Genomic DNA, 57,671 nt, shown 5'->3' with positions numbered 1-57,671 from the left:
TGACGCCGTAGCCCTTCTCGAGCGGCTTAAATTCAAACGTCCCGGTGAAGTCGTCGGATTTCTCCATCACCACTTTCTCCGGCATCTGAAAAGCTAAGATTGACATATGTGGGGCGTAAAAAATTTGAAAAAATTGGGTGAAGTATAAGCACAAGTGCGGCCCGGCAGTTTGCCGGGCCGCTACCAGTAGCGCTACTTACTTCGAATACAATTCGACGATGAGCTGCTCCGTGATTTTCTCGGGAATCAGCTCGCGGGCCGGGGCCGTGGTAAACTTGCCTGCCATCTCCTTACCATCCCACTCCAGCCAGGAGAACTGGCGCGAGTTGCGAACCGACAGGCTCGTGGTGATGGCTTCGAGCGACTTCGACTTCTCGCGCACGGCCACGATGTCGCCGGGGCGGAGGTGGTACGACGGAATGTTCACCACTTCACCATTCACCGTGATGTGTTTGTGCCCAACGAGCTGGCGAGCTGCCCGGCGCGTCGAGGCGATGCCCAAACGGTACACGGTGTTGTCCAGACGGGCTTCCAGCAGGGCGAGCAGGTTGTCGCCGGTGATGCCGGGCATGGTGGCAGCTTTGTGGAACAGGTTTTCGAATTGCTTCTCCAACATGCCGTACATGTACTTCACCTTCTGCTTCTCCATGAGCTGCACCGCGTATTCCGACTGCTTCTTGCGGCGGCCACGGCCGTGCTGGCCCGGAGGATAGGCTTTCTTGTTGAGTGCTTTGTCGGGGCCGAAAATCGGCTCGTTGAAGCGACGGGCAATTTTTGAGGTAGGGCCGGTATAACGTGCCATCTTACTATACTATCAGAAGTGAAAAACTAAACGCGACGACGCTTGGGAGGGCGGCAGCCGTTGTGAGGCAGCGGCGTTACGTCGCGGATGGTGGTCACCTCAATACCCACGTTGCCGAGGGCGCGGATGGCCGACTCACGGCCCGAACCCGGACCTTTAACAAATACTTCGGCTTTGCGCATGCCCAGGTCGTGGGCTACTTTGCCGCAGTCGCTCATCGCCATTTGAGCGGCGTAGGGCGTATTTTTCTTGGAACCACGGAAGCCCATTTTGCCGGCCGAAGCCCACGAAATAACTTGACCGTTGTTATTGGTGATGGAGATGATGATGTTGTTGAACGAGGCCCGGATGTGTACCTGGCCCACCTGCTCCACCACGACAACGCGCTTCTTGGCTTTGTCTTTTCTTTTTTGTGCCATTTGGTTATCGCAAAAAATGCGGGAGGTGTTGGCTGATTGAATTAAAAATGAAGAATTAAAAATTAAAAAGTCATAGATTAAGGTGTCTTAGTCCCTCAATTTTTAATTTTTAATTCCTAATTTTTAATTCAAAAAAACCGATTCCCGTGTGAGATTATTTGGTTGCCTTCTTCTTGCCGGCTACCGTCTTCCGCTTGCCCTTGCGGGTACGCGAGTTGTTCTTGGTGCGCTGACCACGAACCGGCAGACCTTTGCGGTGACGCAAGCCGCGGTAGCAACCGATGTCCATCAAACGCTTGATGTTGGTGGTTACTTCCGAGCGCAGCACGCCCTCCGTTTTGTGCTCAGCAGCAATAATGGCCCGGATAGCCCCCGACTCCTCGTCGGTCCACTCCTTCACCTTCTTGTTGATGTCAACCCCGGCTTTCACCAGAATCTTCTGAGAATTGCTCCGGCCAATGCCGAAGATGTAAGTCAGGGCGATTTCGCCGCGCTTGTTGTCCGGGATATCAACCCCTGCGATACGAGCCATTGTGTGTGGTTATGTGTTTGCGGACAGAAGCCCGGCAGCTGCTTGGAAGGCGGTAAGTGACCTTACCAGTACCCAAGGCTCCGGGATTCTAAAATTGGATTAGCCCTGACGCTGCTTGAAGCGGGGGTTTTTCTTGTTGATGACGTAGAGCTTGCCATTACGGCGGACCAGCTTGCAGTCCACGCTACGCTTTTTCACCGAGGTTTTTACTTTCATGACCTGTGAAGGGAAACGGGTTTACTTATAACGATACTTGATGCGCCCCTTCGACAAGTCGTAGGGTGACATTTCCAGCTTAACCTTGTCGCCAGGCAGGATTTTGATGTAGTGCATCCGCATCTTGCCCGAGATGTGGGCAATCAGCTGGTGGCCGTTCTCCAGCTCCACGCGGAACATGGCGTTGGAGAGGGCTTCGAGGATGGTACCGTCCTGCTCAATCGAGGCTTGTTTTGCCATAAAGGGACTTGGGAACTTAGGGACTTGGGGACTTGGAATGCTCGGGATTGGCCAAAAACCAAGTCCCTAAGACCCTTGGAATGCTTTTTCTATGTACTCAAAGGAGGTGAGAACCTCCGCCTTATCTTTTCTAACAACTACGGTATGCTCAAAGTGCGCCGAGGGCTTGCGGTCCTTGGTGCGGATGGTCCAGCCATCGGCTTCCTGCACCACGTCCTTCTTGCCGAGGTTTACCATTGGCTCAATGGCCAACACCAAACCCGTTTGCAAGAGCGGCCCGGAACCCCGCTTGCCGTAATTCGGCACCTCGGGCTTCTCGTGCAGCTTCGCACCAACCCCGTGCCCAACCAGCTCGCGCACCACCCCGTAGCCCAGCGGGGCCACGTGGTTCTGGATGGCGTAGCTGATGTCGCCCACGCGGTTGCCGCTCACGGCTTGCTCTATGCCTTTGTACAGCGCCGCTTTGGTTTCCCGCAGCAGTGTCAGCACTTCCGGCGCCACCTCCCCGATTGGGTAAGTGTAAGCACTGTCTGAATGAAAACCATTCAGAAAGACCCCACAGTCGACCGATAAGATATCGCCACTCTTCAGCGGCTCATCGGTAGCGAACCCGTGCACCACCACCGAATTCGGGGAGAGGCACAGGCTGTAGGGAAACTTATTGTAGCCTTTGAAGGAAGGTACTCCACCATGATCCCGGATGAATTCTTCCGCGCGCTTATCGAGCTGTCGCGTCGTAACTCCTTCCTGTATCATGCCCGCGATTTCGCCGTGGGCCTTGGCCAGTACTAGCGCACTGGCGCGGATGAGGTCAATTTCTTCTTCGGTTTTATATTGAATACTGCCGCTGGCCATCACCATTTACGAAGCTACCGAAATTGGTTGGGCTGTACGACCGCGCAGCTTACCCGATTTCATCATGCCGTCATAGTGCTGCATCAGCAGGTAGCTCTGCACCTGGTTCACCGTGTCGAGAACTACCCCGACCATGATGATAAGCGACGTACCACCATAGAAAGCGGAGAACGGACGAGTTACGCCGAGCAGCAAGGCAATAGCGGGAAAAATGGCAATCAGCGCAAGGGCAATGGCACCGGGTAGGGTTATCCGCGTCAGGATCTCATCAATGAACTCCGACGTGTCGCGGCCCGGCTTTACGCCCGGCACAAAGCCGCCGCTCCGCTTCAGGTCGTCCGCAATCTGATTAGGATTTACGCTGATGGCCGTGTAGAAGTAGGTAAAGATGATGATCAATAAGCAAAAGGTCAGGTTATACTGCCAGGAGGTGTAGTCCGAGAACTTCACGCCGATGTAGCTGGCCAGCTCGCTTTGGTTCTGCCACACCGAAGCCACGATGGCCGGCACGAACATCAACGACTGCGCGAAGATGATGGGCATTACCCCGGCGGCATTCACTTTGAGGGGAATGAACTGGCGCTGCGCATCTAGCTGTGTGGTACCCCCTACTTGCTTGGCGTACTGTACCGCGATGCGGCGCACGGCCTGCGTGAGCACGATAACTGCCATGACAACCAGGAACAGGACCACCATTTCCAGCAGGAAAATGAGGGACTTGTTCACGCCTTTGGCCGCGGCCTCCCCAATGATGGCACCGGGCAGACGCGACACGATGCCGATCATGATGATCATCGAGATGCCGTTGCCAATACCTTTATCGGTGATTTTCTCACCCAGCCACATACAAAACAACGTCCCGGCCGTGATGATAATCATGGTCGAAACGGTGAAGAAGGTGCCCGGGTTGATAATGGCTTCGGCGTTGATCGTGGCGATGAAGCCAACTGACTGCGCCAACACGATCGGGATAGTGAGGATACGCGTGTACTGGTTGATTTTCTTGCGGCCCGACTCGCCCTCCTTCTGGAGCTTCTGGAAGTAGGGAACCGCAATCGTGAGCAGCTGCAACACGATGCTGGCCGAGATGTACGGCATGATGCCCAGCGCGAAAATCGACGCGTGGCTGAACGCGCCCCCGAGGAGGGTGTCCAGAATGCCAAACAAGCCTTGGGCGCCGGTCTTGAGCTGCGTGGGGTCAACGCCCGGCAACACCACGTAAACGCCAAGGCGGTAGATGGCAATGAAGAAAAGCGTATTGAGGATTCGCGTTCGCAAATCCTCAATCGCAAAAATATTTTTTATCGACTCGATAAACTTATTCATTGCCGAAGGTAGCTTTTAGAGCGTTACCGCTTTGCCGCCCGCCTTCTCGATGGCTTCAACAGCCGACTTCGAGAATGCGTGAGCATGAACTTCCAGCGCCGTGGTTACTTCGCCCCGGCCGAGGATTTTGATTTTAGCGTTTTTCGAAACCAAGCCATTCGCCACGAAATAGGCGGCATCCATGGTGGTAGCGTTGTTCTTTTCGAGCAGGCCAGCCAGCACATCGAGGTTGATGGCCTTGTACTCTACCCGGTTGATGTTCGTGAAGCCGAACTTGGGCACCCGGCGCTGAAGAGGCATCTGGCCGCCTTCGAAACCGGACTTGCGCTTGTAGCCGGAACGCGACTTGGCGCCTTTGTGACCACGGGTCGACGTGCCACCGCGCGTGGAGCCTTCGCCCCGACCAATCCGCTTCTCGTTCTTGGTCGAGCCAACGGCGGGCTTTAGATTGCTGAGATTGAGCATGACGAGTGAGTCTTACAGTTCGGTTACTTGCAACAGGTGCTGCACACTTTTAACCATGCCCATGATGGACGGGTTTACTTCGTGCTGCGCGGTGCTATTGAGTTTGTTCAGGCCCAGGGACTGAACCGTGCGCTTCTGACGCTCGGGGCGGTCGATGGCGCTACGCACGAGCTTTACTTGAATTTGTGCCATGGTCAGTTAACCGTTAAAAACGCGGGCAAGAGAAATACCACGGGCCTGGGCGATTTGCAAGGGGTCGCGCATTTTAGCGAGTGCCGCAAACGTAGCCTTTACCACGTTGTGAGGGTTCGACGAGCCTTTCGACTTCGCCAGCACATCCTTGATACCGGCGCTCTCGAACACGGCGCGCATGGCACCGCCGGCGATTACCCCCGTACCGGCCGCGGCCGGCTGGATGAGCACGAAACCACCGCCGTAGCGGCCTTCCATGAGGTGAGGAACGGTGTGCTTGTACATGGGTACCTTCACGATGTTCTTCTTGGCGTCGTCAATGCCCTTGGCAATGGCATCGGTTACTTCGTTGGCTTTGCCGAGCCCGTAGCCCACGTTGCCGTTGCCGTCGCCCACTACCACGATGGCAGAGAAGCTGAAGCGGCGACCACCTTTCACCACCTTCGCTACGCGGTTGATGGCTACTACTTTTTCTTTGAAGTCGGAGTCAGCGCCCATGCGGGAGTTGTCCTTGTTCCGGTCGCGGTCGTTGCTGCGCTGACGGTCTCCGCCAGCCCGATTGTTGTCGCGTTCTTGCGCCATGATAGTTTAAAAATTGAGGCCGCCTTCGCGGGCTCCTTCAGCCAATGATTTTACGCGACCGTGGTAGAGATAGCCGGAGCGGTCGAACACCACTTTGGTGATGCCTTTCTCCTGGGCGACGGCGGCAATCTGCCGACCGACGGCCGCGGCCAGGGCCACGCCGTTGCCACCTTCGGCCGTTACTTTCTTCGAGGAAGCGGCCGCCAGCGTGCGGCCCGCGGTGTCGTCGATAATCTGAGCGTAGATGCCCGTATTGCTACGGAACACCGACAGCCGGGGCCGCTCGGAGGTGCCAGCTACCTTGGTACGGATGATGCGCTGAATCCGCTTGCGGCGAGTTGCTTTATCAAAAGCCATGATGCGAATTTATTTAGAGGCCGTTTTACCAGCTTTGCGACGGATGATTTCGCCCACGAAGCGTACACCTTTGCCTTTGTAGGGCTCGACTTTACGCAGGGAACGAATTTTAGCGGCTACCTGACCCAGGAGCTGATTGTCGATGCTGCTGAGCGTAACAATCGGGTTCTTGCCTTTTTCGGTAACGGCCGTAGCGGTTACTTCTTTCGGCAGGGCGATGTAGATGTTGTGCGAGTAGCCGAGCGCCAGCTCCAGCGTGGTGCCGGCCAAGGAGGCCTTGTAGCCTACCCCTACCAGCTCGAGCTGCTTAGTGAAACCGTTGCTCACGCCTTCGACCATGTTGTTGATGAGCGAGCGGTACAGGCCGTGCATGGCCTTGTGGCGCTTCTGCTCGGTAGGGCGAGTTACGGTGAGGGTACCGTCCTCGATGGCAACGGCGATGTCGCGGTCCACCTTGGTGGTTAGCGAGCCCTTGGGGCCTTTCACCGTCACCGCGTTGTCGTTGTCGACCGATATAGCAACCCCGGTGGGGACGGTAATCGGCAGTTTACCAATACGTGACATAATTGAGTTAGCTAAAGCGGTTCCGGATTAGTACACGTAGCACAGCACCTCGCCGCCTACGTTCTCGGTTTTGCACTCTTTCTCCGTCATCACGCCTTTCGAGGTCGAGATGATGGCGACCCCCAAACCGCTGAGTACCCGGGGCAGGTTATCGGCCCCCACGTACTGACGCAAGCCGGGCGTCGAAACGCGCTGCAGCTTGGTGATGGCGGGTGCCTTGGTGGTCGGGTTGTACTTCAGGGCAATTTTGATGGTGCCCTGAACCGACGAATCATCAAAGCGGTACGATTGAATGTAGCCCTTGTGGTAGAGCACCTTCGTGATTTCCTTTTTGATGTTGCTGGCCGGGATTTCTACCACCCGGTGGTTCGCCTTGATGGCGTTGCGCACCCGGGTCAGGTAGTCGGCAATGGGGTCAGTATTCATTGATTATTAAATGCGTCCGCTTTTTTCGGAGCGCAAAGATAAGAAAATTTCGCCGGGCTCCCAACGGGACCAACGAAATTTCGGTTAAGACTACTTGGCTTGCCCGGCGACGGTGCAGCCAATGGTTTCTCTTGGCAACCTGCCAAATATAGTTAGGGGCCTTCCCCCGGATTTGGGAGGGCAAAGGTAACAGGCCCACAAGGCTTTTGCAAGCGTATAGTTTAAATTCTCCCGAAAACAGCAGCTATTTCATTGGCTCCCGGTACTCGGCTGTGCCAATGGGTACGCGAGCCGGAAGGTTGGCCCTGCAAATTCACATAGCTTAATCCAAGTTGCTGACTAGCCGCGTCGCGGCGGTAGGTTGGTAGAAAATGGAACACCTGCCCGGATAAAGCCGCGTAGCGGTGACAGGGTGGCCAGACGAGCCTGTCACCGCTACGCGGCTCTCACCTCCTCCTTACTTTAGGCTACCAACCTGCCGCCGCTACGCGGCTCTCAACTACATGGCCTCGTTGACTTACTACCAACCTCCCGCCACTATGAGGCTAGTTCGCAACTTGGGTTAGCTTATGGAGTAGTGCAACCACCGGCTCGTGTGCAGGGTAATTGTAGCTGCCGAAGATGAATACCGGATTAGGGGGTAGGGGCATATCTAGCTCAGACGGCTTATCACGGCTATTCCGTCGGCCCTTGGCAGCGCAGTGTTGGCGGCTCTACGCCGTAAATGGGATGGCAGTGATGCGGTTCAGCCACCCCGGCAGGTAGCGCCGCATGGCCGCGTCAGGCCTGAGATTCACGCTTTTCAGGAAGCTGATGCACTCGGAAGTCAGCCCGTCGGTGTGCCCGGCCCGGTACTGGTAAAACGAGCGACGAACCGCCACCAAGGCATTGTAGTACGCCTGGGGAGGAGCGGCATTGATGGCCGCCAGGGTTAGAGGGCCCAGCTTCCCATCTATTTTTCCGGGCCACTTAAACGAGGAGGCCAATACGTACTGCGCCAAGCGCCCCACACGCCCCGTGCCGCTGTTTACCCCGATGTCGCAGAGCTGGCTGGCGATGCTCTGATTAGCGATTTCCCCCAACCGCAGGCAGTCCCAGTACTGAGTTTGGTAAAAAGACTGCACCAGGGCTGCCAGGGCCTTGTCTTTTTGCAATACTGCCGTAGCGAGCTTGTTCCGCGGATACACCCCGCAGTTAGCCGGCCAGCTGGCCTTGGCCTTGTAAGCATCTATTCGCTTCCAGCCGACCCAATCGGGGTTGAAAACCCGAGCAATGCCGCGCCAGGTTTCCCCGCCGGGGTCGTGGGGGTCGAACACGTAGCCCCCTTCGTTGGCCAGCAAGTGGGGGAAGTACTCAGCGAAGTCAGCCATATAAACAACGATTTAGCAGGTGCGACACTTTTCAAAAAACGGGTCGGAAAACCGCCCTAAAGCTAGGTGGTGGCAATGGCCTGCAGCAAGGCGTAAGCTACTTCAGGATGGCTGATGTCGGAGTGCCCTTGAATGATGGCGTCGGCGTTCAGATTGAAAATACTGCCGCCCCGGAAGGCATAGCTGGCCCCGACGGGCAACAAGGCGCCACTAATACTTTCGGGCGTTTTCTGGGCGCCGTTGCGGCCCAGCCCCCCATATTTACTGTGGGCGTCGCCCAGGCTCTGGCCTACTTGCCGGGCCAGCATGGAAGCGAGCGGGTACATGGTGCCCACGGCGGTATCCCGGACGGAATGGCTAACCAGGATGGGGCCCTTTACCACGTGGCGGGTCAGCACCCGGCGAAAGAAGCCGGCTTGGGTGCCGTCGTAATTATCGGAGAAGCCGTAGTGCGAAAAGGCCGCTTGCAGCAGCGTCAGCGTGTGGACGATTAGGGGTGGTTGCCCTTCCTTATCAGCCGCTGCCGTCACTAGGCGGGCGCCGAAGCTGTGGCCGGCCAGGTGCAGCTTCAGCGGGCACTGCTGTTGTACGCGCTGGAGCACCGCGTACAGGCCGTCGCGGCCCACGCGGCCGGCCCGTTCTTTCATTTGGTAATAGGTAGTGTAGTTCAACAGATTCAGGGCCCCAGCCTTGATGCCGCCGAAAAACTGCGCCAGCCCCGCCCCCTGCCCCACGAAACCGGGGCCCAGTCCGGCCGCGGGGCCGTGAGTCTGGGCTTGGGGCAGCAGCGTCGCGGGGAAAGGCTTGGCCAGCCGCGTCATCAATTCCTGGCCCGGCAGCGTGCGGAAGGCCGCGCTTGCGTCCACGTCCGGCGAGGCTTCGGTAGCCGGCAGGACTGACCGCAGCAGCTCCGCGAATTTCTCCTGAGCCTTGGGGCTATCTTCCAGGCTGGGCACTAGCGCCCGGGCCTGCTCCAGGGCCTGGTCGGCGCCGGGAGCATCGAAGGTGCCGCGCAGGTGGTCGAGGGCGGCAGTGAGCAGGGCGTTTGAAATGGGGGCGCTGGCCGACGCCGCACCGCTGGGAATGAGTTGGGAATCCGCAAACTTTTTGGAGGGCCACAATACCCCGAGCACGGCGAATTTGCGCTGGGTAAAAGCCTGCCTGACCGGGCCATCGAGGACTTGCCGGAAGGCGCCGAGAAAGGCCTCGTACAAGGATTGGGCATCCTGCATGTCGTTGTTCCACCCATGCGAAAGCACGAGCAAGTCCGTCGCAGCCGTCGGTTTAAGACCCGTCACGAGGGCCTCGACCTGAGCGGGATTGAACACCTGACCTTCTTTAGTGAACTCGATGGGGAAGTAAGGAAAGTTTTGCAGAGCACTCATGAGGTTATCAGTTGCTGCTGATTGGCTGAACGTCAGAAACACGAAGCGTCAAGATACATGCATATTTCGATTTCAAACTGTGCATTGGTCATTCAGCTTTTCTTGGCAGGCTTCCAGCGACCGCGGGCTCGGACTACGGGGCTCAGGAAGCTGCCCGGCCAGGCCCGGCGCACGAGCCGGAAAACTGCTCTAACAACGCGCAGCCGCCGAATTACCGACCGGATAAACCTACACCGACTGAATAGCCCGCATCAGGTCTACCAAGCCAGCCCCTTGGAAGTAGCGCTCCCGTTTGAGGTCGGTAGCGGTGCTCATGAAAACTTCTTTCACCTTTTCGGGCTCCCCGATGTACTCCTGGCGGATGGAGAGAAAGGCCGCAATGGCGCCCGACACGTGCGGGGCGGCCATGCTCGTGCCACTGTCTTCCACGTAGTTGCTGCTCTGCTCCTTCAGAGGCATGTTTTTTAGCAGAGCGCCCGTCGCGCACGACAGGATTTTTTCGCCCGGCGCGACCAGGTCGGGTTTAGCACGGCCGTCGCCGGTGGGGCCCTTCGAGGAAAAATAGGACACGCCGTACACGTGGGGCTTGTCGCGGTGGGTAGATCCTACCGTGATCGCTAAATCGGCATTGCCGGGGTCGTTGATGGTCAGGCCCATGCCCGCCGATACGATGCCATTGAAGCGGCTTTGGCTGGCGCCGTAGCCCGTATTGCCGGCCGCCACCACCACGACCACCCCGGACCGGACCAGCCGGTTGATTTCCACGCACAGCGGGCTTTGGCCGCAGGCAAACCACTCCGGGTCGAACTCGTAGCCCACGCTCATGTTTACCCCGTGCACAATCAGCTTGCGGCCATAGCCGTTGAGCTCCTGAATCATGGCAATGGCGGCGATGAGGTTACTGGCCTCCCCCTGGCTGCCTCCTTCCCCATCGTCGTCCATTACCTTTATGCTGAGCAGCTTGCACCGTGGGGCAATGCCGCTGATGGCCTTCACTTCTACTTGGGCGTAGGTTACCTCGCCGCTCTCGTCGCGCTGCCGGTTGTAGGCTTTCGGAGGTGGGCCCTCCTTGGGCCACATGCCCGCGATGATGCCCGCCACGTGGGTGCCGTGCCCCACCTTATCCTCCAGGGCAGCCTCCGGGCCAGCCGCGCCGGTAAAGTCAGCGTGCTTCAGGGGCAAGGGGAGATCGAGGTTGCCGTAGGTGGCAAAGTGCTGGTGGCGGCGGTCAATGCCCGAATCCATTACGGCCCACACGATGCCCTCGCCGAACGCGGCATACGAGGCCTGGGCGGCGTCGCCTTTCACCGTAGAGATGGATTTGTTGAGGAGGCCCTTGATGGCAAAGTCGGGCCAGATGTGATAGATGGCTTTAGGGCTGACGAGGGGGCCATCGGCTTTGGGCGGGTCGTCATAATGATACCGGTCCTCTTCAACCAGGGCCTCAATAACCGCGGCTTCCAGGCGGACGAACAAGTACTGCTGGCTGTACTGATTCTTGACCTGCTTGTCGGCCTTTATGCCCGCCGTAAGGTGTTTCTGGTTGGTGGTATGTTGGGGCACCAGGCGGTTCAGGGTCTTCACAATCCATTGCTTGGCGCCCTCCCGCCCGCCGGGATACTCCAGGTTCAAGTCGATGATGATACTAAACAGCCTAGGGGAGGCGGGCTCACTGACCAGGCGGGCGCGCTCAGCGGCCAGCAAGCGGAGCAAGGGAATGGAAATTACCGTTTGGTTGAGGATGGAAGGCTCAAACGGTTTGTCTGAGAGGTCTTCGGGTTCGGGATCCATTGCTGGGTTAGACAGGGAAAAAAGAGATAAGTCTGGCTGAATTGCTGGTGTTACCCTTTCAGGACTTGCTCAGGTGAGCGGCCAGCGCTGCTTCCTGCTGGTGGTCCCGGACCACCAACGTCAGGTCGGTGCGGACAAACGGGGTTTCCTGCGTGTGAACGGTTTTGCCCAAGGCATCGAAGTCACCATTGATGGCCGTAAAGCTTACCACCTGCGTGAACAGGGGCCGGTCTTCGACGTGCGTTAAAAAGCCGCCGATGATGCCCCCCAACGTCAAGGCCAAGCCCGCAACCTGACTTGGGGCCGTGGCGACGGCTTTCAGCAGCTGCGTCAGCCCGGACTGGTAGGCTGCGCTAGCCTGGGCCGCGGTCAGCATCTCTCCGGCATCGCGCAGCTTCTTTTTGCTCTTGATGACCGACAGTAGTACGTGAATCTGGGTGGGAGCCGTTGGCTGGCCCGCGGTAGGCGTCCAGTAGTACGCGGCTTTGTCCACGGGCAAATCTTCGTTGTCGTCGATGCTGGCAAAGCCGCTGAGGGTTAGCGCCGAGGGTCCCTGGCCCAGGTTATCTACCACGAGCAGCAGAACGTACAAATCGGCCCGGCCGGGCAGGAACAGTACCTTAGGCGTACGGTTGTCCTTGATAAGTACCCGGGAAAGGCGCACTTCCAGGCCCGTAATTTCCTTGGAGGTGGGAATGCCGCCCATCCCCAACTCCTTGAGGCGCTCGCTGCTGGCGGGCAGCACAACGGTTTCCACCAGCGCGTCGGTTTGCAAGTCCATCATCGGAGAAAAAAGTAGATTTTTTAAGACCCGTCAAAACAGCCGGCACTCGCCTGCCAGCCCCTTTCCGGCAAGATGGCCCTGCCAGACCGCCGGGAAATTAGCAGGCCGGCTACCACTTCACGCGTATTGGGGGTTAACTCATTATATATCAAACACCTGGAGTTGTCGTGCCAATTGCTTCCGGGCGACTGGCCCAATATAGCGAACTTCCACCTAAGCGACCGTAATGGCTGGCGTGCGCTGCGACGATTGCCGAACTTTTACGGCGGCGTTCAGTACCAGGTGGCGGTGCTCCCGGGGCTGGTCGTCGCGCAGCTGTTGGATTTCGCGTAACAACAGCTCGCTGGCCCGGCAGCCAATGTCGTAGCCGGATTGCACAACGGAACTGACCGTGGGCTCCAGCAGCTCGCACACCGTCCAGTTGCTGAAGCCAATTACGGCCATGTCCTCGGGTACCCGCTGGCCAGCTTCCTTCAGGGCCCCGATGGCCCCAATGGCGACCGCGTCGGTAACGGCAAAAATGGCTTCGGGCGGCTCCGGCAGGGCCAGGAACTGCTGGGCGAACGCGTAGCCCTCGGCGTGGGTCACGGCCTGGCACTCGGCTACGTACTCCGGCCGAAATGGCACCCCGTAGTCCGCCAGCGCGGCCCGGTAGCCCGCAAAGCGTTGGCGGCTGTTTTCGGGGTGCACCGGCCCCTTGATGTGGGCCACGCGCGTGTAGCCCTGCTGGAGCAAGTGCGTTACGGCATCGTAGGCCCCCTGAAAGTCATTGGTGACGACGGTGCTGACGTCCAGGCCAAGGCTGATTTTATCGAAGAGCACGATGGGCAGGTCGTATTCCCGCAGGGTGCGCAGGTGGTCCACCGTCACGGTTTCGTTGGAGAGGCACATCAGAAGCCCATCAATGCCGGTGGCTTGCAGCATCTGCGTCACGCGGACTTCTTTTTCGTAGCTCTCGTTGCTCTGGCTCAGCATTACGTGGTAGCCCAGCTGCTCCACTACGTCGACAATGCCGCTGACGATGTCGGAGAAGAAGGGGTGCATAATGTCGGGCACCACCACCCCGATAACTTTATACTCCTGCTGGCGCAGCTTTACGGCCAGTGGGTGCGGAGCATAATTCAGTTGGTCGGCGACGGCCAGCACTGCCTGCTTGGTGCGGCTGCTGATGTCGGGGTAGCCCTTCAGGGCGCGCGACACCGTGGCGGCGGTTATACCAAGGGCTTCCGCGATGTCGCGTAGGGTAGCTCGTTTCATGGGTAGAACAGGAAAGGGAGGGAATGAGGGGTAGGCATAACACGGCATTTCTGCCCGGGCTAAATACCTAACCTTCTACTGCAATTTGGCGAGTGGCCAGCAAACCTGCTTCGCAAGACCAAAAAAGATTAGTCTCCGAAATCGATAACGTTATCGATTTCGGCCCAAATACCGGTCTGGGCGGTCCCCCGATGCCTGGCTTTTTACTAAATATTATCTAATCTTTACCCGCTCAGATTCCTTTCCACCTCTGATCCTTCCCCACTACCATGTCTGATTTTCTACCTATCTCCTTGGATTTTCGGCCGCCCTGCTGAAGCCAACCAGAAGCCTACCCTGGTAGCCCCCGCTCAGGCCCACTTCCAATGCCTTGGAGTGCCTCTGCGGAGGAAACCACCGAGCTGATATTGGTGCTGAACCCACCTCCCAGCGTTGAGTCGGGCTCCTCGTGCTACTAAGTGGTAGCGGCGCAGCTTGGGGCTTTTTGCCTCTCCCCCTCCATTTTCAGCTGATTTGTGCAATGCCTTTGGCAGCACAGACATTCCCTGCTCTTCCTGTAAAACATAGTAAAAATTTGTTATTCACCTACAACGCAGTTAATGGTCAAGATCAACGCGGGTCTTCCACTATTAGGATGCAAAGCTGCTTTAAAATTTCCCCTTGCCTTAGGGACTATTTGGTTGCCGTTTCTCATTGAATAGTACAAAGTACTTTCTTTTGATTATTCCCGAAAACGTTTGCGGCTAGTCTCCTTCAAACACCGTTTTCCACAATTTCTACCACCTAATTTTTTCCTCATGAGTACTAACTGGTACCAACGATGCAAATCGTATCAGCCGACGGCCGCAGTTGGGGCCGGCCCTATCCGGCGGCAGCTACTAATAGCGCTGGCGATGACCATGCTGTTCGCTTTCTTTTTTCCCTCGTTAAGCTGGGCCCAGGATACCCGGTCTATCTCCGGCAGGGTAGTCGATGCCAAGGCGGTCGGCTTGCCGGGGGTGACGGTGCTCGTAGCCGGCACCTCCATTGGGAACAGCACCAATGCCGAGGGGGCCTTCGAGCTGCAAGTGCCCAACTCGGCCACCACGTTAGTCTTCTCGTTCGTGGGCTACGCCCCGCAGCAAGTCGCCATCACGGGTAAGTCTACGCTGGAGGTAGTTCTGCAGGAAGATGTCCAGGGCTTGAGCGAAGTAGTGGTTGTCGGCTATGGCACGGCCCGGAAGAGCGACCTGACCGGGGCCGTGGCGGTTATCGGCGAGAAGGATTTTAACAAGGGCACTTATTCCTCGCCCGACCAGCTCATCCAGGGCCGCGTATCGGGCGTGCAGATCACGAACAGCAGCGGGCAACCGGGCGGCGCGGCGACGGTAAAGATTCGCGGCAGCTCGGCCGTGACTGGTACCGGCCAACCGCTCTACGTCGTGGATGGCGTGCCCCTCGACGGCCGCTCGGCCCGACCGGGCCTGACGACGGACGCGCTGGGCGGCACTCCCGACAGCAACCCTCTTAACTTCCTCAATCCGAATGACATCGAGTCGATAAACGTCCTGAAAGACGCTTCGGCAACGGCCATATACGGCTCGCGGGCAGCCTACGGAGTAGTCATCATCAACACGAAGCGGGGTAAGACGGGCGCTCCTCGGATTGATGTCGGCTTGTCTACCGGGGTGTCGTCCATCATGCGAAAGATGAAATTCCTCGATGCTGGCCAGTACCGGCAGGCCCTGGCCTACTATGGCTTGCCCACAACCAGCGACCAGGGCGCCAGCACCGACGCGCTGGACGCCATTCTGCGGACCGGGGTGCTGCAAAACTATAACGTAGCCATGAGCGGCGGGGGCGAGACGGGCCGCTACCGGCTCTCGCTCGGCTACCTGAACCAGGACGGCATTGTGCGCAAGACGGGGTTTAAAAAGTACAGCGCTAACTTCTCCACCAACCTGGAGTTTCTGGAAAGCAAAAAGCTGGGCGTCGACGTTAACATCGTAGCCAGCCAGTCGCGAGAGGAGCTGGCCGCCATTTCCAACAATGCTGGCTTTCGGGGCAGCCTCATCACCCAGGCCCTGCAGTGGAATCCCACGGCACCGCTGCGTAATCCGGATGGGAGCCTCAATATTACTCGCGGCGGCAACGTCATCAACCCCCTGGCCGCGTCGGAGCTGTACGACGACAACTCCCGGGTAACCACTGCGCTGGCCAGCGTGTCGCCCCATTATAAATTTACCGACTGGCTGGAGCTGCGGGCCCTCTACAGCGTCAACTACAGCACGGGTATTCGCCGCACGGCCATCGGGCAGCAGCTCAACTACTCCGAATACCAGGACCTGGGGTATGCTGCTATCGGCAACAACGAGCTGCTCACTCAGCAAATCACGCCTACCCTAAGCTTTAATAAGCAGATTGCCAGCGACATGAACTTGAATGCCCTGCTGGGCTACGAATACACAATGTTCGAGAACTCGGGCTCAAACGTAAACGCGAAGGGGCCGGCGGGAGGCTTCGGAGCATACGGGCTGAACTACACCAACTACATCCAGTTCTCGAATGTGGCGGGTCGCAATATTTTCTCTTTTATCGATCCTTCTTACCGGCTGCAATCTTTCTTTGGCCGCGCGATTTTCAACTACAAGGAGCGCTACCTGCTGACCGGGACCTTGCGGGCTGATGGCAGCAGCAAGTTTGGCGGCAACAACAAGTACGGTTATTTCCCCTCCATTGCCGCGGCCTGGGATGCTAGCCAGGAAGAGTTCCTGAAGGATAATAAGGCGCTAAACCAACTCAAGTTCCGGGTGGGCTACGGCCGCACCGGCAACCAGGAGTTTCCGGCGGGCTCGGCCCAGGCCCGTTATGCCCTGAACGACAACGGGGCCCTGGTGCAGCTCAACAGCCCCAATCCGAACCTGAAGTGGCAGTCGGACCGCCAGTACAACGCCGGGGTAGACCTGGGCTTTTTCGACAACCGGTTGACGGCTACGGTTGATTACTTCTACAAGACCACAACCGGGCTGCTGTTCCCCAGCACCCCTATTCTGCCGTCGCCGCCGCCCACCAACGGCATTAATGCGGTGGTATGGAGAAACCTGCCCGGTGAGATTGTGAATAAAGGGGTTGAGGTAGCCATTGGCACGACCATCCTGAGCAATGAGCGCGTGACGGTGGGCTTCAACGCCAATGCCACCTTCATCCGTAATAAAGTCTCGGGCCTCCCCTACTCGATTTCCACCGGCGAAATCAATGGCCCGGGCTTGACGGGAGTGCAGGCCGAGGTGATTCAGAATGGCTTACCTCTCAATGCCTTTTTCGTGCAACAGTACCAGGGGCTCAACGAACAGGGGCTCAACATCTTTGCCAATAACGGTGCCTTAGCCTACGCCGGCGACCCGAACCCCAAAACCCTGCTCGGCCTGAGCGCCAACGCCCGCTACGGCAAACTGGCGCTCGTAGCCAACATGACGGGGGTATTCGGCCAGTTAATTTATAACAACACGCTCAACGCAGTAGGTAATATAGGACAGATTGGAGCCGGCCGCAACATTGCGCTGTCGACATTCGAAAACCCGATCAAAGAAGCGACCGGCAACCCGGCCGCCCCATCGACCCGCTGGCTCGAAAAAGGCAATTACCTGAAAATGTCGAACGTGACGCTCTCGTACGCGATTGGCGATTTGGGCACCTTCCTTAAGGGCGCTAACATCTACGCCACGGGGCAGAACTTGTTCGTCATCACCAACTACACGGGCTTCGACCCGGAAGTCAACACCAACAAGACGGTTAACAACGTGCCCTCGGCGGGAATAGACTACGCGGGCTATCCCACGGCGCGCACCTTCACCCTCGGCGTCAATTTTTCTCTGTAAGCTACCTTACTATTTCAACGATGACGAAGAAAAAACGCGTCGGCACGGCGGCCATTCTAGCCCTGTTGCCGCTACTGAACAGCTGCTCTCTCAACGAGGAGTTTAAGGGGAATTTAACCTCCGACCAAGTTGTCGCCGGTAGCCCGGATGCCCTTTTGGTTGGAGTCTACAATACGCTGCGCGACCCCATTCAGGGCTGCCAAAGTGTGTATGCGCTGGAGGAGGTGTCTACCGACGAGGTTATTATGCCTACCCGGGGGCCCGACTGGGACGATAACGGCAAATGGCGGGCGCTGCACCTGCACACCTGGGATGCCAACAACGACCGCGTCCGCGATACGTTCAGTCAATTGAACTACGTGGTGTTTGCGGCCACCGACATCCTGCGGTATAACCCCAGCATTCAGCAGCAGGCCGAAGCGCGCTTCCTGCGGGCCTGGGCCATGTTCTGGGAGCTGGACCTTTACGACCAAGTGCCGTACCGCGACCCCGGCGAAAGCGTGGCCGATCCGTCCCGGGTTCGGAGAGGTACCGAAGCGCTGGCCTACATCATTAGCGAAATCCAGGCGGTGCAGCCAGACTTGCCCGCTGGGCCGGCCGGCAAAGCCAACAAAGACGCGGCCCGTGCCCTGCTGATGAAATGCTACCTCAACAAAGGGGCTTATGCCAACCGTAAAGCGCCAACCTTCGACGCGGCCGACATGAATCAGGTTATCAGGCTAGCCGATGAGTTGATTAATAGCGGCCGGTACACGTTCACCGACAACTACTTCGATAACTTCGCCCCTAACAATACGGCCATCGGCAAGGAGAATATCTTCACCCAGGAGAATAGCTACGGCAATGCCGGGGCCGTTCGGGATTACTGGAAGTTTGTCTTGCATTACAACCTGGTTCCCGTCAACGGCTACAATGGCCCAGCCACCACCCCCGTAACGTACGATAGGTATGAGGCAACCGATAAGCGGCGGGGCAGCGCTTACCGGGCTAACTCGCCCAACGCCACTAACCCGGGCAACCGCACCAACGTGGGCTACTTCGCGGGCCAGCAGTACAGCTTCAAAGACGACGCGCCGCTCCAGGACCGCTCGGGCGCGCCGCTTATTTTTACCAAGGACATCAACATTATCGAAACGGGCCGCGACCTCGAAGTGAAGGGCATCCGTCCGCTGAAATATCCAGTGGACTACGCCAGCGAAGAAAGGGGCGGCAACGGCGGAGCCGATAATGACCACGTGAGCTTCCGCCTGGCCGATGTGTTGCTGATGAAGGCTGAGGCCATTCTACGCGGCGGCACCGCGACTAGCGCCGGTTCTTACGGCAGTACTCCCCTGGATCTGGTCAATGCCATTCGCACCCACCCTTCCCGCGGAGCCAGCGCGCTGACTTCCCTCTCCCTGGATGAGCTGCTCGATGAGCGCGGCCGGGAACTCTACAACGAGGAATGGCGCCGGCAAGACCTGATTCGCTTCGGTAAGTTCCTGCTGCCCCGCGCCAGTAAGCCCCAGAGCGCCGACAAGTACCTGCTCTTCCCCATCCCCCAAACGCAGGTGGACGTTAATCCGAACCTGGCGCAGAACCCGGGGTACTAGCTTAGCTACCAGCCCGATCACCTAAACAGGCCGTTGATTACTGCTAAGTGGCGGTAATCAACGGCCTGTTTATGTATGGCTTACTAGCGTGTGGACTGCTAGGGCGGACAATGAGGGCTGGTAGGGCACCTTAGCCCCGTAAGAGGTTCTTAATAGGTCTCCGGAAAGTAGCCCAGCCCAAAGCCGCGCCCCAAGCTATTCCTTCACGAACCGGGCCAAGCTGGTTTCCCCGGTCAAGTAGGTGAGGCGCAGGTGATACAGGCCCGCTGGAAGAGAACCGGTGGTAAGACGGGGTTGCCCGGTCTCGAGGGATTGGCGACGCACGACCCGGCCCGTGGCGTCGGTGATCTCGGCCAGGGCCCGGGCCCGCAGGTCCGTCACGATCAACCCCTCGTGGCACGGATTCGGATACACGGCCACGCGCGTCGCCCGGGTGGCGGCCGTACTCAGCACCAAGCTGTTGTCGCGCACGACGGTGCCCTCCGCATTCAGCACCCATTGGTCGGGGTCGACGCTGATGCTGGCCACCGTTTTGCCGGCCGGCACGGGCACCGTGTACCCCGACACGGCCTGGGCCTGGCGCAAGCGCACGAGCTGGGTGCTGTTGTCGGTAAAGGTGAGCCGGTAGTCCAGCTCCGTGTCGAAGAAGGGCGTGATGGCCGGCGCGCTGGCCACCTCGGTGGTGCTCAGGTACAGAGCAGGGCCCACTTGGTTCCAGCGCACGTTGAACGTCGGCACGCCTTCGCCGGCATACCACTGGTCGAAGAAGTACTGCAGCGGCCGGCCGGCTTCGGCCTCGAAAATGCGCTGCAAGTCGCGGGTGCGGGCTGTGCGGCCGCTGAACGTGGCCTGGTACGTGCGCAGGGCCCGGAAAAACTTAGCGTCATCGTTGACCAAGTAGCGCAGCATGTGGACTAACGCGGCGCCTTTCTTGTAAGAGAGCCGGGAATCGAATATGCGCCGGGCATCGGTGGTGTCGGCCACCCGCACACTGCCGCCCAGGATAGGGCCGCCGGGCTCACTGGCGCCGTAAATTACGTTGGCGTGGACAAAGTCCATGTACTGCCGCCCCTCAGTCGGGGAGAGCTTGGACACTGCCGACAAGTATTCACCGTAGGTGGCGAAGCCTTCGTTCAACCAGATATCTTCCCAGGACGCGCAGGTGACGTTGTCGCCGAACCACTGGTGCATCAGCTCGTGCGCCGTCAGGGTGAAGGAGAACACCGAGATCGTCGTCATGGTCTGGTGCTCTAGTCCTCCGCCGATGGGCGCCGTGCTGTGGCCGTACTTCTCGCCGGCAAACGGGTAAGGGCCCACCAGGGTGGAGTAGTTTTCCAGAAAGCCGGCCGTGCGGTCAATTTCATCCTTGAAAAAAGCTAGGAAATCGGGGTTGTAGACGTAGTTGACAATCGGAACCTGAGGCCCCCCCGCGGGGTTGGCGTACTGCACGTATTCGGTGTAGGGGGCCACGGCTACCGACACGAGGTAGTAGGCAATGGGCTTGACGCGGTGCTTCCACTCGTAACGACTTTTGCCGCCCGGCAGCGGCGTCACGCGTTGCAGCACTCCGTTCGAGCCCACCTTGTTTACGCTGCTCGTCGTCACCCACACGTCCAGCGAATCGGCCTTGTCGGTCAGCACCTGCTTACAGGGCCACCACTCGTGCGATATAAACGGCTGCGACGCGCTGAAGGTCACGTTATAGGGGAAGCTCGTGCCGCCTATGCTCACCTCGCTGGCCGTTCTGAGCCCATTGCCAATGGTGTTGGAGGTGCCCGTCGGGTCGTAGGGGGAGGTACCATGATAGTAGATAAAGGCATCGAACACGGTGTTGGCCGGCACCGGCTGCGGCAACCGGGCCGTCACGTCGTTGCCGCTCCGGTGCCAGCCCGACGAGCGGCGGCCGTTCAGCACCACCGAGTCGATGGTGATGGTGCTGTACAGCTCGAAGGCCAGCGAGTCGAGCGGTTCGGCCAGGTTCCGCGCGCTCATACGCACGTTGCCCCTCACGTCGCGCGAGTTGTTTTCCAGGGCAATGTCGAGCTTGTAGTATTTTACGTCATAGCGGTCCATTTTCTGGCGGTGGCTCCGGGTGGTGGTAGGGCCGCGCCGGGCCGCCTTTTGGTGGGCTTGGGAGCAGGCGTGGACGCCCTGCGAAAAATCACGGGGCGGTTGCGCGGCCGGGGATTGGGCCTGGGCGCCGACAGCGGTCAGCAGTCCGACCATCGTTACATACAGTTTTTTCATGAAAGGAGCAAAAAAGTTGATAAAACAGTGGTAGACGACAAAAAGGAAGTACTTACTTGAGCACCAGCACCGGGTTGCTGCCCGCACGGCGGCGTCGGGCACAGGCAGCCCACGGGTTTAGTGCGTTAGGACAGGGAGCAGTAGGCTGAGCAGGCTCCGCTGCCTAGTGGTTTAATTAGGCACTTGGAGGCGTGCTTTTGCTTGTTCAGAAAATCAGAAAAGTCGTTTTCAAGCATCAGAGCGTGGACATTGATGACACTTGGTTGTCAGCTTAAGGGCTCGCAGCCGGGTAGCGCCCGGGCGGTCAACCTGCGAAGACTTCACAGAGCCAAGACGACAGACAGCAAAATACCCGCATATTTCTTGCGCATTTCCAGGAAAGCATCCGCAGCCAGAAACCACTGGCTCCCTTATTTCGCCCCGTTGTACGATGGATTTGTAGCGGCCTCTGGATTTGAACTAAGAAGAATGACGAGTGCGGCAAATCCGGGGGTAAGTCAGGCAATAACAGGCATGAAATCGCCAGATGCATCTGGGTTTAGTCCAGTAATGACTTAGCCTTAGTGCTTTGGCAGGTGAACCACTGAGTAATCCTGCCTACTTTGCCGCCATGAAGGCCCCCTCCCTTTCCCCGCTCGCACGCCGCGTCCTGCTGCACCTCGGTTTCTGGCTGGTTCTGTTGGGTTTGGGGGTCTTCAATTCATTGGTGCCTGGCTCTGGCCAGAGCAGGCCGATCAACATTGCGGCTTCTCTCTGGGTGTTGTTCGCCTTTGCCGGCAGCACCTACCTGCATAATTACTTCCTGCTGCCGCGCCTGCTGCGCCGCCGCCGCTACGTGGCCTACTTCGCGGCCGTGGTCGGGCTGATACTGGGCGTGGCGTGGCTCAACGCCACCTTGTTGGTCTGGTGGATCGGCGCTAAGTACATGCTGGCCGCGCGCGCGATCACACTGCTGCTGTTTATGGTCCTCACACTGGGCATCAAGCTCCTGCGCGACGACTCTCAGGTGCGACTCAGAGTCGAGGTTCTCGAACGCACGCAGGCCGAGCAGGAGCTGCAACTGCTCAAGGCGCAGGTCAATCCGCACTTTCTATTCAATACTCTGAACAGCATCTATGCCCTGACCCTGCGCGACACGGGTCGCGCCCCCGACACTATACTCCGGCTAGCCGACCTGATGCGCTACATGGTGGCCACCGCGGCGCAACCCGAGGTGGGGCTGGCCGAGGAATTGACTTACCTCGACAATTACCTGACCCTGGAGCGCATCCGGCTCAACCCCAGCGCCGAGGTCGTGTTTCGGCAGCAGGGCGACGTGACCGACGTGTTTCTGGCACCGATGCTGCTGCTGCCCTTCGTAGAAAACGCTTTCAAACACGGCGTCGAAACCCAGGTGCAAAATATTCGTGTCGAGATTGACGCTTCCTGGCAAGGCAACGAGCTGTTCTTCCAGGTCGTCAACTCCAAGCCCGCTACGCCGCCACCGACCAAGAGCACGCGTACCGGGCTCGCCAACGTGCGTAAGCGCCTGCAGCTGCTCTACCCCGACCGCCATGAACTAACCCTGACGGAAACCGAACACGAATACCGCGTACACCTGTGGCTGAAACTCTGACCCAAATCCTGCTCGTCGACGACGAGCCCCTGGCCCGCGAAGTGCTGGAGCGCTACGTGGGAACACGTCCCGACCTGCGCCTGGCCGGCAGCTGCGCCAACGCCTACGAGGCCCTGGCCGTACTGCGTCAAACGCCGGTGGATATTATGTGCTGCGACATCAAAATGCCCGAAGTGGACGGCTTCGCGCTCATCCGCTCGCTGCCGCAGCCGCCCCGCATCATCCTCACCACGGCCTACGCCGAATACGCCCTGCCCAGCTATGACCTGGGTGTGGTCGACTACCTGCTCAAGCCCATTGCCCTCAACCGGTTCCTTAAAGCCCTGGACCGCGCCCTGCTCGTGCCCCCCGCCGCGCCCATTGCGCCCCCGCCCCGCAGGCCCCTCGACTACCTGTTTTTCAAGGTGGACAAGGCATTTCGCAAGGTGTTCGTACAAGACATCGCGTTCATCGAGGCTTGCGGCAACTACGTGAAAGTGCACATGACCGGTGGCGAAGCCCTGCTCGTACCGGGCAAAATCTCAGCCCTGGCCGCCACGCTCGACGACGCGGGCTTCGTGCGGGTGCACAAGTCGTACCTGGTTGCGCTGGCCAACATCCGGCAGGTGGAGGGCAGCCTGATTCAACTGGGCCGGGCCACCGTTCCGCTGAGCGAATCCTACCGCGCGGCTTTCCTGGCCCGGTTGTAAAGAGCTAAAAATGGACCCCGCCAGGCACCCGCTGACGGCGTAGCGCAAGCGCTTCGCCACCATTGGATGGCAGCCAGAGCCAAGCCGACTCATACTGGTTTTACACCATGTTGTCATGCCATTAGGGGAGGTTGTCATTCCGGTTCAACCTTGGTAATGGGCCGGCAGTATTCAGGCCAACCATCTGAACTGCCATCAGCTCTTCGCTAAACCCTAAACTTTTTATGAAAACTTCAACTATTTTCCGGCTGCTGCTCGCCCCGCTGCTGCTGCTCACCGCTTGCAAAAAAGACGCGGACGTAACCCCTTCCAGCCCCTCCGGCCCCGACCTCCGCGTCGACACCAAGCCGCTCGATTATTACATCAAGATTGCCGAAACCCTTTCGGCGAAGCAGGAACCCTCGCAAGCCGATTGGGACGCCCTTTTGGGAACGTTCATTTACGATTTGGTCATCAAAAGAGGAATCTCGACGCGCGAGGAGCAGCAAGACTATCTGCGGGGGGTTTATAAGGTGCCGGAGACCCTTACGCCGGAGCAGCGGACCTTTCTGGCGTATGGTTTTGAGTACAAAAGCTATCTGCCGGAACTCAAAGCGTATTCGGCGAGCCTGAACGATGGCAGCCTCCGCATCGGCCAGGCGGTCAAGCAGCATCTCTACCCCATGCTCCCCCTCCGGCTGCAGCAGGAGAGCCTGATTCCACCCGTCATGTACACGTACTTCGGGCCAGGGCAAGCCAACGGGTTCGCGGAAGCAGTTATACAGGATGCTTTGCTGGCGTATAAAGTCGACAGCTATGCCCGGACCAGAGGCACCCTGACGGCGCACGAAGCCTTCCACTCGGTGACCGGGGTGGCGCAGAAGAGGCGCTTCAAGCAACTGCCCGATACTGATGCCCGGGTCATTCTGAGAGAGGCGCTTACGAGCATCGGCCAGGAAGGCATGGCAGACCAGATTGACAAAGAAATTCTCACCAGCCCCGATTCACGGGTTGCCGGCTTGGTTCCGCGCTACGATGATAACTTGTCTAAAGCCAATATCAGGGCCCTCAATGCGGAGCTGGAGCGGTTGAGCACCGACGAGACTATCAGCGACCCGAACCAATTCAAAAGAGCCGTGCTAGACGCCGCGGGACATCAGCCGGGGCAGTACATGGGCAAAGCCATCAAACAGGCTAACCTGCTGGGTGAGGTTGTGGCCGACGTGGATAATCCATTCCAGTTTTTCTACAGCTACAATAAGGCGGCGACTCAGTTGTCGGGAGATTACCCGGTGTTCTCAACCACGGCCATCAACTACCTAAAGCAGGTGGAGGGTCAGGTGATCAACCCGCGGCCCTAACCCTAACCCTAACCCTAAACCGAGGGGCTCCGGCTGGGAGCTCTGCGACGAGGAGTTACAGCAAGACCCGATTCGGGTCGATAAGTTTCCGCTACCCTACGTCGGTACGCCCCGGAGCGACGACAGGTCCCAGCCTTTCCGCGAATACAAGAGGATGTTACCCCGAACGCGCGGAACCTAGGGTAGTCGTTCCACCACCAGCCCAAAGCGCATAAGCAGGCCGTTGACTACAATAATCAACGGCCTGCTTATGTGCTTTGGGCTATCTTTTACTAGCCTGTGGACCGGCTAGGGCAGCTGGCGAAACGCTGCTCGTGCCGGGCAAAATCTCAGCCCTGGCCGCCACGCTCGACGACGCGGGCTTCGTGCGGGTGCACAAGTCGTACCTGGTTGCGCTGGCCAACATCCGGTAAGTGGAGGGCAGCCTGATTCAACTGGGCCGGACCACCGTTCCGCTGAGCGAATCCTACCGCGCGGCTTTCCTAGCCCGCTTATGGGGGGCTAAAAATGGACCCAGGCCGACTCATACTGGTTTTGCACCAGGTTGTCATGCGATTGGGGAAGGTTGTCATTCTGATTCAACTCTTGCGGCGGGCCGGCAGTATTCAAGCCAACCATCTGAGCTGCCAGCAGCTCCTCGCTAAACCCTAAACTTTTTATGAAAACTTCAACTATTTTCCGGCTGCTGCTCGCCCCGCTGCTGCTGCTCACCGCTTGCAAAAAAGACGCGGACGTAACCCCTTCCGGCCCCTCCGGCCCCGACCTCCGCGTCGACACCAAGCCGCTCGATTATTACATCAAGATTGCCGAAACCCTTTCGGCCAAGCAGGAGCCCCCGCAAGCCGATTGGGATGCCTTGTTGGGTACGTATATTTACGATTTGCTCATCAAAAGGGGAATCTCGACGGCTCAGGAGCAGCAAGACTACATGCGGGGGACTTACAAGGTGCCGGAGATCCTTACGCCGGAGCAACGGGCATTTCTCGCCTACCAGTTTGAGTATAAAAGCAATCTGCCGCAGCTCAAAGCATATTCAGCGAGCCTGAACGATGGCAGCCTCCGCATCGGCCAGGCGGTGAAGCAGCATCTCTACCCCATGCTCCCCCCCCGGCTGCAGCAGGAGAGCCTGATTCCACCTATCACGTACTCGTATTTTGGGCAGGGGCAAGCCAACGGGTTCGCAGACATAGTTATACAGGATGCCTTGCTGGCGTATAAAATCGACAGCTACGCCCGAGGCAAGGGCACCCTGACGGCACACGAAGCCTTTCACTCGGTGACCGGGGTGGCGCTGCAAAAGCGCCTCAAGCTGCAACTACCCGATACCGATGCCCGGGTCATTCTGAAAGACGCGCTTAGAGGCATCTCTGGTGAAGGCCTTGCGGACCTGATTGACAAAGAAATTCTCGGCAGCCCGGATTCACCGGTTGCCAGCTTGGTTCCCCGCTACGACGACGAGAACTTGTCCAAAAACTATATTAGGGCCCTGAACGCGGAGCTGGAGCGGTTAAGTACTCAAGAAGTTATCAGCAACGCGACCCAGTTCCGGGAAACCGTGCTAACCGATGCGGGGCATCAGCCGGGCAAATACATGGGCAAAGCCATCAAGCAGGCCAACCTGCTGGGGGAGATCGTGCCCGACGTGGAGAATCCATTCCAGTTTTTCTACAGCTACAATAAGGCGGCGACTCAGTTGTCGGGAGATTACCCGGTGTTTTCAACCACGGCTATCAACTACTTGAAGCGGGTGGAGAGTCAGCTGATCAACCCGCGGCCCTAAACCGAAGGCTCCGAATAGCCGGGGCTACCGGATGAAAGTTGAGGTTCTTCTACGCGGCGGCAACGCGACCACACCGGCCCTTACTGCCGCCTCACGCAACGAGTCATAGCGGCAAGACCGGATTCAATTTGTAGTTTCCGCTGCCCTGCGGAAATAGACCCCAGACGGCCGGAACCATCTATCTTCTAGCCCCCGTCGGTGGAGATTACTCCGCACCTTTCGCGGAATCCAAGGTACTAGGTCCGAACCCACCAGAAGCAGGCCGTTGATTATTGCCAGTTGGCAGTAATCAACGGCCTGTTGGCATATCCGGGTCTGGGCCCGCTTTGCCGTGCCAGTGGGGGCGCCGCTGGGGCCGTAGTCGGCGAACAAGGTCACGGCCACAAGTAGCGCGTGCAGAACGAATTTACTAAGCCTGGGGCGTACGTATCCGGGGCTGCCTCCCACCTTTTTATCGGCATTCCTTCGGGTTAACCGAAACAAAATGAGCCTGTACTTTTCGCCCGTTCTTACGGCCAAAGACGTGCGTTTTGGGGAAGAATACCTTTAATCCGGGCCTGCGGGACGGATTTCATTCCATCTGCCACGAGCGGGGCACCGGGTACTCCGCCGCTGATAGCAACAAAATTCGGAGATTGAATTAGGTTTTTTTAAAAATGCCGCTTTACATTTGCGGCATCAATTCCTTCTGACCAAAGGATTGTTTTTATACAGAGGCGTGGAGAGACAGGCTCGACGAAACGCCGGCAACCACCCAGCCCCGGCTGGCACGGTGCCAAGTCCTGACCATATAAAAACAAACGCTATGGACTTTTCGCGTCCTCTCTCCGTTTTCTCGCCCGCCCCGTTTGCCATTAGCCACGGGGGTTGTTGTACGCCGCGTGCTGCCGTCTGTATGCGGCGGGCCGGTCGGGGTTGTTAAGCTAGGTCAGCTTATCCTTTCCTTACCGGCCTATTGGCAACCGGGGCTGAGTAACTCTTAACCCAGCCTTGCCGGGCGGACTTACCCAGTTCGGGCAGTGGCCTCCCGGCAGCCAGCTCGTATCCGCCTCTGGCGGCGAACGCGGGCCTTGCTTCACATTTCGGGCAATTCCGGGGCTTCGGGCCGGGCGTCGTGGTGCACCAACGGCGGCCCGACCGGGCGGCGGAACACTGCGAGCGGCTGCCCCTTCCTTCTGCGCACGAGGTACGAGGTGGGTGGCGATAAAGCGCCCTTTTCCCTTCTGGGTCTTCGCCAATAGCTGCCCGGCCGCTCCGCGCCGGGGGCGCACGGGCCCTTCATTTCCAATTGTTTATTCTGATGAAAACAAGTACGCTTCGGCGCGCCCTCTTGTTCCTGCTTTGGGGCGGCGCCATCACGGCCAGTCCGGCCCAGTCGAATACCGGGCCGCTGGTCAGCGGCACCGTGACGGACGCGGCCAGCCACACGCCTTTGCCCGGCGTGACGGTAATCGTCAAGGGCAGCAGTGCCGGCACGACCACCGATGCCAACGGTCATTTCTCGCTTGCGGCCCCCACTGAGGGAGCCCTGGAGTTCAGCTACGTGGGTTACGCGAAGCAGGAAGTGCTGGCGGCCGGCAGCCCGCTGGCCGTCGCCCTCCGGCCCGATTTGCAGCAGCTCTCCGAAGTAGTGGTGACGGGCTACAGTGAGCAAAACCGCAAAACGCTGACCAGCGCCATTAGCTCGGTGCGGGGCGAGACCTTGCAAAACATTCCGGCCGCCAGCCCCGACCAACTGTTGCAGGGCCACGCGCCCGGCGTGCAGGTATCGGCCAATTCGGGCGTGCCGGGCGGTGGCATCTTCATTCGCATTCGGGGCAGCAATTCGGTAAATGCCAGCAACGACCCGCTCTACGTGGTCGATGGCGTGTTCATTAACAACACCAACTTGATTGCCACTGGCTTAGGCAACCAGGTTTCGGCTAACCCCCTCGCCGACTTGAACCCGCAGGATATCGAAAGCCTCGAGATCCTGAAAGATGCCAATGCCACGGCCATTTACGGCTCGCGCGGGGCCAATGGAGTGGTGCTCATCACGACCAAACGAGGCAAGGCGGGCGATAAAACCCGCCTCACCTTCAACACCTACCACGCGTGGTCGAAGGCGCCTAAGCAATACCAGCTGGCGAGCGGGCCCGAACTGGCCACCCTGGAAAATGAGCGGTTTATTAATGATGGGGGCGATCCCACGCTGCGGCCCTACCGTCCGGTGGCAGCGGGCGGGCGGGGCCGGCCCGAAGAGCAACCGACCTACGACCGCCTACAGGACGTGTTTCGCACGGCCGCAACTCAGAGCTACGAGTTGTCGGCCGCCGGGGGCTCGGCCAAAACCCAGTTTTACATCGGGGCCGGCTACTTCAGGCAGGAATCCATCGCCCGGCCCAGCGCCTTCGACCGGTTCAGCCTACGGGTGAACCTGGACAATTCCGTGACCGAGCAGTTGCGCATCGGCACGAGCACCGCGCTGGCCCGCACCCGCCGCAACGTGAGCAGCAACGACAATAACCCGGTGGGCGTCATCAACTCGGCTCTGTTTCCGCGCACCAACCTGCCGGTGTTTAACCCCGATGGTACCTACGCCAAGTACGGTTCCTTCGACAACCACCTGGCACTCATCAATAACCTAAACAATGATGCGGTGGGGACACGCGTCATCTCGAACGTGTACGTCGACTATAAGCTCCTTAAGGGGCTAACCCTGCGCAGCAGCTGGAGCATCGACTTCAACGACATGTACGAGAACAACTTCAATAACACGCTGATTCTGGCCGGGCAGCCGCGCGGCACCGCTAATTCGTTTCTGGCGCGCGACATCACCCTGCTGAATGAGCAGACGCTCAATTACAGCATCGATTTCGATGAAAACCACTCCCTCCAGGCCCTTATCGGCAATACCCTGCAGCGCAACACCCTCCAGCGCACCAGCCTGGCGGGGCAGCAATTCCCCGGTAACGACCTAACGACCATTGCCTCGGCGGCGACGCAGACGGGCTCGTCGTCGCGCTCCGAGGCCGGGCTGGTGTCGTTCTTCGGCAAGGCAACGTACTCGTTCCGGCAGCGCTACACGGCCGACGTGAGCGTGCGGGCCGATGCCTCTTCGCGTTTTGGGCGCGCGAACCGCTGGGGCTACTTCCCGGCCGTGGGCCTGGGCTGGCGGCTGGGCGAGGAGAACTTCGTGAAAGACCTCAACATCTTTCAAGAGTTGAAGCTGCGGGGCAGCCTTGGTAAAACCGGCAACCAAGCCGGCATCAGCGACTTCGCGGCGCTGGGCCTGGTGCAGGGCGGCGCCAACTACCTCGACCTGCCCGGCACCGCCCCACTGCAACTGGCCAATCCTAACCTGAGTTGGGAATCGACGCGCCAGTGGAACGTGGGCCTGGATGCCGCCGTGCTGCATAGCCGCCTGCTACTAGAGCTCAACTACTACGACAAGTACACCTCGGGCCTGCTGCTGAACGTGCCCGTACCGCGCAAAACGGGCTTCGCCTCAGTAGTAGAAAACTACGGCGCGGTAAGCAACCGAGGCGTGGAAGTGCAACTCACGGCTACCTGGCTGAAATCAGCCGCCGTGCAGTGGAGTACTACCTTCAACGTGGCCCGCAACGTGAACCGAATTGAGAAGCTGGCCGCGCCCATCACGACCGGCTCGCGCGACATTTTCCGGCTGCAGGAAGGGGCCCCACTCTACTCGTTCTGGCTGTACCACCAAACGGGCGTGAACCCCGAAACCGGCGACGCCCAGTACCAGGACGTGAACGGCGACGGGCAGCTGACGGTGGCCGACCGCCAGTTGGTGGGCAACGCCTGGCCCAACTACTTCGGCGGTGTCAGCAACTCGTTCGCCTACAAAGGCTTCGACCTCGGCTTCACGCTCAACTTCGAACAGGGCGCGAAAATCATGAACATGAATCGCTTCTTCCTGGTGCATGGCGGTACGCAGAGCAATATCGGCTACCTGGCCGAGCAACTGAACCGCTGGCAGCGCCCCGGCGACGTAACCGACATTCCCCGCCTAACCACCAACCCAGCCAGCAACAACTACGGCGGCGTGGTGCAGAACCTGAGCGACCGCTACCTGGAAGATGGCTCCTTCCTGCGGGTGCGCACGCTGTCGCTGGGCTACACCGTGCCCACCGCGGTCGCGGCCCAGGCCCACCTCAGCTCCCTGCGCGTGTATGTGCAAGCGGCTAATCTTTTCACCATCACGCCCTACTCCGGCCTCGACCCGGAAGTAAACTCCCAGAGCGGCGTGGCCAACACCAAAAACTTCGACTGGGCCACGGTGCCCCAGCCCCGCACTTTCCAGGTGGGGGCCACGGTCGGATTCTAATTTTTACTGACATGAAACAGATCTTATTCCGCCTCTTTTTTGCCGGCCAAGCGGCCGCCGTAGTCCTGGGTTCTTCGGCGTGCAATAAGCTACTGGACCCCACCCCCGTGCAACAGCTGCCCGCCGACGAGGCCATTACGGACGCCGGCAGTGCCCGTTCCGCTACCATTGGCGTGTACGACCGGGTGCAGGCCTACTACCAGCTCAACTGGCCGGTACTAGGCTTCTTGCCGGGCGAGAACGTGCGCTTTAACGGCACGCTAAACCAATTCCTGCAAATCGACCAGAACCAGCTCAGTGCCGACAACGTGCTGATTACCGAAGCCTGGACCCAGCTGTACCAGGCCGTGAACGGGGCCAACAACGTCGTTGCCGCCCTGCCGGGCCTTAGTGACCCCCTGCTGCCGGCCGCGGAGAAAAACCAGCTGCTCGGTGAGGCATACTTTCTGCGGGCCCTGGCCTACTTCGACCTAGGCCGCGGCTGGGGTGGCGTGCCGCTGGTGCTCACGCCCACCCGCACCAAGGAAAATGGCCAGGGCCTGCGCCGCAGCACCCTCGCCAAAACCTACGACCAGGTGCTGGCCGATCTGACCCAAGCGGAGAGCCTGTTGCCCGACATCGCCACCCGCAACCGCGCCGTGAAAGCCTCGGCCCGGGCCCTGCGCGCCCGCCTGCACCTCTACCGCCAGCAGTGGGCCGACGCCGAAACCTACGCTAGCCAGCTCATCAGCAGCCCGAATTACAGCTTGGTGAGCCCCTACCGCGCTTTTTCCACGGCGCCCTTTCTCAGTCGGGAGTCCATTTTCGAGCTGACCTTCAGCAACGCCGACGCCAACCTAATGTGGAACAACTGGTTTCCCAGCGCCCTGGGGGGCCAGTTTAACTTCCAGCCGGTGCCCGCGGCCATTGCCCTGCTGAACGACCCAGCCGTGGGCGGCAACCGCGCCGCCCTGCTGGCCAGCACCGTCATTGGCGGCGCTAATGTCACCTATGGCAACCTCTACAGCCGCTCGGCGCAGCGCGACGACCCCAGCTACGTGCTGCGTCTCGCTGAGCAGTACCTCATCCGCGCCGAGGCCCGCGCCCGCCTCGGCAACCTCACGGGCGCCCTGGCCGACCTGAACGTCGTGCGGGGCCGCGCCGGGGTCCCGGCCAGCACCGCGGCCACGGCAGCCGACCTGCTGCTGGCCATCGAGAACGAGCGGCGGGTAGAATTCGCCTTCGAAGCCGACCGCTGGTTCGACCTCGTGCGCACGGGCCGCGCCGGTACAGTACTAGGTGTTACGGACCAGCGCCGCTGGGTCTTTCCCATTCCCTTCAACGACTTAGTAGCCGACCCCGGCCTAGAGCAGAACCCCGGATATTAGGTGGTTTCGGGACCGCACCGCTGGCAGGCACCTCCTCCCGGCTGGTCCTCACACATTCTTTTTGATTTCAGACCTCCATGTTGAAAACGTCTATTTCCGCCGCCCTGCTCACGCTAGCCCTTGCTCTAGCCACCCCGGTTGGCGCGCAAAACCGCTATTTCTTCCCCGCCGCCCCGGCTGGCAGCTTCGACCCGGCCGTGCCCACGCCGGAGCAATTTCTGGGCTATCCTATCGGCTCGCACTACACCCGCTCCGACCAGATCGTGGCTTATCTGCGCGAGCTGGATCGCGTGTCGGACAAGGTAAGCCTGCGGGTGCTGGGCACTACGTTCGAGGAACGGCCCCAGGTGGTAGCCACCATCACGGCGGCCTCGAACCAGCAAAAGCTGGCGACGCTGCAACAGGAACGCCGGGCGCTGGTCGACCCCAAGCGGCCCGCGCCCGACTACCGCCAACTGCCCGTGGTGGTGAGCCTCAACTTCGGGGTACACGGCAACGAAAGCTCGTCGTCGGAAGCGGCCCTGCTGCTGGCCTACTACCTCACGGCCTCGACTAGCCCCGAAACGACGCAGTGGCTGGAACAAGCCGTGGTGACCATCGACCCCCTGGAAAACCCCGATGGCCGCGACCGGGCCTCGCACTGGTTCGACCAGAACAAGTCGTGGCCCAACGTAACCGACCCGCTCGACCGGGAGCACACCGAAGCCTGGCCCGGGGGCCGCACCAACCACTTCTACACCGACCTCAACCGCGACTGGCTGGCCCTAACCCAGCCCGAAAGCCGGGCCCGCATGGCCTTCTTCCACGAGTGGTACCCTAACGTGATGATAGACTTCCACGAGATGGGGACCAACGGCACGTACTACTTTGAGCCTTCCAAGCCCCACAGCACCGAGAACGACCTTATTCCCCGTGCCACCTACGAGGTATTGAACGTACACTTAGCCAAGTACTTTGCCAAGTCGCTTGACCACCTCGGTACGCTGTACTGGACCAAGGAACAGTTCGACAACCTCTCGCCCATCTACGGCTCCACTTACCCTGATTTCCAGGGGGGCGTGGGCGTTACATTTGAAGTGGGCAGCTCGCGCGGGTTGGCCCAGGAGAGCAGCAACGGCGTGGTCACTTTCCCCTTCACCATCCGTAACCACGTGGCCACGGGCCTGGCTACCGTCCGCGGCGCGGTTGAGGAAAAAGAGCTGTACCTACGCCACCAGCGCGAGTTCTTCACTTCAGCACTCACCGCCGCCCAGAAGTTTCCGACCAAGGCCTACGTCTTCGGCAACGCCCAGGACCCGACCTTGACCAACAAGTTTCTTGCCCTGCTGCTCCAACACCAGATTGAGGTGCACGAGCTGGCCCAAACGGTGACCCTCGATAAGCAAACCTTTGTGCGAGGCCAAGCTTACGTGGTGCCCACGGCTCAGCCGCAGTATCGCATCATCAACTCCCTGTTTGAAGAGCTGACCACTTTCCACGACAGCGTATTTTACGACGTCACGGGATGGAGCCAGGCCCACGCCTACGGCTTGCCAGTGAGCAAGCAAAAGGGCACCCAGCTAGTGCAAGGTCCCGCTGTGCGGACGCCAAAACTTCTGGATGGCACTGTGCGCGGCGGGTCGAGCAGCTACGCCTACCTCCTGCCCTGGTCCGACTACAACGCTGCCAAAGCCTTGGTGGCCTTGCAGCGGGCCGGCGTGGTAGCGAAGGTTAGCTTCAAACCGTTCAGCGCCGGCTCGCCCACCCAGCCCACCGATTTTGACTACGGCACGCTGGTTATTCCCGTGGCGGCCCAGAAGCTCCCACCCGATTCGGTATTTCAAGTGGTGAGCCGGGTGAGCCGCCAAGCGCAGGTGGCGTTTACGAGCGTGACGACCGGCTTCAGCGTGGGCGGCATCGACTTGGGCTCGAACAACGTACGCACGGTGCCGGAAGCCAAAGCAGCTATTCTGGTGGGCACCGGCACGAACTCTTCGGAGGTGGGCGAAGCCTGGTTCCTGGCCAGCCAGCAACTGGGCTTGCCCCTAAGTAAGATTGAAGTGAGTAATTTCGGACGGGCCCCGCTGGACCGCTACACCAGCCTCGTGCTGGTGGGCGGCACCTACGCCGCCCTGGACCGAACTGCCGTGGACCGGCTACGCCGCTGGGTGCAGGAGGGCGGCACGCTCATCACCCTCAAAAGTGCGTCGGAGTGGGCCATCCGGCAGGGCATCGTGAAGGAGAAGCTGCTGGTGCCCGCCAACGGCGGCTGGGCCGATACTACAACAGTCAAAGGCAAGCCCGCCCGCCGCAGCGACTTCGTGACTCAGGAACAGGAAGGCAGCCGCGCTATTGCCGGCTCCATCTATTCGGCGGATGTTGACATCACTAACCCCATTGCTTTTGGGCTCACCAACCGACGGCTCTACGTGTTTCGCAACGGCACCACGTTTCTGCGGCCCAGCCGCAACCCCTACGCTACCGTGGCCCAGTACACCGCTAAACCACTGGTGAGCGGTTACGTATCGACGGCCAATCTGCACCAAATCGGCAATTCCGCGGCCGTAGTCGTCAGCAAGGTTGGAGCGGGGCGCGTGGTCCTGTTCGCTGACGACCCCAATTTCCGCCACTACTGGCACGGCACTTCGCGCCTGTTCACTAACGCTCTGTTGCTGGGCCCGCTACTGAACTTGCCCGAAGGCCCCGCCGCTATTTCGTCCGAGGAATAATAACCGCTTCCGCATTAGGCCGCGACTCCTACATCTTCTGCGTAACCCTTTCCCTTAGCTAAACGCCATGAATAAGAGCTTCGACAAAGTTCTTGCCGCACACGAGCCGGATTAGTCCGATTACGAGGGCAAATACAACCTGATATTGCCACCCGCTACTTCGCCATGTTACCTTACATGAACCCCCATTTGCAACGCGGGCAGCCGGGCTAGGGCTAAGTTCTTGGTGACAGATTATCCACCACTGCCAATCTGCTTACCCACCGGATAGCGTACTTAACAAAATACGCCATGTCAACCGGCCGGGATAATGCGTTGTCAAATGGTCACCGATGAGCCGCAGCCTTTAGGCTTCCAACAGTAAAAGCCTTGCCCGCTGTGAGGCTAGGCAGTGTTCATCCCATCCTGAAAGTTATGATGTTTGCTATATTATTCCTGCTGCTGGCCCTGTTCCTGGCTGGTTATCGAGATGGGGTTTGGACCAAGTATACTCCCCAAGACGTAGCCCGCTGGCAGGTGGAAGCTGCCGCACAGTCCCCTAATATCCACCAGTCCCCGACGGCTAACCACGCGGCCCAGTTGCCATCAAACCCAGTCGCTCCCCCAGTTGGCGTAGCTCTGGAAACGGAGGGGAAGCCGCTAACAAGAGTAGAGCTGGAAGCTGCTTAGCACGTCAATAGGCTATCAACAACTGCTTCTGGGAAGCCCTTGAAAAGCACTATGAGTTATGCCAGTATGATATCAGCTTTAAAAAGCAAAATGGCCAAAGATTCGGTGAAGGCGGCTCTGCCCAAACAGTAGAGTACTGCTTTCGGCAGTACTCTAATGCTTGAAAGGTCTTGCCCCGTATAACGCAGCCGCGGGTGTGCTGACGTCGGCCAACAACCGTATGCCAGCGGCGGCGCTATACTGGGCAGCCCGACCTTTTACTCAATCCCCACACACTAGCGCTGTTTCTAGAACTTACACCCTACGCTACTCCTTAGCTAATTGGGCGGAACACGCGGCTCCAACGAATTTTGTGGAAGAAATCTGCGTAAGGATCAATGGAGAGCCAGATGAATACGGCCTTGCCCACGAGGTGGTCTTCCGGTACGAAGCCCCAGAAGCGCGAGTCCTCCGAATTGTGGCGGTTGTCGCCCATCATAAAATAGTAATTCTGCTTGATGGTATAGTGGGTCAACGGCCGGCCATTCTGCTGGATCATGCCATCCTGCCAGCTGATGCCCTGATTGTGCTCGTACTGCGATATGATTTTGTAGTAAATCGCGGCATTGGCGGGGGTTAGCGCGATGGTCTGTCCCTTCCGGGGTACCGGCAGGGGGCCGTAGCTGTCGAGCTGCCAATGGTTGCGCACTGCACTCATTGCGGCACTGCCATGAAAGTCGGCCACGTCGGGGAAGAGTGCCACCTCAGGCGTCAACACGGTCAGTGCTTTTACGTAAGGCTGCTGGCGGAAGTAGTCGGCCACCTTGGCCGGGCAGCTGATAACGAAGCCCGCTTGCCCGGTTTCCGGGTTAGTCACTACCTGCGGAATGCCCTCGGGTACCTGGTAGTCTACCACTCCCTGCGCACGCAGGGCTTGGCGGATTTCGTCGTTGGGGGCGTCAACGGCCATGAAGTAGGTGGTCTGGGGCTGCTCCGCTACCGGCCCGGCTTGGCCATTGAGAAACACCTGGCCGTTGCGAAGCTGCAGAGTATCTCCCGCCACCGCAATGCACCGCTTGATAAGGTTAGTCCGCATATCAGCCGGTAGCTGCTGCTCGTGGGGCACGTGAAAAACAACCACGTCGTTGCGCTTCACCGAGCTAAACCCCGGAAAACGATAAGCCGGCAACTGAATCAGATCGGAGTAGCTTTTCAGCTTCGTGCCCCAAATAGTCTGGTGCGTAAGCGGCAGCTGTAACGGCGTTTGGGGAGTGATGGGTCCATAGTGCAGCTTGCTCACGAACAAACAATCGCCAACTAACAGCGACCGCTCCATGCTCTCCGAGGGGATGGTGTAGGCCTCTACGGTGGACCAGCGCAGCAGCGTGGCGGCCACAATGGCAAAAATCAGCGAGTTGGTCCATTCCCGAACCTGGCTTTTCAGTTTTGGGAGCGGGGTGTTGCTATTGGAGCGTTTACTGCGCAGAAAAGCCATGAGTCAGTAGGTGAGAGGATGGAAAATAGGATTTACACAACTCCTTTGCAGGAGTTACACCACTGCCCTAAACGTTCCGCTGTCACCTGGTAGTATGCTGGCCAGACTTTGCGGTCATTGCCTGGCTTTTCGTGCTACTTCGCCTGGGCCCACACGTAACCGCAGTAGTGAAATCTATCAGAGCTAGCTCATCTTTCTTCCATCGTTGCCAAACGTGCTAAAAGCAAGATTCCCGAGCTGAAGCCATAAAGGGGCCTCAACTCGGGAATCAAACTTTATTGCGAAAAGCCTTACTGAATACTACCAGCTCGACTTGGTCACGCCAGGAATTTTCCCGGCCAGCGCCATTTCGCGGAAACGCACGCGGCTGATGCCGAACTTGCGCATGTAGCCGCGGGGGCGGCCGTCAATCATGTCGCGGTTGTGCAGGCGCACGGGCGAAGCGTTTTTGGGCAGCTTGTCGAGACCTTCGTAGTCGCCGGCAGCTTTCAGAGCCTTGCGCTTTTCAGCGTAGCGGGCCACGGTGGCAATGCGCTTGCGCTCCCGTGCTTTGATGGATTCTTTAGCCATGAGTCAGGGAGATTATTTTTTAGCGTTTGCGAAGGGCATGCCGAACGCCTTGAGCAGCTCGTAGCTCTGCTCGTCGTTCTCGGCGGTGGTCACGAAGGTGATGTCCATGCCCGAAATGCTTTTGATTTTATCAATCGAGATTTCGGGGAAGATGATTTGCTCCTTCACGCCGAGCGTGTAGTTGCCACGACCATCGAAACCTTTGTCGTTGATGCCTTTGAAGTCCCGCACGCGGGGCAGGGCCACCGTCAGCAGGCGATCCATGAACTCGTACATGCGCTCGCCGCGCAGGGTCACTTTCGCGCCGATGGGCATGCCTTCCCGGAGCTTAAAGTTCGACACCGAGCGCCGGGCAAGGGTCGGGACGGCTTTCTGACCCGTGATCTGGGTCAGCTCTTCCACGCCGTTGTCCACCAGCTTCTTGTCGGCAACGGCCGCGCCAATGCCGCGGTTGATGCAGATTTTGGTGATGCGCGGTACCTGCATGATGCTCTTGAACTGGAATTTCTCCTGGAGCGCGGGTACGACGTCTTTTTTATAAATGTCTTTCAGACGGGCCATGATGCAGGGGGCTGGTTAAGCCGTTTTGGCAGTGGCACGCTTGGCTTTGGCAGGAGCAGCAGCCGGAGCTGCGGCGGCTGCGGCGCCTTTGCGCACACGCTCACCGGTGGTAGGGTTGATAGCCTGCACGTTGCTCACGTGCATGGGCGCCTCGATCTTGGTGATGCCACCCTGGGGCGATTTGGCGCTCGGCTTGTTGTGTTTCGTCACCAGGTTCAGACCCTCCACGATTACGCGCTGGGTCACCCGGTTTACCGACTTGATAACGCCGGTCTTGCCACGCTCATCGCCGGCAATCACCTTTACGGTGTCGCCCGATTTCACGTGCAGCTGGACGGGCTTTGCTTTCTTAATAGCCATAGCTTACAGTACTTCGGGGGCCAGCGAAACGATTTTCATGAATTGACGCTCGCGCAGCTCGCGGGCCACGGGGCCGAAGATGCGCGTGCCGCGGGGCTCGTCGTTGTTGTTGAGCAACACGGCGGCGTTGTCGTCGAAGCGGATGTACGAGCCGTCTTTGCGGCGTACTTCCTTCTTCGTGCGCACCACGACGGCCTTGCTCACGGTGCCCTTCTTGGCGTTGCCGGAAGGAATAGCCGACTTGATGGCCACCACGATCTTGTCGCCAACGCTGGCGTATTTCTTGCCTGTGCCACCCAGAACGCGGATGCAGAGGACTTCCTTGGCGCCGCTGTTGTCGGCTACCGTCAGGCGGGATTCTTGCTGTATCATTGGTCTGGATTACTTAGCGCGTTCAATAATTTCAACCAGGCGCCACCGCTTGGTTTTGCTTAGCGGGCGGGTGCTCATGATGCGCACGGTATCGCCTTCGCCGCACTCGTTTTTCTCGTCGTGGGCGTGGAATTTCGTGGTTTTGGTCACGAACTTACCGTACATCGGGTGCTTTTGCTTCTGCACCACGGCCACGGTGATGGACTTGTCCATCTTGTTACTCGTTACCGTGCCGGTGATTTCTTTGCGCAGGTTGCGCGAAGCTTCGGCAGCGGCTTGGTCTTGGGTTGTTACGTCGGTTGCCATCGGTTATTGAGCGGGGTTAGTGGCCTGCTCGTTTTTCCGACGAGTCTGCTCGGTGAGCAAGCGGGCGACGTTTTTACGGTTAGCCTTGAGCCGGGCGGGGTTCTCGAGGGGCGAAATCGCGTGGGCGAAACGCAGCTGCTGGCCCTGGCCCTTTTCGGCGGTGAGTTGCTCTTTCAGCTGATCCGCGGAAAGGCTTTTGAGGTCGGTCTTGTTTTTCATCTTAGGCAGCGTCCGTATAGTCGCGGCGAACCACGAATGAAGTTTTTACGGGCAGCTTCTGAGCCGCCAGACGCAACGATTCCTTAGCTACTTCCAGCGAAACGCCGTCCGACTCGAACATGATTTGACCGGGCTTCACGCAGGCCACCCAGTATTCGGGCGAGCCCTTGCCCTTACCCATCCGCACTTCAGCAGGCTTCTTGGTAATGGGTTTGTCGGGAAAAATGCGGATCCATACTTGCCCTTCGCGTTTCATGGCGCGGGTCATGGCAATACGGGCTGCCTCGATCTGGCGAGCCGTAATCCAAGACACTTCCAGCGACTTGATAGCGAACGAACCGAAGTCTATGGAGCTGCCGCGGTAGGCAAGGCCTGTTACGCGACCCTTTTGCATCTTGCGATACTTGGTCCTTTTCGGTTGTAACATTTGATTTTTATAAAAGAGAGGATTCTGTAAGAAAGGGGCGAACAGTCGAACATTTCACTTCGTTCACCAAGCGGCAAACGAAGTGAAATGCGCTTGATCTGTTCTAGCGACGCGGGCCGCGGCCACCACCGGCTCCACCACCTTGGGCGGGGCCATTGCGGCGGGGGCCGGCGTTGTCGCCGCGGGGAGCACCGCCGCCGGCATTGCCGCCCCGGTCCCCACCACGACCACCACGGTCGCCGTCCCGACGCTCGCCACGGGGGCCGCGGTCGTCACGACGGCCACCGCCTTCGCCACCACCGGGGTTGGTGAGCTGCTGGTTCGGCGAGAGGTCGGGCTTGCCGAACACCTCACCGCGCATCACCCACACCTTGATGCCAATTTTACCGTACACGGTCTGTGCTTCCGACAAAGCGTAGTCGATGTCGGCACGCAGCGTGTGCAGCGGCGTCCGGCCTTCCTTATACTGCTCCGAGCGGGCAATTTCCGCGCCGCCGAGGCGGCCACCACACTGAATCTTGATGCCTTCGGCCCCAACCCGCATGGCGGCCTGGATCGACATTTTCATGGCGCGGCGGAAGGAGATCCGAGCGGCCAGCTGCTGGGCGATGCTCTCCCCCACCAGCTTGGCATCCAGCTCCGGACGCTTGATTTCGAAGATGTTGATCTGAACGTCTTTGCTGGTGATCTGCTTCAGCTCGTCCTTGATCTTATCCACTTCCTGGCCGCCTTTACCGATCACCACCCCGGGCCGCGCCGTGTTGATGGTGATGGTGATGCGCTTCAGGGTGCGCTCAATCACAATGCGGCTGATGCCGCCCTTCTGAATGCGCGCGTTGATGTACTTGCGGATTTTCTCGTCCTCCACCAGTTTCTCGGCGAAGTCCTTGCCGCCGTACCAGTTGGAGTCCCAGCCTTTGATTACTCCCAAGCGGAAGCCAACCGGATTTACTTTCTGTCCCATACTTAAATTAGGATTTGGCGTCGGCCTTAGGGTTTTCGGTAGTGGCGACCTGCTTGGCGCCTTTGCTGCCGATTTTCTCCACTTTCGTGTCGATTTTCAGCGTCACGTGGTTGCTGCGCTTGCGGATGCGGTGGCCCCGGCCCTGGGGGGCGGGGCGCAGGCGCTTCAGCTGCCGGCCTTCGTCAACGAAGATCTCGCTGATGTAGAGGTTGGCGTCCTCAATCCGCTCTTCTTCGTTGTGCTGCTGCCAGTTGGCCAAGGCCGAGAGGAGCAGTTTCTCAATCTTCTCGGCGCCGATGTTGGCTTCGAAGCGCAGCAGGCCCAGAGCCTGCGTTACTTTCTTGCCGCGCACGAGGTCGGCCACCAAACGCATCTTGCGAGGCGAGGTCGGCACATTGCGGAGTTTTGCTACTGCTTCCATCTTAGCGCTTGCCTTTATCTTTTTTGGCGACGTGACCACGGAAGTTGCGCGTCGGGGCGAATTCGCCCAGCTTGTGCCCCACCATGTTCTCGGTCACGTACACCGGGATGAACTTATTGCCGTTGTGAACAGCGAACGTGTGGCCAACGAAATCCGGGGAAATCATCGAGCGGCGCGACCAAGTCTTCACCACCGATTTCTTACCGGCCGTTTCGAGGGCGGTGACTTTCTTTTCCAGCCGGAAGTCAATGTACGGCCCTTTTTTGAGTGAACGTGCCATATGTTACTTCTTGCCTTTGCGGCTCACAATCAGGTTCTCCGAATACTTATTTTTATCCCGGGTCTTGAAGCCTTTCGACAGCAGACCTTTGCGGCTCCGCGGGTGACCACCCGACGACTTGCCTTCGCCACCACCCATGGGGTGATCGACGGGGTTCATGGCCACGCCACGAACGCGCGGACGACGACCCGCCCAGCGGTTGCGGCCGGCTTTGCCCATGCGGGTGTTCATGTGGTCGCCGTTCGAAACGGTGCCCACGGTGGCCATGCAGGTCACCAGGACCATGCGCATTTCCCCGGAAGGTAGCTTGAGCGTCGCGTATTTCTCTTCGCGGGCCACCAGCTGGGCGTACGTGCCAGCCGAGCGGGCCATAGCCGCCCCCTGGCCGGGGTGCAGCTCGATGTTGTGCAGGATGGTACCGAGTGGAATCTCGCGCAGCGGCAAAGTATTGCCGACCTCGGGAGCGACGCCCGTGCCCGAAACAACGGTCGTGCCGACCGTCATGCCGGCGGGCGCGATGATGTAGCGCTTCTCGCCGTCGGCGTAGTTGAGCAGGGCGATGCGGGCGGTCCGGTTGGGGTCGTACTCGATGGTCTTCACGGTAGCCGGAACCCCGGCTTTGTCGCGCTTGAAGTCCACGATCCGGTACTGGGTTTTATGACCACCGCCGATGTAGCGGTTAGACATTTTACCGGAAGAGTTCCGGCCACCCGTCTTGGGAAGGGAAGTCATCAGCGACTTCTCCGGGGTCGACGTGGTAATCTCGTCGAACGCCGGCGCAACGCGGAAACGCTGCCCTGGGCTGGTTGGTCTGAGTTTTTTAAGTGCCATTACTAGCTAGTTGTGCTTTTGCGGCGGAAAATGTTGAGGCGAAGCGGGTGGCCTAGAGGTTGCCGTAGAAGTCGATTACATCGCCTTCCTTCACGGTTACAATGGCTTTCTTGCCGTGGGCCCGCCGGCCGGTCACCTGACCACCCTTGGTGCCCTTGGTTTTCATTTTGCCAATGGTGCGCATCGTGTTGATGTCGGTCACCGTCACGCCGTACAGCGCTTCGATGTCCTTCTTGATTTGCACTTTATTGGCCGTGCGCTCCACTTCGAAAGTGTAGCGACCTTTTTCGTTGAGGCCGGTGGCCTTTTCGGTCACGATAGGACGTTTCAGCGTGCTCATTATTCGGCGGTGCTATAGAGTTGAACCAATGAGGCCATGCCGTCTTCCGAAATCAGCAGCGTATCCGTGTTCAGCAGGTCGTGGGTGTTGAGGCCGATGGGCGTCGACACTTTCACTTTTTGCAGATTGCGGGCGCTGAGGACCACGTTCTTGTTTACCGCGCCGGTAACGAGCATGGTCTTTTTGCCATTGTTCAGCTTGAGGCCGTCCAGGATGGCGACGAAGTCCTTGGTGCGGGGAGCGTCGAAGGCAATGTTTTCCACGAGGGAGATTTTGCCGTCCTTGGCCAGGCTCGACAGGGCCGAGAGGCGGGCTACGCGCTTGGTCTTCTTGTTGAGCTTGAAGCTGTAGTCGCGGGGCTGCGGGCCGAACATGCGGCCGCCGCCTACGAATACGCCCGACTTCATGCTGCCGGCACGGGCACCGCCCGTACCTTTTTGTTTCTTGAGCTTCTTCGTGGTGCCGTGCACCTCGTTGCGCTGCTTGGACTTGTGCGTGCCCTGGCGCTGGTTGGCCAGGTACTGCTTCACGTCCAGGTACATCACGTGCTCGTTCGGCTCGAGGCCGAAGATGGCGTCAGACAGGGTTACCTTGCGGCCGGTGTCTTCGCCTTTGAGGCTATAAACTGAGAGTTCCATCGTATCGTCTATTTCTCGATTACCACGTAAGAGTTCTTAGCGCCGGGAATCGAGCCACTCACCAGAATCAGGTTTTTGTCGCCCACTACGCGCAGCACCTTCAGGTTTTGTACTTTTACCCGGTCGTTGCCCATGCGGCCACCCATGCGCATTCCTTTGAATACGCGCGAAGGCCAGGAGCAAGCACCGATCGAACCCGGGTGCCGCAGGCGGTTGTGCTGGCCGTGCGTCTGGCCGCCAACGCCCTGGAAGTTGTAGCGCTTTACTACGCCCTGGAAGCCCTTACCCTTAGAAGTACCCACCACGTCAACGAACTCGCCTTCCTCGAAGAGCGTAGCATCGATGGTGGCGCCTGCTACATAGGTAGACTCGGCGTCGAGGCGGAATTCAACCAGCTTTTTCTTGGGGGTGGTGCCGGCTTTCGCGAAGTGACCTACCAAGGCTTTGGTGGTGTTCTTGGCTTTTTTCTCGCCGTAGCCGATTTGAATGGCGGTGTAGCCATCGTTAGCGACCGTTTTAACCTGCGTCACTACGCACGGACCCGCCTCAATGAGCGTGCAGGGAATGTTTTTCCCGTCCGGAGTGAAGAGGCTTGTCATACCGATTTTTTTACCGATGATGCCAGGCATTCTATTTATGAATTAATGAACACAAAAAGAAAACGGCCGAGTGCCGTTTTCGCTAAGGGAGTGCAAAGCTAGGGAAATTGTGGGGAAATTCCCAACAAGGACCAGAAATATTTTCTAGGTGAGGCGGTTAGCTATGCCAAGGGGAGCTCTCCCCAGCCTACCTCCCCTACTGCGCGGAAGCCAAGGGGCTTCAGGCGGGGCGCCAGTTCGCGTCGTCCTCGGCCACGGGCAGCGAGCCTTGCAAGGCCAGCAGCAGAAAAAACAACACGAAGGCCAAGCCAATCTGCGTCTCCAGCGTGTACTCTACCAGGAAGGAGAGCGCAACGCTGACGTACTGGGCCAGGAGCAGCGGCGCCGGCTTCCGCCGGGCCCACCACGCGGGGTAGAATAAGCCGACCAGAAAGACCAGCAAGCCGAGGACGCCGTAAGCCGCCAGATTGTAGAGGTACTGGTTGTGGGGCATAATGTAGAATTCGGCCGTCATCTCGGGGTAGAGCCTGGCGTAGCGCTTAGCCATTTCGTTTTCCAGGTCGGGCTTCGCCACTCCAATCAGCCGGTTGTCTTCCCAAACGGCCAGCGCGGCTTTGTAGGAGTACACCCGCGCCGCAATGGAATAATTCTTGCCCTCCGAGCTCGTACGTTGCTTTACCTTGCCCACATCCTCCTGGGTATTATAAACCTTGTTGCGGAAGGTAGGAAAGGCCAGAAAGCTGAACATCGGCAGCAGCACCAGCACCAGGGCCACCACCCCGGCTTGCTTCCACTGCTTTTTGCGGAACCCCAGCCACAGGATGGTCAGCCCACCCAGCGCGTAGAAGGTCATCTCCCCGCTGCGCACCGCCAACAGGTGCAGGAACAGCGCCAGGCTTACGAGCACGGCCACCAGCCCGGAGCGCCACCCCGCGGGCACGGCCCGGTGGACCAGCAGCAACGTACCGGCCGCGATGGCCAGGGTGATCAGCAGACTAAAGCGAATGTGATCCGGCTCGGTGGGCATCACCTTGGAGCGGAAGTACATTTCGTTGATTTCGCGGGCGTGCAGCAGGTAATTGATCGTGGCACCCAGGGCAGCCAGCAGGGTCATCCCAATCAGCAGCAGCCACAGCCCGCGCAGGTAACGGCCGGGCAAAGGCGGCAACAGCCAAAAACCCAGTACGAGCACCAGAAACGGTAATTCTAGTACCAGGTCGCGGCCATACTCGCCCAGGTTAGCCGGCTCGGTGTTGAAGCCCTGGAACAGGTGCAGCAGAAATACCAGCAACAGGCTGCCGAGCACCGGCCACAACTGCCAGTTGGCGACGCGGCGGTACACGACCGCGTAGGTTATTCCCGTCAGGGCGATGCCGGCCATGCCGATACTGGGCAGAATCCGAAACCAGTTGGCCACAAAAATGCCCACGATGACGCAGCCGCAAAAGAAAAAAGCGGCCCGGTGCAGGCGGTCCAGGGTCAGGAAGGACATCATAGCAAGGGGCCGTAACGAGGGCCGGCAGGACGAGGTAAATAAACAAAGCCGCCAAGCACCGCGAAAAAGCGGGCTCGACGGCTTGAGAAAGCAGACTGGTTACAAGGAGGCAGGGTCGCCCCGGAATGGTTACCACCAACCGGTTTCGGCACTACGGTCGGGCGGCGGGAGCTCGGTAATTTTATCGAGGACAATGGTGGCGGGGGATGATGCCTTTACGCGCAGGTGCTGCACGACGTCGCGAAAGCCCGCAAAGCTACACGTAACTTCAATGTTGGTAGTCGAGTCCGGGATGGTTAACTCAAAATCGCCGGTGGCATTGCTGACCACATAGGTGCGCGTGCCGTTGACGTGGATTACGGCGCCGGGCAACAGTCCCTCGGGGCACTTTACCGTGCCCCGGAGTACGGTCGCCGATCCGGGCGTTCTCGTTTCCGCACTGGTAGTGGTAGGCCGGGGTATTTCGGTGGTGCTAGCGATGGCAGTGCTTTGGTCGAAGCTGGTTCTGGCTTGGCCGTACGCAGTGCTGGATAAAGTCAACAGGGCATAAAGGGAGAGGGGGGCGAATATAAACCTCATAGCGTATAATATATTTAGCAGGATAATTAATAAACAAAGCTACGACTATTATCAGAACTATCACCTATAAAACAGGAAGAACAGTCTTTGATTCGCAGAGTTTTACCCTACGTTCACCGAAAACTTACTGCTCTGCTTACTAATTGAGCTACCTACGGAAAATAAATCGGTTTGGATGAGCGGCATTTTCTGCCGGCCCCGGCTACCAGAAACGATTATCCCGCACCCGGATTTTGCGCTTGATGCGGAACCCCAATAGTACTTCGTGGCTGCCCGAGTGGTAAGGGTTGAGGCTGGAGATGCCCATGTCGTAAGAATACGTCAGACTGGTGGTCGGGCTAACATTGACTCCAACCATGCCGGCGACGGCATCGCCCAAGCGCAGGGAGGCCCCGGCCCAAATAACTTTGAGGTAGCGCACCCGCAAGGTAAGGTCGACGGCAGCGGGAGCGGTAGAGGTAACCTTGACTAGGGCTGAAGGCACCACCACCCAGTTGGGCGTAAGTGGAATACGCAGGCCGCCGGTAAGAAAGTAATGCGGCTGTAAGCCGTTGGCCTGCGAGGCGGCCCCGGCTTGCTGAAAAGAGGCATTGAGCGAAGAATTCAGAAGCTGGGCGGCCGAGACGCCCACGTAAAAACTCGGCCCGTACAGCCAGACCCCCACTGTGGCGTCAGGTACAAATTCGGCCACCGAACCCGAACTGGGATTCGGTTCGTGAAAGTGCAGTTGCTGGCCGTCGATGGCAAACTGCTGCACCCCGGCCGACATCCCCAACCCAACGCGCAGCCGGGGCGTGAGCGCCACGTTGTGCGCATACGAGAAATACGCCCCGGTGCGGCTGGTAGCGCCCGTAACGTCGGCGTACAACAGCCCCCCCACAGCATTGAAGATGCGGCGCCGCTGACGCAGCGAACGGCGGCGACGCTTCTCTGCCAGCGCTGTGTGGATGGAAGCGTAGTAGGTGCGCGGAGCTCCTTCGAGACCTACCCACTGGGTACGGTTGCTGACTTTGATATCAACAAAGTCTTCTGTGCCGGCTACCGCTGGGTTGATCAGGAAGTTATTATTCATGTATTGACTAAGCTGAGCCAGTTGCTGGGCCGACGCCGAGTGCCCAGCTCCCCAAGCCAGCAAGACGAGCGCAAGGCATAGAAAATGTTTCATATTTTGCATAACACAAGGAGGACGTATAGCATATAACTAATTAATAAACAATGGTTAATGAACCGCTGTACGTTTTACCATTGCCCAGTGTAATCACGTAGTAGTAAGTGCCCACGGGCATAGCCTGGCCCTGGCTGGTGCCGTTCCACTCATTGGTGCGGCCGTAGTTGGTGGTGGAGAAAATCTGGCTGCCCCAGCGGTTGTACACCTGCACGGTATTGCCGGGGAAGTTGCCGATGCGGTCGATTTCCCAAGTGTCGTTAATGCCGTCGCCATTGGGGCTGAAGGCATCCGGGATTCCGATGATTGGCAGCACTTTCACCGTGACGCGGCTTTCATCCTGGCAGCCATTGATATTGGCCCGGAGCGTGTACACAGTCGTTTTCTTGGGTGCGACTACCGGCCGGAGCAGATTCCCACCCACGAAGCTAAGGTCTCGGTCGGGCGACCACTCGACGGGGTAAGCACCGTTGGCCGTACCCTCAAGTACCACTGACTCGCCTTCGACAATTTCCTTATCCGGCCCCGCCTCTACGTCCACCATCGCAATAAAAGTGGCCGGCACCGCATTCGAAACCACAGAAACCGGTTGGCTACAAGTGGCCGTGAGAGTACGCACCGCCAATGTTACCAATTGCCCGTCGCGCAGCGTGGCACTGCTAAAAGTAACGCCTTGCGCACCCGGCACATCAACGCCGTCCACGCGCCATTGGTAGGCTGGGGCGGTGCCTAAGTTGCTGCTGCCCGCAATGCTGAAGCTGGCCGCGGAACCTTTGCAGGCCGGCCCGCTGCTTACGATGCTAAGGGTAGGCAGAACGTCGGGGCGCAGGCTAATGACCAACTCATTGGAAGTTACCACGGCGGGGCGGGCACAGCTGGCGCTGGCCGTCATTTGCAAGCGGATCCGGTCGTTGTCGCGTAGCGTGGCCGATGAGAAAGTTGGTCCCGTACTACCCGGCACCGCCGTGCCATTGAGTAGCCACTGGTACTGAGGAGTTGGGCCGGCGCCGGTCGCCCGGTCGATATCGAAGCTGAGCACGGTACCGGCACAGGCCGGCCCCCCGGCCCCGAGAGCGCGGATGGCTACGCTCGCCTCCACGGCTGGCGTAATCGTGACGGTGACCACCGCCGTGGGAACCCCAGAGATGCAGGCGTTCGGTGTAGGTGTCATTTCCACCCGCACCTGGTCGTTATTAGCTAGTGTAGCGCTAGTGAAAGTTGGGGTGGTAGCCGCCAGCACGTTGTTGACGAACCAGCGGAAGGTGGGCGCAGGGCCGGCATTGGTGAGTACCGGCGTCAACGTCAGGGCCGAGCCGGCGCACTGGGGCGCCGGGGTAGCCAGAGCAATGCTGGCCGTCTGGGCCGGAGCAACCGTTAGAATGGCTACGTTAGAAACGGCCGTTGCGCAAGCGCCCGTACCCGACGTAACCCGGCGCCGGAAATACGTAGTCTGGGTTAGAGGGCCCGGAGCATACGTGGCTGCGCTAGCACCACTGACAGCCATCCAGGTAGTATTGTCCGACGACGATTCCCACTGATAAGAGTACGTACCCCCTCCCCCACTAGCCCCGCTCATGTTGGTTAAGGGGGCCGGAGTGGTGTTGGAGCATAAAGTCTGGTCAGCGCCAATGGTGCCAGCCGCCACGGCCGGCAGCACACTGATGGTTACCACCTGGGAGGCGGCAGTAGCGCAGGGGCCGGTGCCGGACGTTACCAATCGACGGAAGTAGGTAGTCACCGCCAGCGAGCCCGGCGCGTAGCCGGGGCTAGTAGCCCCACTAATAGCCGTCCAGGTAGCATTATCTGCCGACGACTCCCACTGGTAGGTGTAAGTGCCCGTGCCCCCGGCAGCCGGGGCTTGGCTGGTGAAGGGGGCGGGTATAGCTCCCGCGCACAGCGTTTGGTCAGCAGCAATGCGGCCAGCCACCAGAACCGGGCTAACGGTAATGGTCACCGCGGCCGTATAAGCGGTGCTGCCCGTGCCGGTACCAGAGGTTACTTGCCGACGGAAATACGTGGTCTGGCTTACTGGGCCGGGGGCATAGTCCAGGTTCGTGGCGCCGGCAATGGCGGTAAACGTCACGTTGTCCAGCGAGGATTCCCACTGATACGTGTAGGTACCCGTCCCTCCGGCCGCGGGGGCCGTGCTGGTGAGTGGGGCCGGCGTGGCCCCAATGCACAGCGTTTGGTCGGCGCCGATGCTGCCCGCCGTCAGCACGCCGGGAGCGACCACCGTAACAGTGACCACGTTAGAAACCGCCGTCGAGCAGATACCCGTGCCAGAGACCGCCTGCCGCCGGAAGTACGTGGTCTGAGTCAGCGCCCCCGGCGCGTAGCCTGGGCTGGTGGCGCCCACCACAGCTGTAAAATTCGTGTTGTCTGCGGACGATTCCCACTGGTAGGTGTAGGAACCCGTGCCCCCCGTAGCCGGGGCCGTACTGGTGAGCGGTACGGGCGTAGTCCCGCTATTAATCTGCTGGTCGGCCGCAATGCGGCCCGCTATCAGCGCCGGCGTAATGGTAATGGTAACCGTATTGGAGGTAGCCGTCGTGCAACTGCCCGTGCCAGAGCTCACTTTCCGCCGGAAATACGTCGTGCTCGTCATTGCCGCGGGTGTGTAGTCTGCTGCCACTGCCCCGTTGATCGCCGTCCAGGTGCTGTTATCGGTCGATGATTCCCACTGATAAGCATACGTCCCCGTGCCGCCCGTGGCCGCCGTGCCGGTGAGCCGGGCCGGCGAGGCCCCGGTGCACAGCGTTTGATCACTGCCCACGGTGCCAGCGCTCAAGCCTGGGCTAACCGTCAGAACGACCGTGTTGGAAACGGCTGGTGCACAAGTACCCGACGATACCTGGCGACGGAAGTAGGTGGTGGATGCCACTGCGCCGGGAGCGAAATCGACGCCGGTGGCCCCACTAATGGCCGTCCAGGTAGCATTATCTGCCGACGACTCCCACTGGTAGGTGTAAGTGCCCGTGCCTCCAGCAGCCGGGGCTTGACTGGTGAGCGGGGCAGGTGTAGCTCCTGCGCATAAGGTCTGGTCGGCGGCAATGCGGCCAGCCACCAGCGCCGGGCTAATGGTAACGGTCACTGCCGCGGTGTAGGCGGTGCTGCCTGCCCCCGTACCGGAGGTTACTTGCCGGCGGAAATACGTGGTCTGCGTTAGAAGGCCCGGAGCATAGTCCAGGTTCGTGGCGCCGGCAATGGCGGTAAACGTCACGTTGTCCAGCGATGACTCCCACTGATACGTGTAAGTACCCGTGCCCCCGGCGGCGGGGGCCGTGCTGGTGAGTGGGGCCGGCGTGGCCCCACTGCAGATGGTTTGGTCAGCGGCGATGCTGCCCGCCGTCAGCACCCCTGGCGCAACCACCGTGATGGTAACTGCGTTTGAAACCGCCCTCGCGCAGGTGCCCGTGCCGGAGGTCACCTGCCGACGATAATAGGTGGTCTGGGTTAGTGTACCGGGAGCGTACATGGCTGCCGTCGCGCCGGTAATAGCCGTAAACGTCACATTATCCAGTGACGATTCCCACTGATAGGCATAAGTACCCGTGCCGCCCGTGGCGGGGGCTGTGCTGGTGAGCGGCACGGGCGCAGTCCCGCTGTTAATCTGCTGATCGGCCGCAATGCGGCCCGCTATCAGCGCCGGCGTAATGGTGATGGTAACCGTGTTGGAGGTGGCCGTCGCGCAATTGCCCGTGCCAGAGCTCACCTGCCGACGGAAATACGTCGTGCTCGTCATTGCCGCGGGCGCGTAATCCGCCGCCACTGCCCCGTTGATCGCCGTCCAGGTGCTGTTATCCGTCGATGATTCCCACTGGTAAGCATACGTCCCCGTGCCCCCACTTGGCGCGGTCGTACCGGTCAGCGGAGCGGGCGAGGCCCCCGCGCACAGGCTTTGGTCACGACCCACAGTACCGGCGCTCAAGCCTGGGCTGACTGTTAGAACGACCGTATTGGAAACGGCTGGTGCACAGGTGCCCGACGATACCTGGCGGCGGAAGTAGGTGGTAGCTACTACCGAGCCAGAAGCGAAGTCCGCCGCTGTGGCCCCACTAATGGCCGTCCAACTTGTATTATCTACCGACGACTCCCACTGGTACGTGTAGGTACCGGTGCCCCCAGTGGCCGGTGCCTGACTGGTGAAGGGGGCTGGCGTGGCTCCTGCGCATAAGGCCTGGTCGGCGGCAATGCGGCCAGCCACCAGCGCCGGGCTAATGTTGATGGTCACTGCCGCGGTGTAGGCCGTGCTGCCTGCCCCCGTACCAGAGGTTACTTGCCGGCGGAAATACGTGGTCTGCGTTAAGGGGCCGGGGGCATAGTCTGGGTTCGTGGCGCCGGCAATGGCGGTAAACGTCACGTTATCAAGCGACGACTCCCACTGATAAGCGTAAGTGCCCGTGCCCCCCGTGGCGGGGGCGGTGCTGGTGAGCGGGGCCGGCGCAGCCCCCGCACACAGCGTTTGGTCCCCCGCGATGCTGCCCGCTGTCAGCACGCCAGGAGCAACCACCGTAATGGTCACTACATTGGAAACCGCCGCCAGGCATGTGCCAGAAGCTACCTGCCGACGATAGTACGTGGTCTGGGTTAGTGGTCCGGGGGCGTATGTGGCCACCGTCGCGCCAGCAATGGCGGTAAACGTCACGTTATCCAGCGACGATTCCCACTGGTAGGCGTAAGTGCCCGTACCACCCGTGGCGGCAGTTGTGCTGGTGAATGGAGCGGGCGTGGAGCCGCTGTTGATTTGTTGGTTGGCGGCAATACCGCCCGCTACCAGCGCCGGGGTAATGCTGATGGTTACGGTATTGGACGTGGCCGAACAGCTCGCTCCCGACGAGACTTGACGGCGGAAGTAGGTGGTAGTAGCAAGCAAACCGGGTGAGTAGCCAGAGCTGGTTGCTCCCGCAATAAGTGTCCAAGTGGCGTTGTCCAGTGATGATTCCCACTGATAGGCATAGGTCCCCGTACCCCCAGTCGGCGCCGTCGTGCTCGTGAGCGGTGCCGGCGACGTCCCCGCGCACAGCGTTTGGTCACTGCCGATGGCGCCCGCAGTCAAGTCTGGGCTGACCGTCAGAACGACCGTATTGGAAACAGCTGGTGCGCAGGTGCCCGACAATACCTGACGGCGGAAGTAGGTGGTGGATGCCACTGCGCCGGGAGCGAAATCAGCCGCTGTGGCCCCACCAATGGCCGTCCAGGTAGCATTATCTGCCGACGACTCCCACTGGTAGGTGTAAGTGCCCGTGCCTCCGGCAGCCGGGGCTTGACTGGTGAGCGGGGCAGGTGTAGCTCCTGCGCACAAGGTCTGGTCGGCGGCAATGCGGCCAGCCACCAGAGCCGGGCTAATGGTAATGGTCACCGCGGCCGTATAAGCGGTGCTGCCCGTGCCGGTACCAGAGATTACTTGCCGACGGAAATACGTAGTCTGGCTTACTGGGCCGGGGGCATAGTCCGGGTTCGTAGCACCGGCAATAGCGGTAAACGTCACGTTGTCCAGCGACGACTCCCACTGATACGTGTAAGTACCCGTGCCCCCGGCCGCGGGGGCCGTGCTGGTGAGTGGGGCCGGCGTGGCCCCAATGCACAATGTCTGGTCAGCGGCGATGCTGCCCGCCGTCAGCACGCCGGGAGCGACCACCGTAATCGTGACCACGTTGGAAACCGCTGTTGCGCAGGCGCCCGTGCCAGAGACTGCCTGACGCCGGAAATACGTGGTCTGAGTCAACGCTCCCGGCGCATAGTCCGGGCTGATTGCGCCAGCTAGGGTGCTAAAAGTCGCGTTGTCCACCGACGATTCCCACTGGTAGGCGTAGGAGCCTGTGCCGCCCGTGGCGGGGGTCGTGCTGGTGAGTGGCACGGGCGCAGTCCCGCTGTTAATCTGCTGGTCGGCGGCAATGCGGCCGGCCACCAGCGCGGGCGTAATGGTGATGGTAACTGTGTTGGAGGTGGCCGTCGCGCAGGCACCTGTTCCAGAGCTCACCTGGCGCCGGAAATACGTGGTGCTCGTCATTGCCGCAGGCGTGTAATCTGCCGCTACTGCCCCGTTGATCGCCGTCCAGGTGCTGTTATCGGTCGATAATTCCCACTGGTAAGCATACGTCCCCGTGCCCCCACTTGGCGCGGTCGTGCTAGTGAGGGGAGCCGGTAACGTCCCCGCGCAGAGTGTTTGGTCACTGCCCACGGTGCCCGCTGTCAAGCCTGGGCTGACCGTTAGAACGACTGTATTGGAAACGGCTGCCCCACAGGTGCCCGACGATACTTGGTAGCGGAAATAGGTAGTGGCCACTACCGGGCCAGGAGCGAAATCGGCCGCCGTAGCACCACTAATGGCCGTCCAACTTGTGTTGTCCAATGATGACTCCCACTGGTAGGTGTAGGTGCCCGTGCCTCCGGTGGCCGCTGTGCTCGTGAGTGGAGCCGGGGTAGCTCCCGCGCACAGCGTTTGGTCAGCGGCAATGCGGCCAGCCACCAGAGCCGGGCTAACGGTAATGGTCACCGCGGCCGTGTAAGTGGTGCTGCCTGCCCCGGCCCCGGAAGTCACTTGCCGACGGAAATACGTGGTCTGGCTTACTGGGCCGGGGGCATAGTCCGGGTTCGTAGCACCGGCAATGGCCGTAAACGTCACGTTATCCAGCGAGGATTCCCACTGATAAGCGTAGGTACCCGTCCCTCCGGCCGCGGGGGCCGTGCTGGTGAGTGGGGCCGGCGTGGCCCCAATGCACAGCGTTTGGTCAGCGGCGATGCTGCCCGCCGTCAGCACACCGGGAGCGACCACGGTGATGGTGACCACGTTAGAAACCGCCGTCGCGCAGGTGCCCGTACCGGAACTCACCTGCCGACGATAGTACGTGGTCTGAGTCAGCGCCCCCGGCGCGTAGCCTGGGCTGGTGGCGCCCACCACAGCTGTAAAATTCGTGTTGTCTGCGGACGACTCCCACTGGTAGGTGTAGGAACCCGTGCCCCCCGTAGCCGGGGCCGTGCTGGTGAGCGGCACGGGCGTAGTCCCGCTATTAATCTGCTGGTCGGCCGCAATGCGGCCCGCTGCCAGCGCGGGGCTAATGGTGATGGTTATAATGTTGCTGAGAACAGGCGCACAGGAACCACTGCCGGAGCTTACTTGCCGCCGGAAGTAGGTAGTGGCCGACACGGGTCCAGCCGAATAATCAGCGGCCGTGGCACCGGAAATTGCCGTCCAGGTAGCGTTATCCGCTGATGACTCCCATTGATAAGCGTAGGTGCCCGTGCCCCCACTTGGCGACGTGCCAGTAAACGGAGCGGGCGTGGCGCCAACGCACAGCGTTTGGTCGGCCGCGATGCTACCAGGCGTCAGGCTCGGCAGGATGGTAATCGTGACCGTGTTGGCGTAAGCAGTGGAGCAGCTACCCGTACCCGACATCACCTGCCGACGGAAGTAGGTGGTAGCGGCAAGTGGACCAGGCGCAAAGCCGGCATTGGTGGCCCCGGCAATGGCCGTCCAGGTGATGTTGTCGAGCGAGGATTCCCACTGATACGCATAGGTACCCGTGCCCCCACTCGGAGCACCCGTATCGGTAAGCGGGGCTGGAACTGCGCCCGCGCATACCGTTTGGTCGGCAGCCACGCTACCAGCCAGCAGGGTGGGCAGCACTGTCAGGACAACCGGGGCCGAAGCAACAATGGCACAGCTGCCCGTACCGGAAGTTACCTGGCGGCGGAAATACGTCGTAGCGCTCACCGGCCCCGGCGCGAAGTCAGCGCTGGTGGCTCCGACGATGCTCGTCCAGGCCGTATTATCGGCCGAGCTTTCCCATTGGTAGGCATACGTGCCCGTGCCCCCGGTAGGAGCAGTCAGGCTGCTGAGCGGTTCCGGCGTGGCGCCCGCGCACAGGGTTTGGTCGCGACCGATGGTGCCCGCCGTTAGCCCCGGCGTTACACTAAGGGTGACGGTGTTGGAAGTCACTGGCACGCAGCCGCCAGAACTGACTTGTTGGCGGAAGTAGGTGGTGGCCGTCAAAGGTCCCAGCGCGTAGGTGGCCCCAGTGGCTCCGGCAATGGCCGTCCAGGTAGTATTGTCCAAAGACGATTCCCATTGGTAGGCGTAGGCTCCGGTACCACCCGTAGCCGCCACTACACTCGTGAGCGGATCCGGCGTGCTGCCGGCACATAAGGTCTGGTCGCTGCCGATGGTACTGGCCGTGACGGCGGGCACAACAGTTAAGGTCACTACATTGGAAACAGCCGTCGCGCAGGTACCCGCGCCGGAGGTCACCCGCCGACGGAAATACGTGGTGCTCGTAATCGCTGCCGGCGCGTAATCCGCCGCCAACGCGCCGCTGATAGCGGTCCAGGCGCTATTATCCGGCGACGATTCCCACTGGTAGGTATAAGTCCCCGTGCCCCCGCTTGGCGCGGTCGTACTGGTGAGCGGAGCAGGCGTGGTGCCCGCACAGAGCGTCTGGTCGGCTTCAATGGCCCCCGCCGTTAGGACCGGGGAGACGGTAAGCGCCACGGTATTTGATGCTACTGGCGTACAACTGCCCGAAATGGCTTGGCGGCGGAAGTAGGTGGTCGCCGCCACGGGACCGGCGGCGTAGTCGGCGGCCGTGGCACTGCTGATGGCCGTCCAGGTGGTGTTGTCCGGCGACGATTCCCACTGATAACTAAAAGTGCCCGTGCCGCCATCGGCGGGCGCTACGCTCGTGAATGGTGCGGGCTGGTCCCCGGCGCACAGCATTTGGGCGGCGGCAATACTGCCGGGGTTGATGGCAGGCAACACCGTAATGGCAACGGCCGGCGATGTCGTGCTGACGCCAGCGCAGCCCACGGCCGTTAGCTGCACTTGATAGGAGCCCGCGACACTGGCCACAAACACGCTGTCGTTGAGCACGGCACCACCTCCATTTACTATTGTTGCACCGTTGTACCAGGTAAATAGATAGCCCGGGCGCGGGCCGGCGCTCAAGCGCACAGTAGCCCCTGCGCACACGGGTACCGGGTCGGTGACGCGGATGACAACCGGAGCTGGGCTAATGGTGACGTTGCCTGAAAATTCCGACGTACCGCCCAAGGTGGCCGTAGCCGTGAGCTGAGCGCCGCACGCATTAAGGGCCGCTTGCTGGGCGGCCGACAGGGTAGCGAGCGGAATGCTGAAGCTAAACTTATTTGTATTATCACTGCCTTGGTTCAAGCCGTTAATCAGGCCTGTATAGGCACCCGTACTGCTGTCGGTATCGTCGGCCGATCCTTCGGTTTGCGATACCAGGTAGGTCTTGCCTTCCCCAAAACCCGAGGAGTTAGCGGTGGAACCCACATGAAAGAACTCTATCAGGGCCCCCGGGCGGGCAAATCCTCGCAGTTCCAGCTGGCCGTTACTCACTGCCGCCGACGTGATGACCGGGTAATTGAGCAGGTCGTTAGCCCCCGCGTCGCCGTCGCCCGTGTCGTTGAGCGTCACGAACGGCGCAGTACCCTTATCCAGGTTATCAGTAGCGGTTAGTAGGTCAATGCCCACCTGACCGGTGAGGCCACCGTTGTCAAACATGCTGTTGCGGCTGATGACCACGTTCTGGGTTTGCGGCCCGATCAGGATGCCGGGTCCCACGCTGCCAGATATGATGTTTTCCCGGACTACGCTGCCCGATGCCATTACCCGCAGGTTCATGGATTCGTTGGCCGCTGGGTTGCCGGCCGAGCCCTTACCCCGAAATGTGTTGCCGGTGATGATGTGCGGCGCTTTACCATTTGAGCTGTAGGCGTCGTAGCACGGGCCGCTGTTATCATGCACGAAGTTTCCGGTTACCGTCGCGTCGCCTCCGTTCAAGCTTAAGGCGTCGCCATAGTCCGTTGCGGCACCAGCCCCGATAATTTCGTTGCCCGTCACCACCAAGCCGCTGGAGTTGACATCCAGGTAAACGCCGCCGATGCCCGCGTAACCGATCAGGTTGCCCACGACGCGCGCTAAGCGGTTGGTACTCCCCGTCACGCCAATGTTGTTGCGCAGGGTGCGGCTGCTGGCGCCGGGGTCGGTGAAAGCCGTAGCGGGCGTACCCACTACCATTTGCGTCACGGTGTTCGACTGTCCATAGAGCAAGATGTCGTCCTGGAAACCATACACGGCCAGCCCGGCAAACAGTAAGCCGTTGGATGTCGCGCTAGCGCCGGCTCCCGACTGCAAGCCCGCAAATCCGCTGGCGTTGCCCTGCACCTGCACCTCGGGCCCATTGAGCTGGCTGATGGGCGTATTGTTAGTTCCCACCGTACCGCCCGTACCCAGCACTACGTTGTTGGTGTTGCCGATATTGAACGTCTGGGTGCGCCCGTCTACCGCCGCGTTG

50 protein-coding genes and 1 riboswitch (2 of these 51 running past the window's edge) are annotated in these 57,671 nt (G+C 59.7%); of the genes, 11 read left to right on the top strand and 39 right to left on the bottom strand.

Going from position 1 to position 57,671, the window contains the following annotated elements; translation table 11 throughout:
- From IC235_RS05210 to IC235_RS05120, 19 genes are all read right to left on the bottom strand, one after another.
- A protein-coding gene (locus tag IC235_RS05210) for a DNA-directed RNA polymerase subunit alpha (RefSeq protein WP_191004102.1) crosses the window boundary here: on the bottom strand, positions 1–106 show its 5' end (the start). Its footprint begins 884 nt before the window's first position; only the first 106 of its 990 coding nucleotides appear in the window; its start codon is at positions 104–106; its stop codon lies off the left edge, out of view.
- 90 nt (positions 107–196) lie between these two features.
- Entirely contained in the window at positions 197–802 is a 606-nt protein-coding gene (rpsD, locus tag IC235_RS05205; protein WP_191004101.1) for a 30S ribosomal protein S4, read from the bottom strand.
- Between the two features lie 26 nt (positions 803–828).
- Positions 829–1,221: a 30S ribosomal protein S11 gene (gene rpsK, locus IC235_RS05200; protein ID WP_035567868.1), complete on the bottom strand. Its 393-nt coding sequence runs from the start codon at positions 1,219–1,221 to the stop codon at positions 829–831.
- A 154-nt stretch (positions 1,222–1,375) separates the two neighbouring features.
- Positions 1,376–1,753, bottom strand: a complete 378-nt coding sequence (rpsM, locus tag IC235_RS05195) for a 30S ribosomal protein S13 (RefSeq protein WP_191004100.1) — start codon at positions 1,751–1,753, stop codon at positions 1,376–1,378.
- Between the two features lie 99 nt (positions 1,754–1,852).
- Complete coding sequence (gene rpmJ / locus IC235_RS05190) at positions 1,853–1,969, bottom strand: 50S ribosomal protein L36 (RefSeq protein ID WP_046246595.1); 117 nt, start codon at positions 1,967–1,969, stop codon at positions 1,853–1,855.
- A gap of 21 nt (positions 1,970–1,990) precedes the next feature.
- Positions 1,991–2,209: a translation initiation factor IF-1 gene (gene infA, locus IC235_RS05185; RefSeq protein WP_035567874.1), complete on the bottom strand. Its 219-nt coding sequence runs from the start codon at positions 2,207–2,209 to the stop codon at positions 1,991–1,993.
- Between the two features lie 66 nt (positions 2,210–2,275).
- The gene (gene map, locus IC235_RS05180) at positions 2,276–3,070 is read right to left on the bottom strand and encodes a type I methionyl aminopeptidase (protein ID WP_223847088.1); all 795 of its coding nucleotides are present in this window, start codon (positions 3,068–3,070) and stop codon (positions 2,276–2,278) included.
- Complete coding sequence (gene secY / locus IC235_RS05175) at positions 3,071–4,390, bottom strand: preprotein translocase subunit SecY (protein WP_191004099.1); 1,320 nt, start codon at positions 4,388–4,390, stop codon at positions 3,071–3,073.
- A gap of 15 nt (positions 4,391–4,405) precedes the next feature.
- Positions 4,406–4,855 (bottom strand): 50S ribosomal protein L15, encoded by a 450-nt coding sequence (gene rplO, locus IC235_RS05170; RefSeq protein WP_191004098.1) that lies wholly within the window; start codon positions 4,853–4,855, stop codon positions 4,406–4,408.
- A 12-nt stretch (positions 4,856–4,867) separates the two neighbouring features.
- Positions 4,868–5,047, bottom strand: coding sequence for a 50S ribosomal protein L30 (rpmD, locus tag IC235_RS05165; protein ID WP_191004097.1), 180 nt, complete (start codon positions 5,045–5,047; stop codon positions 4,868–4,870).
- Positions 5,048–5,053: 6 nt separating this feature from the next.
- A complete protein-coding gene (gene rpsE, locus IC235_RS05160; protein ID WP_191004147.1) occupies positions 5,054–5,545 on the bottom strand; it encodes a 30S ribosomal protein S5 in 492 nt (163 codons plus the stop codon).
- Between the two features lie 90 nt (positions 5,546–5,635).
- On the bottom strand, positions 5,636–5,986 hold the full coding sequence (gene rplR, locus IC235_RS05155) for a 50S ribosomal protein L18 (protein WP_191004096.1): 351 nt from the start codon (positions 5,984–5,986) through the stop codon (positions 5,636–5,638).
- Positions 5,987–5,995: 9 nt separating this feature from the next.
- Positions 5,996–6,550: a 50S ribosomal protein L6 gene (gene rplF, locus IC235_RS05150; RefSeq protein ID WP_191004095.1), complete on the bottom strand. Its 555-nt coding sequence runs from the start codon at positions 6,548–6,550 to the stop codon at positions 5,996–5,998.
- A gap of 27 nt (positions 6,551–6,577) precedes the next feature.
- Entirely contained in the window at positions 6,578–6,976 is a 399-nt protein-coding gene (rpsH, locus tag IC235_RS05145) for a 30S ribosomal protein S8 (protein WP_191004094.1), read from the bottom strand.
- A gap of 713 nt (positions 6,977–7,689) precedes the next feature.
- Positions 7,690–8,346, bottom strand: coding sequence for a glycoside hydrolase family 108 protein (locus IC235_RS05140; protein WP_191004093.1), 657 nt, complete (start codon positions 8,344–8,346; stop codon positions 7,690–7,692).
- A 62-nt stretch (positions 8,347–8,408) separates the two neighbouring features.
- Positions 8,409–9,731: a hypothetical protein gene (locus IC235_RS05135; RefSeq protein WP_191004092.1), complete on the bottom strand. Its 1,323-nt coding sequence runs from the start codon at positions 9,729–9,731 to the stop codon at positions 8,409–8,411.
- Between the two features lie 228 nt (positions 9,732–9,959).
- On the bottom strand, positions 9,960–11,522 hold the full coding sequence (locus IC235_RS05130; protein WP_191004091.1) for a S8 family peptidase: 1,563 nt from the start codon (positions 11,520–11,522) through the stop codon (positions 9,960–9,962).
- A gap of 58 nt (positions 11,523–11,580) precedes the next feature.
- A complete protein-coding gene (locus IC235_RS05125) occupies positions 11,581–12,306 on the bottom strand; it encodes a hypothetical protein (protein ID WP_191004090.1) in 726 nt (241 codons plus the stop codon).
- A 213-nt stretch (positions 12,307–12,519) separates the two neighbouring features.
- Positions 12,520–13,563 (bottom strand): LacI family DNA-binding transcriptional regulator, encoded by a 1,044-nt coding sequence (locus IC235_RS05120; protein ID WP_191004089.1) that lies wholly within the window; start codon positions 13,561–13,563, stop codon positions 12,520–12,522.
- Positions 13,564–14,360: 797 nt separating this feature from the next.
- On the opposite strand from IC235_RS05120, the gene IC235_RS05115 reads away from it, so the two are divergent.
- Together IC235_RS05115 and IC235_RS05110 are read left to right on the top strand one after the other, a co-directional pair.
- The gene (locus tag IC235_RS05115) at positions 14,361–17,420 is read left to right on the top strand and encodes a SusC/RagA family TonB-linked outer membrane protein (protein ID WP_191004088.1); all 3,060 of its coding nucleotides are present in this window, start codon (positions 14,361–14,363) and stop codon (positions 17,418–17,420) included.
- A gap of 20 nt (positions 17,421–17,440) precedes the next feature.
- Positions 17,441–19,012: a RagB/SusD family nutrient uptake outer membrane protein gene (locus IC235_RS05110; protein WP_191004087.1), complete on the top strand. Its 1,572-nt coding sequence runs from the start codon at positions 17,441–17,443 to the stop codon at positions 19,010–19,012.
- A 195-nt stretch (positions 19,013–19,207) separates the two neighbouring features.
- Here IC235_RS05110 and IC235_RS05105 read toward each other — a convergent pair whose 3' ends face one another.
- Positions 19,208–21,259, bottom strand: a complete 2,052-nt coding sequence (locus IC235_RS05105) for a M1 family aminopeptidase (RefSeq protein ID WP_191004086.1) — start codon at positions 21,257–21,259, stop codon at positions 19,208–19,210.
- Between the two features lie 610 nt (positions 21,260–21,869).
- Between IC235_RS05105 and IC235_RS05100 the strand changes: the two genes are divergently transcribed.
- From IC235_RS05100 to IC235_RS05060, 9 genes are all read left to right on the top strand, one after another.
- A complete protein-coding gene (locus IC235_RS05100) occupies positions 21,870–22,874 on the top strand; it encodes a sensor histidine kinase (RefSeq protein ID WP_191004085.1) in 1,005 nt (334 codons plus the stop codon).
- Positions 22,859–23,563 carry a LytR/AlgR family response regulator transcription factor gene (locus IC235_RS05095; protein ID WP_191004084.1) on the top strand — a complete coding sequence of 235 codons (705 nt, stop codon included), beginning with the start codon at positions 22,859–22,861 and terminating at the stop codon, positions 23,561–23,563. Before IC235_RS05100 ends, IC235_RS05095 begins: the two co-directional genes overlap by 16 nt.
- A 224-nt stretch (positions 23,564–23,787) precedes the next feature.
- A complete protein-coding gene (locus tag IC235_RS05090; protein WP_191004083.1) occupies positions 23,788–24,903 on the top strand; it encodes a DUF5700 domain-containing putative Zn-dependent protease in 1,116 nt (371 codons plus the stop codon).
- Between the two features lie 257 nt (positions 24,904–25,160).
- Positions 25,161–25,316, top strand: coding sequence for a LytTR family transcriptional regulator DNA-binding domain-containing protein (locus IC235_RS05085; RefSeq protein ID WP_191004082.1), 156 nt, complete (start codon positions 25,161–25,163; stop codon positions 25,314–25,316).
- Positions 25,317–25,561: 245 nt separating this feature from the next.
- A complete protein-coding gene (locus IC235_RS05080) occupies positions 25,562–26,683 on the top strand; it encodes a DUF5700 domain-containing putative Zn-dependent protease (RefSeq protein WP_191004081.1) in 1,122 nt (373 codons plus the stop codon).
- A gap of 703 nt (positions 26,684–27,386) precedes the next feature.
- A riboswitch (SAM riboswitch) is annotated at positions 27,387–27,480 on the top strand.
- Between the two features lie 503 nt (positions 27,481–27,983).
- Complete coding sequence (locus IC235_RS05075; RefSeq protein ID WP_191004080.1) at positions 27,984–31,013, top strand: SusC/RagA family TonB-linked outer membrane protein; 3,030 nt, start codon at positions 27,984–27,986, stop codon at positions 31,011–31,013.
- An 11-nt stretch (positions 31,014–31,024) separates the two neighbouring features.
- Positions 31,025–32,380 (top strand): RagB/SusD family nutrient uptake outer membrane protein, encoded by a 1,356-nt coding sequence (locus IC235_RS05070; RefSeq protein ID WP_191004079.1) that lies wholly within the window; start codon positions 31,025–31,027, stop codon positions 32,378–32,380.
- Positions 32,381–32,457: 77 nt separating this feature from the next.
- Positions 32,458–35,088, top strand: a complete 2,631-nt coding sequence (locus IC235_RS05065) for a M14 family zinc carboxypeptidase (RefSeq protein WP_191004078.1) — start codon at positions 32,458–32,460, stop codon at positions 35,086–35,088.
- 414 nt (positions 35,089–35,502) lie between these two features.
- Positions 35,503–35,757, top strand: coding sequence for a hypothetical protein (locus tag IC235_RS05060; protein ID WP_191004077.1), 255 nt, complete (start codon positions 35,503–35,505; stop codon positions 35,755–35,757).
- Between the two features lie 313 nt (positions 35,758–36,070).
- Here the strand turns inward: IC235_RS05060 and lepB are convergent, their stop codons facing one another.
- The 19 genes from lepB to IC235_RS04965 form a co-directional block, all read right to left on the bottom strand.
- The gene (gene lepB / locus IC235_RS05055) at positions 36,071–37,231 is read right to left on the bottom strand and encodes a signal peptidase I (protein ID WP_191004076.1); all 1,161 of its coding nucleotides are present in this window, start codon (positions 37,229–37,231) and stop codon (positions 36,071–36,073) included.
- Positions 37,232–37,531: 300 nt separating this feature from the next.
- A complete protein-coding gene (gene rpsN / locus IC235_RS05050) occupies positions 37,532–37,801 on the bottom strand; it encodes a 30S ribosomal protein S14 (protein WP_035567891.1) in 270 nt (89 codons plus the stop codon).
- Positions 37,802–37,813: 12 nt separating this feature from the next.
- Positions 37,814–38,362, bottom strand: a complete 549-nt coding sequence (gene rplE / locus IC235_RS05045; RefSeq protein WP_191004075.1) for a 50S ribosomal protein L5 — start codon at positions 38,360–38,362, stop codon at positions 37,814–37,816.
- A 15-nt stretch (positions 38,363–38,377) separates the two neighbouring features.
- Entirely contained in the window at positions 38,378–38,722 is a 345-nt protein-coding gene (rplX, locus tag IC235_RS05040) for a 50S ribosomal protein L24 (protein WP_191004074.1), read from the bottom strand.
- Positions 38,723–38,725: 3 nt separating this feature from the next.
- Positions 38,726–39,094, bottom strand: coding sequence for a 50S ribosomal protein L14 (rplN, locus tag IC235_RS05035; RefSeq protein WP_046246583.1), 369 nt, complete (start codon positions 39,092–39,094; stop codon positions 38,726–38,728).
- Between the two features lie 9 nt (positions 39,095–39,103).
- Entirely contained in the window at positions 39,104–39,400 is a 297-nt protein-coding gene (gene rpsQ, locus IC235_RS05030; RefSeq protein ID WP_191004073.1) for a 30S ribosomal protein S17, read from the bottom strand.
- A gap of 3 nt (positions 39,401–39,403) precedes the next feature.
- Complete coding sequence (gene rpmC, locus IC235_RS05025; protein WP_191004072.1) at positions 39,404–39,619, bottom strand: 50S ribosomal protein L29; 216 nt, start codon at positions 39,617–39,619, stop codon at positions 39,404–39,406.
- 1 nt (position 39,620) lies between these two features.
- Positions 39,621–40,046: a 50S ribosomal protein L16 gene (gene rplP / locus IC235_RS05020; RefSeq protein WP_046246580.1), complete on the bottom strand. Its 426-nt coding sequence runs from the start codon at positions 40,044–40,046 to the stop codon at positions 39,621–39,623.
- 103 nt (positions 40,047–40,149) lie between these two features.
- The gene (rpsC, locus tag IC235_RS05015) at positions 40,150–41,010 is read right to left on the bottom strand and encodes a 30S ribosomal protein S3 (RefSeq protein WP_191004071.1); all 861 of its coding nucleotides are present in this window, start codon (positions 41,008–41,010) and stop codon (positions 40,150–40,152) included.
- A 7-nt stretch (positions 41,011–41,017) separates the two neighbouring features.
- Positions 41,018–41,431, bottom strand: coding sequence for a 50S ribosomal protein L22 (gene rplV, locus IC235_RS05010; protein ID WP_191004070.1), 414 nt, complete (start codon positions 41,429–41,431; stop codon positions 41,018–41,020).
- Position 41,432: 1 nt separating this feature from the next.
- Entirely contained in the window at positions 41,433–41,711 is a 279-nt protein-coding gene (rpsS, locus tag IC235_RS05005) for a 30S ribosomal protein S19 (protein ID WP_068191730.1), read from the bottom strand.
- Between the two features lie 3 nt (positions 41,712–41,714).
- Complete coding sequence (gene rplB, locus IC235_RS05000; protein WP_191004069.1) at positions 41,715–42,542, bottom strand: 50S ribosomal protein L2; 828 nt, start codon at positions 42,540–42,542, stop codon at positions 41,715–41,717.
- Between the two features lie 52 nt (positions 42,543–42,594).
- Complete coding sequence (gene rplW, locus IC235_RS04995; RefSeq protein ID WP_191004068.1) at positions 42,595–42,882, bottom strand: 50S ribosomal protein L23; 288 nt, start codon at positions 42,880–42,882, stop codon at positions 42,595–42,597.
- On the bottom strand, positions 42,882–43,520 hold the full coding sequence (gene rplD, locus IC235_RS04990) for a 50S ribosomal protein L4 (RefSeq protein ID WP_191004067.1): 639 nt from the start codon (positions 43,518–43,520) through the stop codon (positions 42,882–42,884). The genes rplW and rplD overlap by 1 nt, the downstream gene beginning before the upstream one ends.
- 8 nt (positions 43,521–43,528) lie before the next feature.
- On the bottom strand, positions 43,529–44,149 hold the full coding sequence (gene rplC, locus IC235_RS04985; protein WP_191004066.1) for a 50S ribosomal protein L3: 621 nt from the start codon (positions 44,147–44,149) through the stop codon (positions 43,529–43,531).
- 190 nt (positions 44,150–44,339) lie between these two features.
- Complete coding sequence (locus IC235_RS04980; RefSeq protein WP_191004065.1) at positions 44,340–45,614, bottom strand: O-antigen ligase family protein; 1,275 nt, start codon at positions 45,612–45,614, stop codon at positions 44,340–44,342.
- A gap of 129 nt (positions 45,615–45,743) precedes the next feature.
- Positions 45,744–46,193, bottom strand: coding sequence for a carboxypeptidase-like regulatory domain-containing protein (locus IC235_RS04975; protein ID WP_191004064.1), 450 nt, complete (start codon positions 46,191–46,193; stop codon positions 45,744–45,746).
- A gap of 202 nt (positions 46,194–46,395) precedes the next feature.
- On the bottom strand, positions 46,396–47,358 hold the full coding sequence (locus tag IC235_RS04970) for a PorP/SprF family type IX secretion system membrane protein (RefSeq protein ID WP_191004063.1): 963 nt from the start codon (positions 47,356–47,358) through the stop codon (positions 46,396–46,398).
- 40 nt (positions 47,359–47,398) lie between these two features.
- Positions 47,399–57,671 carry the 3' portion of a T9SS type B sorting domain-containing protein gene (locus tag IC235_RS04965; RefSeq protein ID WP_191004062.1) on the bottom strand. Its footprint extends 3,518 nt past the window's final position, so 10,273 of the gene's 13,791 nt are visible here — the last part of the coding sequence; the start codon falls outside the window, past its right edge; its stop codon occupies positions 47,399–47,401.

It is taken from the genome of Hymenobacter montanus, from assembly GCF_014699115.1.
Classification (GTDB): Bacteria; Bacteroidota; Bacteroidia; order Cytophagales; family Hymenobacteraceae; genus Hymenobacter; species Hymenobacter montanus.
The sequence above is the reverse complement of the archived record's forward strand: the minus strand, read 5'-3'. Positions and strand labels throughout refer to the sequence as shown.

What these genes read in the sequence shown, in the direction of transcription:
- rpsH (WP_191004094.1), bottom strand. Translation starts at nt 6,976, where the DNA reads ATGAATACTGACCCCATTGCCGACTACCTGACCCGGGTGCGCAACGCC.
- rplO (WP_191004098.1), bottom strand. Translation starts at nt 4,855, where the DNA reads ATGCTCAATCTCAGCAATCTAAAGCCCGCCGTTGGCTCGACCAAGAAC.
- rpmD (WP_191004097.1), bottom strand. Translation starts at nt 5,047, where the DNA reads ATGGCACAAATTCAAGTAAAGCTCGTGCGTAGCGCCATCGACCGCCCC.
- rplF (WP_191004095.1), bottom strand. Translation starts at nt 6,550, where the DNA reads ATGTCACGTATTGGTAAACTGCCGATTACCGTCCCCACCGGGGTTGCT.
- IC235_RS05100 (WP_191004085.1), top strand. Translation starts at nt 21,870, where the DNA reads ATGAAGGCCCCCTCCCTTTCCCCGCTCGCACGCCGCGTCCTGCTGCAC.
- IC235_RS05110 (WP_191004087.1), top strand. Translation starts at nt 17,441, where the DNA reads ATGACGAAGAAAAAACGCGTCGGCACGGCGGCCATTCTAGCCCTGTTG.
- rpsS (WP_068191730.1), bottom strand. Translation starts at nt 41,711, where the DNA reads ATGGCACGTTCACTCAAAAAAGGGCCGTACATTGACTTCCGGCTGGAA.
- rplN (WP_046246583.1), bottom strand. Translation starts at nt 39,094, where the DNA reads ATGATACAGCAAGAATCCCGCCTGACGGTAGCCGACAACAGCGGCGCC.
- rpsM (WP_191004100.1), bottom strand. Translation starts at nt 1,753, where the DNA reads ATGGCTCGTATCGCAGGGGTTGATATCCCGGACAACAAGCGCGGCGAA.
- rplR (WP_191004096.1), bottom strand. Translation starts at nt 5,986, where the DNA reads ATGGCTTTTGATAAAGCAACTCGCCGCAAGCGGATTCAGCGCATCATC.
- IC235_RS05120 (WP_191004089.1), bottom strand. Translation starts at nt 13,563, where the DNA reads ATGAAACGAGCTACCCTACGCGACATCGCGGAAGCCCTTGGTATAACC.
- rpmC (WP_191004072.1), bottom strand. Translation starts at nt 39,619, where the DNA reads ATGAAAAACAAGACCGACCTCAAAAGCCTTTCCGCGGATCAGCTGAAA.
- rpsK (WP_035567868.1), bottom strand. Translation starts at nt 1,221, where the DNA reads ATGGCACAAAAAAGAAAAGACAAAGCCAAGAAGCGCGTTGTCGTGGTG.
- IC235_RS04975 (WP_191004064.1), bottom strand. Translation starts at nt 46,193, where the DNA reads ATGAGGTTTATATTCGCCCCCCTCTCCCTTTATGCCCTGTTGACTTTA.
- rplE (WP_191004075.1), bottom strand. Translation starts at nt 38,362, where the DNA reads ATGGCCCGTCTGAAAGACATTTATAAAAAAGACGTCGTACCCGCGCTC.
- IC235_RS05090 (WP_191004083.1), top strand. Translation starts at nt 23,788, where the DNA reads ATGAAAACTTCAACTATTTTCCGGCTGCTGCTCGCCCCGCTGCTGCTG.
- map (WP_223847088.1), bottom strand. Translation starts at nt 3,070, where the DNA reads ATGGTGATGGCCAGCGGCAGTATTCAATATAAAACCGAAGAAGAAATT.
- IC235_RS04980 (WP_191004065.1), bottom strand. Translation starts at nt 45,614, where the DNA reads ATGATGTCCTTCCTGACCCTGGACCGCCTGCACCGGGCCGCTTTTTTC.
- IC235_RS05125 (WP_191004090.1), bottom strand. Translation starts at nt 12,306, where the DNA reads ATGATGGACTTGCAAACCGACGCGCTGGTGGAAACCGTTGTGCTGCCC.
- IC235_RS05130 (WP_191004091.1), bottom strand. Translation starts at nt 11,522, where the DNA reads ATGGATCCCGAACCCGAAGACCTCTCAGACAAACCGTTTGAGCCTTCC.
- rpsC (WP_191004071.1), bottom strand. Translation starts at nt 41,010, where the DNA reads ATGGGACAGAAAGTAAATCCGGTTGGCTTCCGCTTGGGAGTAATCAAA.
- IC235_RS05140 (WP_191004093.1), bottom strand. Translation starts at nt 8,346, where the DNA reads ATGGCTGACTTCGCTGAGTACTTCCCCCACTTGCTGGCCAACGAAGGG.
- IC235_RS05080 (WP_191004081.1), top strand. Translation starts at nt 25,562, where the DNA reads ATGAAAACTTCAACTATTTTCCGGCTGCTGCTCGCCCCGCTGCTGCTG.
- rpmJ (WP_046246595.1), bottom strand. Translation starts at nt 1,969, where the DNA reads ATGAAAGTAAAAACCTCGGTGAAAAAGCGTAGCGTGGACTGCAAGCTG.
- IC235_RS05075 (WP_191004080.1), top strand. Translation starts at nt 27,984, where the DNA reads ATGAAAACAAGTACGCTTCGGCGCGCCCTCTTGTTCCTGCTTTGGGGC.
- rplX (WP_191004074.1), bottom strand. Translation starts at nt 38,722, where the DNA reads ATGGCTATTAAGAAAGCAAAGCCCGTCCAGCTGCACGTGAAATCGGGC.
- rpsE (WP_191004147.1), bottom strand. Translation starts at nt 5,545, where the DNA reads ATGGGCGCTGACTCCGACTTCAAAGAAAAAGTAGTAGCCATCAACCGC.
- IC235_RS05060 (WP_191004077.1), top strand. Translation starts at nt 35,503, where the DNA reads ATGATGTTTGCTATATTATTCCTGCTGCTGGCCCTGTTCCTGGCTGGT.
- IC235_RS05135 (WP_191004092.1), bottom strand. Translation starts at nt 9,731, where the DNA reads ATGAGTGCTCTGCAAAACTTTCCTTACTTCCCCATCGAGTTCACTAAA.
- rplP (WP_046246580.1), bottom strand. Translation starts at nt 40,046, where the DNA reads ATGTTACAACCGAAAAGGACCAAGTATCGCAAGATGCAAAAGGGTCGC.
- infA (WP_035567874.1), bottom strand. Translation starts at nt 2,209, where the DNA reads ATGGCAAAACAAGCCTCGATTGAGCAGGACGGTACCATCCTCGAAGCC.
- IC235_RS05070 (WP_191004079.1), top strand. Translation starts at nt 31,025, where the DNA reads ATGAAACAGATCTTATTCCGCCTCTTTTTTGCCGGCCAAGCGGCCGCC.
- rplV (WP_191004070.1), bottom strand. Translation starts at nt 41,431, where the DNA reads ATGGAAGCAGTAGCAAAACTCCGCAATGTGCCGACCTCGCCTCGCAAG.
- IC235_RS05065 (WP_191004078.1), top strand. Translation starts at nt 32,458, where the DNA reads ATGTTGAAAACGTCTATTTCCGCCGCCCTGCTCACGCTAGCCCTTGCT.
- rplB (WP_191004069.1), bottom strand. Translation starts at nt 42,542, where the DNA reads ATGGCACTTAAAAAACTCAGACCAACCAGCCCAGGGCAGCGTTTCCGC.
- secY (WP_191004099.1), bottom strand. Translation starts at nt 4,390, where the DNA reads ATGAATAAGTTTATCGAGTCGATAAAAAATATTTTTGCGATTGAGGAT.
- IC235_RS05105 (WP_191004086.1), bottom strand. Translation starts at nt 21,259, where the DNA reads ATGAAAAAACTGTATGTAACGATGGTCGGACTGCTGACCGCTGTCGGC.
- rpsD (WP_191004101.1), bottom strand. Translation starts at nt 802, where the DNA reads ATGGCACGTTATACCGGCCCTACCTCAAAAATTGCCCGTCGCTTCAAC.
- IC235_RS05115 (WP_191004088.1), top strand. Translation starts at nt 14,361, where the DNA reads ATGAGTACTAACTGGTACCAACGATGCAAATCGTATCAGCCGACGGCC.
- rplD (WP_191004067.1), bottom strand. Translation starts at nt 43,520, where the DNA reads ATGGAACTCTCAGTTTATAGCCTCAAAGGCGAAGACACCGGCCGCAAG.
- IC235_RS04970 (WP_191004063.1), bottom strand. Translation starts at nt 47,358, where the DNA reads ATGAAACATTTTCTATGCCTTGCGCTCGTCTTGCTGGCTTGGGGAGCT.
- rpsQ (WP_191004073.1), bottom strand. Translation starts at nt 39,400, where the DNA reads ATGGCAACCGACGTAACAACCCAAGACCAAGCCGCTGCCGAAGCTTCG.
- rplC (WP_191004066.1), bottom strand. Translation starts at nt 44,149, where the DNA reads ATGCCTGGCATCATCGGTAAAAAAATCGGTATGACAAGCCTCTTCACT.
- lepB (WP_191004076.1), bottom strand. Translation starts at nt 37,231, where the DNA reads ATGGCTTTTCTGCGCAGTAAACGCTCCAATAGCAACACCCCGCTCCCA.
- rplW (WP_191004068.1), bottom strand. Translation starts at nt 42,882, where the DNA reads ATGAGCACGCTGAAACGTCCTATCGTGACCGAAAAGGCCACCGGCCTC.
- rpsN (WP_035567891.1), bottom strand. Translation starts at nt 37,801, where the DNA reads ATGGCTAAAGAATCCATCAAAGCACGGGAGCGCAAGCGCATTGCCACC.